We start from the raw sequence: 57,671 nt of genomic DNA, 5'->3' as shown, positions 1-57,671 counted from the left end.
GTGCCTATCTCAGCGTCCATGAAGGGCCGCAGCGTTTGAGCCGTGTCTCCACCGTGCCACTGGAGCCCGGCATGATCCTGTCGAATGAGCCCGGCTATTACCGCGAAGGCGCCTTTGGCATTCGGATCGAAAACCTGCTGGTGGTAGAGCAAGCTCCAGCCCTGGCCACCAGCGATCCCGACCGCGACATGCTCTGCTGGCGCGGCCTCACCTACGCGCCGATTGACCGCCGCCTCATCCTGGGGAATATGTTGACGTCTGCAGAACGAGACTGGCTCAATGCCTATCACAGCGAAACCGCTGCGAAGTTGCGCCCCTACGTCAGTGTCGCAGCCCAGTCTTGGCTGGATGACGTTACCAAACCAATCTGATAACAGATTGTTACATGTTTACGGCATAAAGACATGCCATGTGACCAAATCAGGGGGAAGAAATGAACAATATCCGCATCCGCAAGGCAGCTGGCACCTGGGTCGTTCGCTCGGGCGGCGCCGTATTGGGCGAAACCACACGCGCGCTGGAACTGGACGAGGACGGTCATGCGCCGGTGATTTACTTCCCCCGCGAAGACATCGCTGTAGCCTTTCTGGATCCCAGCGACAAAACCACCCACTGCCCACACAAGGGCGATGCGACCTATTATTCAATCGTCAACAAGTCATCCGTGACGGAGAACATGGTCTGGAGCTATGAAGCACCAAAGGAAGAACTGGCCGAAATCAAAGGCTATCTTGCCTTTCACACCAGCGACTCTGTGAAAGTGGAGCAGATCTAAACGCCAGGGGCTTTCTCTCCCGTCCCATGCATTTCGATCACAACATGGAGCTGCGCCACCGATGTGTCGCGGCTTTTTGTTTCGTAAGCTCAAGGCGAAGGCGCCTCATGGCCCTGGGTGAAACGGGAGATAATGGAGCCTGGCGGTTGGGGATACCTGTAGCAGCGCAACGTGCCGCGGCTATTTGCTTTTGCCAGTGCCCCCGTCGTAGGCGCTAGCCGGGATCGCGGGCAGCTATGGGGGGTGGTCAAATACTCACCACAAAAGACGCTTGGGTCAAAAACCAGTCAGTCACCAGTCAGCTACAAGCAATAAATCAGTCAAAAGACTAAGCGCACCCAAAGGCGCGATTTGGCAGATCGGAAAGGCTCAGCCCTAGCCGCATCAGAGCTTGGGAAAAAGCCGCATCAGAGCTTAGAGCACCGCGCGACACAGGGTGCGCCGCACATCCTCCAGCCGACCATTTGCACTAAAAACATTGGTTTCCATCGCGCATTGCATCGCGTAGTCAATCAATGCTTCCAGGGATGCCTTTTCCTTATCCAGATCGCCTATAGTCAAACTTTGTGCAGCCTCTTCCGGGCCATCTTTTAAAGTACGCATGTTTTCCCTTCCGCACTTTAGTAACGAATGTTACCGCAAGAACAGAATCCGACAATCCAAGCGTCTAATCAATAGAAAGAAAAAATTAACCTATATGTGATGTAGATACCTCGCAATTCGCAAAGGTATCGTTAGCAATTTGGCGCAAATTGGAGTTCTGATCATATTTCGACCCCGCTTCTTGGCAAAATTCACCACCAATGCAGCGGCCCAAGGTTCGAGATAGACAATTTTAACTGTGTTCCTCAGCCGCGACAGCAACCAAGGCACGGTTGTAGGCCTTTAGCGCATCTACGTGGTAAACCGCCCCAAGCAGCACCTCTGCGCCGTCGTTCACCTCCACCACTGGCAAAAACACTGCATCAGCCCGGTCAAACACCGGCAGCGCCGCCTCCAGCGAAGCGCCATTCTCCAGGCTGAGCCCCTGACTGTGCAAGGCCTCACATTCTTCCTGGGAGGCGCAGCGTGGGTCACCAAGTGGGCGCATCACCGCATCCGATCTGAGCAGCGCCAGAAGATAGGCCTGCGGTCCCGCCGCACAGTGAATATTGCGCCGCTCTAGCTGGGTCAGAAAGAAGGAGCGGTCCACCAAACGTGACGCCAGGGCGGTCGAGATCGAAACCGCCACCATGACAGCAAGGCCGATCTGCCAGTCGCCGGTCAGCTCAAACACGATCAAGGTTGTCGAAATCGGCGCGCCCAACACGGCGGCGGCCACCGCGCCCATACCCGCAAAGGCGTAGAGAGTATGGGTGCCAGATACATCCGGCAGTACAGAGGTGGCAATCAACCCAAATGCCAGGCCAGTCAGCGCCCCAATCATCAAGGAAGGGGAAAACACGCCGCCGCCCATACGGCCACCCATGGTAATGGCGACAGCGGCAGTTTTGACCACCACAAAAATAAGCGCCTGCGACAGCATCAAGCCCCCCGTCAGCGCCAGCTCCGTCGTCTCATAGCCAACCCCGATGATATGGGGGTACCAAATTGCGATCACCCCGAGCAACAGCCCGGAAATTGCCGGCCGCAGCCAGCGCGGTATCCGCAGCCCCTGATGAACAACATCACCGACGTGATCGGCAAAAAAGATCGCCCGCATCAGGACAACAGCGACCAAACCGCAAATCACCCCAAGCATCAGAAAGGCGGGCAACTCCACATAAAACTGCAAGGCACCCGGGGTCTGCATGGAAAACTCCGTCACATCGCCATAGGCAAGTCGGTTGATGACCGTCCCCGCCACCGAGGCAATCACAATGGGGGCAAATGCATGCACCGCAAAATGGCGCAAGACCACCTCCAGCGCAAAAAGCGCGCCAGCGATGGGCGCGTTAAAGCTGGCGGAAACCGCCGCCGCAACGGCACAGCCCAGCAAGTCACGCCCGGTGATCCCATCAGCGCGGATTTTATCACTCACCCAGCTGGAGATCACCCCGGCCAGGTGCACAACCGGCCCTTCGCGCCCCGATGATCCCCCCGTAGAGAGGGTCAAGAAAGAGGCGAGTGCCGAGGCAAGGCCCGCTTTCATTTCCAGCCGCCCCTCGTTCAGGGCGGCCCCCTCGATAACATCAGCCACCGACCGCACCCGTCCGTCCGGGGTGAAACGATCCAGGATAATGCCGACGATCAGCCCCCCCAAAGTGGCAATCAAGACCAGCCAGTACCACGGAAGATCTGCTGCAAAACTATGGAGATAATTGACATCCTCAGCGCCATAGACCCAGGCCTGCAGGGCGGAAATTCCCTTGCGGAACAACAAGGCCGCAAAACCGGCGCTGACGCCGATCAGCAGCGCAATAAACCAGAACCGAAACTGGCTTGGGCCGCGGTGCAGCAGAACACGCCAGCTGTCCTTCATCTCAGAAATCCCTCTGGAAAACTGAGCAGACAGCGAGTGGTCGTGCGGCTTGGACATTGGAATCCTGCAAAATGGTTTTGAACGTTCAGCCTAAAATAAAAATAGACCGTAAAGAATTGGTTGGCATGGAACGACAGCCTGACCTTATTCTCAGGCTGATAGTGCCTTAGCTTGCCAGCAAAGCGCGCGCAGCGGCGCGGGCCTCTGGGGTGATTGTATCACCAGAAACCATTCGGGCAATTTCATCCACCCGATTTTCGGTATCCAAAGGCACAACTTCGGACAGGGTGATGCCCTCGGCAACCCGTTTTTGCACACGCCAATGGAAACCGCCCTGGGCCGCAACCTGAGGGGAATGGGTGACCACCAGAACCTGGCCGGATGTCGCAAGCGATTTCAGCCGCCGCCCCACCGCATCCGCGGTCGCGCCGCCAACACCCCGGTCAATTTCGTCAAAAATCAGCGTCTTGCTTTGATCATCGCCCCGCAAACAAACTTTCAAAGCCAGCAAAAAGCGGCTCAGCTCGCCGCCCGAGGCGATTTTGTTCAACGGGCCAGAGGGCGCGCCTGGGTTGGTTGCCACGGTAAAGGCCACCGCGTCACACCCTTCGGGACCAGCTTCGGTTGGCTCAATCAGCGTTTTGAACACCGCCCGTTCCATTTTGAGCGGAGCAAGCTCAGCCATTACGGCCTGATCCAGGGCGTCAGCATTGTCGCGGCGCGCAGCGCTCAGCTGATCCGCCAGTGACTGATAGTCAGCTTCAGCCTGCGCCAGTGCCGCTTCCTGATCTGAAAGGTCACGATCCCCGGCATCCAGGGCCGCAAGTTTGCCGCGCAACAGATCTGCATGGGCCGCGAGTTCGTCAGGTTGGACACCATATTTTCGAGCCAATGCTCTGATTTCAAACAACCGTGCTTCGCAGTCTTCCAGATCGCCTGGATTGAACTCCAGCCCTTCCAGCACCCGCTGCACACCGTCTTGCGCCTCGCCCAGCTCAACCATGGCCCGGCTCAGGGCGCTCAGCGGTGCGGTCAACCCGGTGTCGTCGCCGCCCTCAACGCCCTCAAGCCACCGCTGGGCTTCGCCCAAAGAGGGTTCAGCGCCTTCGCTCAGCAGTGCGTAGGCGCGGGCAATATCGCCGCGAATGCGTTCAGCCTGCTGCATCTGGCGGCGCTGTGCGTCCAGGGTTTCGTCTTCGCCAACCTGAGGGTCAAGTTTATCCAGCTCCGCCACCGCATGGCGCAGAAATTCTTCCTCGGCGCGCACCGCCTCCAGCGCCGCGCGGGTCGCCTGTACAGTCTTGCGTGCCTTGGCTACAGCGCCCCATGCGGTCCGGGTCTGGGCCAACAGGCCAGAGATCGAGGCAAAAGCGTCCAACAAGGCCCGATGCCCCCGTGGGTTCAACAGCCCCCGGTCATCATGCTGGCCGTGCAACTCAACCAGTGTTTCCGACAGTCGACGCAGCACTTCGCCCGAACAGCGCCGGTCATTGACCCAGGCCGTTTTGCGGCCATCCGCTGTATTGACCCGCCGCAGCACCAATTCCTCACCGCCCGGCAGTCCCGCCTCTTGTAGAATGGCATGCGCCGGGTGGTCAGCGCCGAGATCGAATTCAGCAATGACCTCCCCCTGGGCAGCCCCCTGGCGCACCAGCTCGGCGCGGCCACGCCAGCCCAGAACAAAGCCAAGCGAATCCAACAGAATGGATTTGCCTGCCCCGGTTTCGCCGGTCAACACGTTCAGACCTGGCTGAAACGCCAGCTCCAAGTGGTCAATGATCAGAAGATCACGAATATCAAGTGCACGCAGCATAGCCGGGTTTTCGCCTTGTTCCGTCGTCAGGCAGACTAGAGCCAGCGGCCTTTGATCGATTGGCGATAAATCTGGCTCAGCCAGTTATTGCCCCGATCTTTGAGCTTGAGCCCCTGCGATGTCAGCAGTTTATAACTGTCCTCATACCAATCGGTCGATTGATAGTTATGCCCCAGAATGGCGCCGGCGGTCTGCGCCTCTTCGGTCAGGCCCAGCGACAGATAGGATTCGACCAGTCGGTGCAGGGCTTCAGCCGTATGGCTGGTGGTTTGAAAATCTTCAACCACAACCCGGAACCGATTGATAGCCGAGGTATAGTGGCCACGCCGCAGGTAATAGCGGCCAATTTCCATTTCCTTGCCTGCCAGATGGTCAAAGGCGAGATCAAACTTCAAAATCGCTGAGGTCGCGTATTCGCTGTCTGGATAGACCTCGATCACCGTGCGCAGTGATTGCAGCGCCTGAAAGGTCAGCCCCTGATCGCGTCCGACCTCGTCGATTTGGTCATAGTAGCTTAGCGCCAGAAGATACTGCGCATAGGCTGCATCTTCATCTGTTGGGTAGAAATCAATAAAGCGCTGTGCAGCACTGCGGCTGCTCTCATAATCTTTTGCCTTGTGATTGGAATAGGCCTGCATGATCAGGGCTTGCTTGGCATATTCCGAATAGGGGTACAGGCGTTCGATCTCAGAAAAGTAGAATGCGGCATCTTTGGTGCGGCTGCGCGCCAGCTCAAATTCCCCACGTTCAAAGATCTGTTGCGGTGTGTAACTCTCTAGCGGCACCGTCTGCTCAGCGGCGCCACCATCCCCGCCACATCCAGAAAGTGCTGCCATCAACAGAGCCGCGCTGACAAATTTGGCTCCTGCCTTGATGCCGATCATATCGCCTAAACCTCACCGTCTTTGACTTTCGGGTGTCATGCCCCGGGTTCTGCCCCGTTTAGCACATTCATCCAGCGTACAAAACGCCTTTCAACCACTTCGCCCCCACTTGGCAGAGAATGTTTGTCATGGTCAAGCCTGTCCGCCCGGCAAGCCCGCTTCAACAGCGAAGCTCTGCCTTCCCAAAATGCCAAAAGCCCCGCACAAGCGGGGCCATCTTCACCAAATTGTTGCGGTGCTCTCTGGTCGTTTATGAGCGCCCAAACATCTAGATTACCGTGTGGTTGCAGCCTGAGTACGCCCGGTCAGGCCATTCGCAGCACAGATCGGCAACGCAGGCCGCTATTAGGCGACGCGACGGCTGGGATGGGGAATTTCGGAGCGGACAAGCCCCTGTCCTGGCAAACGTGCTGTCATCGCCAAATCACAATCAACCCGGCGCATGGCCCCTGGGGTGGCAAAAAGTTCACGAAGCAGGGTGTTGGTCAGGGCATGGCCTGCCCGGTCCCCCACGTAGCGCCCCAGAAGAGGGCCACCAGCCAAGGCCAGATCCCCCAGCGCGTCCAGCATTTTGTGGCGCACAGGTTCGTCTGAGTGGCGCAGCCCCTCGCCACTTTCGACACGGCTGCCATCAAAGACAATTGCGTTTTCGCCCGGAACGCCGCCAAGGGCGAGACCATTGGCCTGCATGTTTTCGACATCAACGCGACGGCAGAAGGTGCGGCTATCGCAAAGTTCCCGCACAAAGGCACCATTACGCAGGTCCAGAATGCGGCTTTGACGTCCAATGGCCTGCTCATCAAAGTCGATATGGAATTCAATCATCAGGCGATCACAGGGCAACAAGGTGGCTGTGGCACCGTCTTTTTCTACGGTGACAGGTTTGAGAACCTGAATAGCCGAAACTGGGGTTGCCAGCCGATGGGTGCCCTGCCCCATGATACCGCGCACGAACTCGGCAGAGGAGCCGTCCAGGATTGGCACTTCGGGGCCGTCAATTTCGATCAGTGCATTGTGAACGCCGCAGCCCGCCAAGGCGGCCATCACGTGTTCAACGGTGGAAACCGACACACCGGCTGAATTGACAAGCCGTGTGCACAGAGCGGTGCGTTCAACATGATCCCATAGCGCCGGAACCATGGTGTTGCCCAAAGCGATGTCAGTGCGTTTGAAAACGATGCCGTGCCCCGCTGCCGCCGGGTTGATCACAAGACGTGCCGATTGGCCGGAATGCAGGCCAACACCTTCAAATGTCACTGATGCTTTAAGCGTATTTTGCACCTTGTGCTCCTGATCACTTTGTCCGGCGACATGCGCCGTGTTGGGAAGATAGGTAAGGATTTCACAAAAAAGCCACAACTCAATCTTTGTAACGGTTTGAAACATCCCTGTAACAGATCGGCAAAACACTGCTCAGAACCGTGCAATTCATTGATTTAAAATAAAAAAGGGCCGCCCCGAGGCGGCCCTTCAGAATAGATTAGTGAAAGGTTAATTTGCTTGACGGCGCAGGAAAGCCGGGATTTCGATACGATCCTGCTCAGCATCACTCTCTTGTTGCTGCACCGGTTGCGGCTGCGGCGCTGCTGCCCGCTGCTGAACCGGCGGTTGCTGACGCACCGGCTGCGGCTTTGCGGCCTGCGTTTCGGCTGCGCTGCCGGTCATCCGGTGGATCAAAGAGTTAAGGCCAAACCGACGCTGTTCAGACTGTGGTTCTGCCTCGTGGGAGGCGGAGGCCGCAGCTGGACGATGCTGTGGTTGTGGTGCTGGAGCAGCCTGCACCGGCGCCTGTGCCGGAACCGATTTCGCCATGGGCTGCTGCCCCTGCGCACGGGCAGCGGCGGCCTGCAGGCGCACGATAGCATCCGGCGAAGGGGTGCCGGGCGCAGGCGCTTTGGGCGCAACAAAGGAGGCACCGGGCTGTTCTTCAACCGCATCGACCTGTGGCTGGAAAGCGGGAACCTGCGGCTGATAGGCAGGCTGTGGCAGCCCGTGCTGACCGTTGTCTTCGATCTCTTCAAAAACTTCCTCGGCCGTTTCCTGTGCCGCAACCTGCTGCACCTCAAGGCTTTCGAACAAGGATGGCTCCTGAACGGCCTGAGCAGGCTCAGCCTCCGCAACCTGTGGTTGCTCAACAGGTGTGCTCAGCTCCAACGGAGCCGGACGGGCCTCTTCGACGCTGACAGATTTTTTCAGCGGTGCCGACATTGGACGACGTGGCACAGGCATATCTGTCATTACGTCAGTCGCGTCGATACCGGTTGCCACGACGGAGACACGCATCCGGCCTTCCATGGCGGTATCCAGGGTCGAGCCAACGATGATATTGGCCTCGGGGTCCACTTCTTCGCGGATGCGATTGGCGGCTTCGTCCAATTCAAACAGGGTGAGATCATGGGCGCCGGTGATGTTGATGAGAACACCCTTGGCTCCGCGCAGGCTGATTTCATCCAGCAATGGGTTGGCGATGGCTTTTTCAGCAGCCTGAACGGCGCGATCTTCGCCCTCGGCCTCTCCGGTGCCCATCATGGCCTTGCCCATTTCGTCCATCACGGCGCGCACATCGGCAAAGTCGAGGTTGATCAGGCCCGGACGCACCATCAGATCGGTCACGCCCTTGACGCCCTGATACAACACGTCATCCGCCATCGAGAACGCCTCGGTGAAGGTGGTCTTTTCATTGGCCAGACGGAACAGGTTCTGGTTGGGAATGATGATCAGCGTATCAACGACCTTTTGCAGGGCTTCGACGCCCTCCTCGGCCTGTTTCATCCGCTTGTTGCCTTCGAACTGGAAAGGCTTGGTGACAACACCCACGGTCAGCACACCCAGTTCACGGGCCGCCTGCGCAATGATGGGCGCCGCACCGGTACCGGTGCCGCCGCCCATACCGGCAGTGATAAAGCACATGTGAGCGCCTGCCAGGTGGTCAACGATCTGTTCAATGCTTTCCTCAGCAGAGGCCGAACCAACGGAGGGACGCGCACCAGCGCCGAGCCCTTCGGTGACTTTTACGCCCAGCTGGATCCGACTTTTTGCCGCGTTCTGCTGAAGGGCCTGAGCATCGGTATTGGCGACGACAAAATCGACACCTTCCAGCTCTTTTGCGATCATATTATTGACCGCATTGCCACCTGCGCCACCGACACCAAACACGGTGATCTTAGGGGCCAGCTCTTCCTGCCCGGGCATCGAAAGGTTCAATGTCATGCTCTTTCCGCCTGTTTCTCAGCCCTCCCGCAAGGGCTATTCCTGTTTTTCCACCTCAATCTTACCGTGAAGGCGGAGTCTCGTCATCCCAAAAAACGAAATCTGCCACAAAATATGGCCCATCTCCGGGAAAAACCCGCAAATCTCCGCTCATGCAGGCAGATTTGGTAGAACGCCACAGCCCCCGACACAATGCAACCTACCCCAGCGGGACTACCACCAGGGTCACAGGTTCAATTTTGACGGTTGCCTTCTGCTCGGCAGTTTTGCGTCACTTTTTGCGACTGTTATATCTTTGTTATCTGTTTTTCCCAGCCCTGTCACCCGGCTCGGTCCAGGTTTTTCCACAGGCTGGGGATATTTTTTCTGCTGCTTTTACCAGTTGTCCCGGAACCAGCGCACCGCCCGGCTGATGGAGCGGGCCGGATAGCGGTCAACAGGGGTTTCAAAATCCCACCACTCATCCTGCGGGTGGGCGGCAAACAGGCTCAGACCAACGGCAGAGGCAAACCCCGGCCCGGTGGCCGACTGCGGCAGGCCGTGGACCCGCAAAGGCCGACCCAGGCGAACCTGTTGCCCCAGGATGCGCGTGGCCAAACCGTCGAGCCCCAGGATCTGACTGGAGCCGCCGGTGAGAACGATCTGCTGGCTTGGAAGGTATTCGAATCCGGCGGCATCGAGCCGCGCGCGCACCTCTTCGAGAATTTCCTCCACCCGGGGGCGCATAATGCCAATCAGTTCTGCGCGGCTAACAGTGCGCCGGTCATGTTCCCAGTCGCCCGTGTCGCCGCCAATGTCGATCATGTCCCGGTCATCGACGCCGGTGGCATGGACGCCCCCACAGAAGGTTTTGATCCGTTCCGCATTGGCCATGGGCACACCCAGCCCCATCGAAATATCGCTGGTGATATGATCGCCGCCCATGCGCACCGCATCGGCATAGATCATATGCTTTTTCATAAAGACCGAAATCGAGGTAGAGCCACCGCCCATGTCGATGCAAGCGGCGCCCAGCTCCTGCTCGTCTTCGACCAGTGCCGCGTAGCCCGAGGCATAGGCAGAGGAGGCAATCCCGGCAAGTTCCAGATCGCAGCGCTGGATACAGCGCACCAGGTTCTGCACCGTGCCGGTGTCCACCGTCAGCATATGCATATCCACCGCCAGCGTTTGCCCCAGCTGTCCACGGGGATCCGCAAGCCCCGAGCGATTATCAAGGGCAAAGTTCACCGGTTGCGCATGCAGCACCTCGCGGCCCGGACCGTATTCCGGCACCTCACAGGCGGCAAGCACCTGGGCAATTTCGGATTCAGATACTTCCTGACCACCCAGCTCCAACCGGGCATCCAACCCATATGAGCGCGGATTGGCGCCAGAAAAACTGGCAATCACGTGATCGACCCGCACCCCGGCCATCTTTTGCGCCGCCTGCACTGCGGTGCGAATGGCGCGCTCTGTCTCTTGCATGGCGGTGATTTCGCCAAACTGCACCCCGCGCGACCGGGTGGTGGCCGCGCCAATCACCCGAAACCCGGATTGTCCCGCCAAAGAGCCAATGGAATTATCCTCGCTGAGCCGACCGGAACCATCAAAGCGCAACACCAGACAGGCAATTTTTGAACTGCCAATATCCAGAATGGCCACGACACCACGCTGCATCGCCTGACGGCGCATCTGCCGCATTGCACGCTGGGACTGATAAAGATCCGTCATCTTACAACCCACCCTCGTTCATTTCTCTGATGCGCCACCAGTTTTCCACTGCATTCTCCGTCATTCGAACCGTCGGCCGCGCCGCAATTCGCATATCCACCACCGCGACATCGCGCTCCAGCAGGTCCTGTACTTCGCTCACCACGATCACCCGCTCCAGCGCCTGCACCGGATTATCCTGTGGCAGCATGATCCGCTGGCCGCGATCCAACACCACATCCCAGCGGCGCTCTCCTATCCGTACCAATCCGCGCAAACGCCCACCAAGAGGCCGCGCGGTGGCAAACAATTCCAAGGCTTCGTCCGCCATGAGATCCGCGGATTTCCCCGCGATCAACGGCAGCTCCGGGTGCATCGCCCGCCGCCCCAACTCGGCCACATGCGCGCCGGTCTTATCCAGCAGCGCCAGGCCTTCGCGGTTACGCCAGATCATCGCCGGGCTGCGTTCTTCGATGTCGATTTGCAAAATCCCACCGGGGCGAATGCGTACATTCACCGCCTTTACCGGTGCCAGGCTTTCGATCTCACTCCGGATCTGCGCCAGATCCAGGTCAAAGGAGCTCACCGGGAAATCCAGCGGCAGCACTTCGCGCACATCCTGCGCCACAGAGACCCCCGCCCCATCAACAGCCATGACATTGACCATGAATTCGGGGCGCTCTTCGATGGCAGCACGCAGCGACAACAGGCTGTCATGCACCATATCGCGCCGCTCCTGATCCGCCAGGAAAGCCCCGGTGGCAGCCAGAAGCAAGCACAGGGGGACGCCAAATTTCAACCCAAAGCGAATGCCGGGGGTCAACATCCAGCGTTGCAGCCGATACTTCAGCCGCGATGGCGCCGGGTCAGCCTGACTGGCCTTGCGGGTGATGCGATCCTTTAGCGTCCGCATGAGGCGTCCTTTACCAACCATGCGCAGAGCGCACCAAAGTCCAGACCACAATGGGCCGCCTGTTCCGGCGCCAGCGAGGTCGGCGTCATACCCGGCTGGTTGTTGGTTTCCAGAAGGACCAAACCCGCCGCGCCTTTGGACTCGTCCCAGCGAATATCAGTGCGGCTCAGTCCCCGGCAGCCCAGGGCGCGATGGGCGCGCAGAGCGTAATCAAGACAGAGGTCACGAATATCCGCCGGAATATCCGCCGGAATCACATGGCGCGACCCGCCGGGTTTGTATTTGGCGTCATAGTCATACCAGCCATCTGTCAGAATATCGGTCACCTCAAGCGCGCGATCCCCCAGCACCGAAACGCTGAGTTCCCGCCCCGGGGCAAAGGCCTCAACCAGGACTTCGTCAGGCATGTCAGGGGACAGAGCTGGCGGGCCATTGGCGGCTTCATGCACCAGATAGATCCCAACACTGGAGCCTTCGTTGTTGGGCTTTACCACATAGGGGGGCGCCATCACATGATCCGCCATCACCTCCTCTTTGGCAAAAAGGCCGCTTTTCATGATTGGCAGGCCAGCCTCATGGAACACCATCTTGCTGCGCTGTTTATCCATCGCCAGCGCCGAGGCCAAAACACCCGAATGCGTAAAGGGCAGCCCCATCCATTCCAGCAGGCCCTGCACACAGCCATCTTCACCCCAGCGGCCATGCAGGGCGTTAAAAACCACATCTGGTTTGGCAGTCAAAAGCTGTGCGTAAAGGTCCGGACCGGCGTCCAGTTCTACCACATCATATCCTTCGCCCCGTAGTGCGGCTGCGCATTCACGCCCACTGGACAAAGACACCTCACGTTCTGCTGAGGGCCCGCCCAATAGTACCGCCACTTTCGGGAGTGCTCTGCTCGACTCACCCACGATAGCGCCTCGAAATTATCGGGCTTTGCGCCCTTGGTTATTGGAGCCCTAAAACGGACCCGCATTATTTTCGGGTCGTTGCCCGTATTCCGGGGCCTGAGACCCCTAACAGTTGCAAGATCCAAGATCCTGCCCACCAAATGACTGCCTAAGGCCATCCGGCGGAAATTCGCCCCCGAAACAGGAGCCCTGTGCCATCATAACGCCGCAAATCTTACCGGGTTATTAATAGCGCCTTTACCATGTTTAAGATCGTGCCTGCCTGCTGTCACGCCCAAACGGCAAAAACATCCCCCAAGCAAACCTATAAAGATTTGAAAAGGTTGCGTGTTTTGAATGTCTCGACGTTATTCTTGCTGCTCTAACAGGGGTTCTCCGACCCTCATGATTTCCCATTCTAGCGTTATGCCGGAATTGGCGTAAACCTTTTTTCTGACATCTTCGCCCAAAGTCTCCAGATCTGCGGCAGTTGCGCCACCCGTGTTGATCATAAAGTTGGAGTGTTTCTCGCTCATTTGTGCACCGCCCAGCTGGGCACCGCGCATCCCGGCGTCATCAATCACCTTCCAGGCCTTCAGATCCTGCACATCATCAGCGCGGCCGGTCGAGGAAAACCCGGCCGGATTGCGAAAGGTCGACCCGGCAGAACGATCCTTGGTGGGCTGGGTGTCATCGCGCTTTTGCAGCTGGGCTTTCATCCGGTCATGCAGGGCGTCTGGATCCGCTGCCTCGGCGCGCAAGGTGGCCGAAATCAGCACCGCGCCTTCTGGCAGCTCAGTCTGGCGATACTGGAACGCGAGCTCCTGCGCCGTGATCACGCGCAGCTCTCCTTGCCGGGTGACGATCTGGGCTGAGACAAAATGATCCGCCACATAAGAGCCATAGCAACCGGCATTCATTCGCACCGCGCCACCAATAGAGCCGGGAATGGTGCGCAAAAAGGTCAGGTCCAGGCCTGCGTCAGCGGCTTTGCGCGCCACATGGGCATCCAGCGCCGCTGCCCCTGCGGTGACCAGATCGCCCTCAATCTCGATCCCGTTAAAGCCGCGTCCCAAGCGGATCACCACAGCCCGCAAGCCCCCATCGCGCACAATGAGGTTAGAGCCCACGCCCATGGGAAATACGGCAATGTCAGCGGGCAATTGCGCCAGGAAGTTCTTCAAGTCGTCAACATCCACTGGCTGGAACAGATAGTCAGCTGCACCACCGACGCGCAGCCAGGTCAGATCAGACAGGGCGCGATTTGGGGTCAGCTTGCCACGTACCGATGGCAAATTTGCAAGATCAAGTTCAGACATGTTCAGGGCCAGTCCATCCAGCGTAAAAAGTATTGATCATCAGCCAAAAGCAGAAGGCGATTAAAGTTGCAAGCCAAGTGATCGCAAGAAAGGCACCGGCAAGGGCAAAACCAATTCTACTGCGACCGTCACTCTCCGCCATCTCCATGTTTGGCAAACCCACGCCTGCGCAGCCAGCGCCCCAGATAGATCAACGGCCAGCGCAGCACGCTCATGGCAGCACAAAGCACCGCCAGCCCCCACCAGGGGCCGTTCTCGTAAACCACATAGCCCAGCAGTGGGATGCCAATTGCAATCAAGATATAGGCGCGCCGCCAGTGATTGTCCTTACTGAGGAGCATAGCGAGAAGATTGGCCAGCAGCGCCCAGACAGCGGCCAGGGTTAGCGAGAGGGTCATTGCGGCCCCTCCGTCGGCTGGCGCCATTTGGTCCAGTAGTATTTGATTGGACGACGGTACATCGATCCTACAGCAAACAGCCCAAACGCCACCGCCATCCAGCCCAGCTCAAATCCCATCCAGACCAGCAGAAACGGAGCAATAAACAACAGGATGCGCCCCGGCACAAAATGCCGCTCAACCGGCAGCATCGCCACGGCTGTGGTGGCCAGAACCCAAAGGATGGCGGCAATCAGGCTCACATCCACCCCCCTACTGCGGTGGCCAGCGCCAGTAACGATAGGATCAGACCCACCACAGGAACTGCAAAGGGAACCTGAAAAGGCGCCTCTGGCTGGCGGCGTTTTTGCAGGATTAGGGCCAGGTTCACCAGCACAAAGACAGACAAAAGCGTGGCGGATGTGACACTCGCCAGCTGCGCCACCGGCAGCCAATAGGCAGCGACAAGAACCGCTAAACCAATCAGTATGGTGGCACGCACCGGGGTGCCAAAGCGCGGATGCGCATGACGAAACGCCGCCAGCCCGGTGGTCCTGCCTCCCAATCCGTATAGCACCCGCGAGGCCATGACGATCTGGGCCAGCACACCATTGAGCGCCGCAAAGACCGCAATTGCCGATAAGAACCGCGCATTGCCACCCTGTGACTGCTGCCAGACCAGCGCCAGCGGGCTTTCGGAGCTTGCCAGCGCGTCCAGCGGCACCGTTCGAACCGCGGCCCAACAGACCAGTGCGTAGATCACCGAGGTAACAGCCAGGGAAATGACAATAGCCTGGGGCAGAATGCGGGTTGGGTTTCGCACCTCTTCTGCCATGTTTACAATGTCTTCAAAGCCAATAAAGGCAAAGAAAGCCAACACCGCACCAAAGGCAATCCCTGTGGCCAGTCCCGGCGTCGTGATCATCTCGGCCAGCGGCAAAGCCGCGTTCCAGTCGGGGCTGGCCGAGGCGGAAAACCCAGCCCAGACCACCAGGGCCAGGCCCAGCACCTCGATCAGCGTAAAGACCGCCACAAGCGCAAAGCTTTCCAGCACACCGATAATGGCGACCAGAACCAAGGCCGCCCCCATGCCAATGATGGCAAGCTCAGCATCTATCCCGGTGGCAGCAGCAAAATAGCCAGCCCCGCCGCGCAGGACTGCTCCGGCAGACACCGTGCCGGCAACCACCACCGCCAGCCCGACAAAGATAGCAAAGAACTTGGAGTTGAACCCCTGGCCTACATAGGCGGCCTCGCCTGCGGCCTCGGGCAGGCGAGAGGAGAATTCAGCATAAGACAGCGCCGTTGGCGCCGCGATCAGCCCGGCGAGCAAAAAGGCCAGCGGCGCCAGCACCCCGGCCTCGGCAGCCACTGCCCCCACCAATACATAGATCCCCGCCCCCACCATGACGCCGATACCATAGGCAGTCAAAAGACCTAGTCCGATACGGCGCTTCAGCTGCTGGCTCATTTGGCGAATCCTTTTGGGGTTAGACAGGCATCAGCTGCGGCTCAATCGCTCAGGCAGACCATTGGCCCAGGTGCTGATCGTCCCGGCCCCCAGGCAAACCACCATATCGCCGGGGCGGGCCTGTTCGCGCACCAACCGTTCCAGATCGTTCTCATCCAGCAGCGCCCGGGCATGGCGGTGGCCATGGCGGATCATGCCAGCAACCAGATCATCGCGGCTGGCGCCGGGGATTGGATCTTCACCCGCGGCAAAGACTTCGGCGATGGCAACCACGTCTGCTTCGTTGAAACAGGCGCAGAAATCCTCAAACAGATCCGACAGGCGCGAATAGCGATGGGGCTGATGCACCGCAATGACCCGCGCGCCCGGCGTATCGGCAATGGCCTGACGCGCCGCCCGGAGCACAGCTGCGATTTCGACCGGGTGATGGCCATAGTCATCAATGATGGTGACGCCATTCACTTCGCCCACCTTGGTAAAGCGGCGATTGACGCCGCCAAAGGCGGCAAGGGCCTCGCGGATTTCGCTGGTGTTCATGCCCAGATGCCGCGCCACAGCCACCGCCGACAAGGCATTGGAGACATTGTGATCGCCTGGCATTGGCAGGCTACAGCCTTCGATCACCTGGCCCTCGGCCTGCAAATGAATGTCAAAATGCGCCACCCCGGCCTTATAGGTCAGGCTGGTGGCCCGCACATCGGCTTGGGCGTTGAATCCATAGGTGACAACCCGGCGATCGGTGATCCGCCCCACCAAGGCCTGCACCTCGGCGTGATCGGTGCAGCAGACCGCCACGCCGTAAAAGGGGATATTGGAGACAAACTCATGAAAGCCATCGCGCAGGGTGTCAAAATCACCCCAGTGTTCCATATGTTCGGGGTCGATATTGGTGACCACAGCAATGGTGGCGGGCAGACGGTTAAAGGTGCCGTCGCTTTCATCCGCTTCCACCACCATCCATTCGCCCTGCCCCATGCGGGCGTTGGAGCCATAGGCATGGATGATGCCGCCATTGACAACGGTGGGGTCAAATTTGCCAGCCACCATCAGTTCGGCCATCATGGTTGTGGTGGTGGTCTTGCCATGCGTGCCACCAATGGCGATATTGGATTTCAGCCGCATCAGCTCTGCCAGCATCTCGGCGCGGCGCACCACCGGCAGACCACGACGGCGGGCCTCGTCCAGCTCGGGGTTGCCGGGTTTGATGGCAGAGGAAATCACCACCACCTCAGCCTCGGCCAGGTTTTCCGCCTTTTGCCCGACAAAAACCAGGGCGCCCAGCTTTTCCAGCCGCTGGGTAATCTTGGAGGCCTTCAGATCAGAGCCCTGCACCACATAGCCCAGGTTCAATAGAACCTCAGCAATACCGGACATGCCAATGCCACCGATACCAACAAAATGGATGGGGCCAACGTCACCGGGCAGTTTGGTTGCTGGGGTCATCATTTTCCTTCCTCGGCCAGTTGCTCGACCAGAGCCACCAATCTGTCGGTGGCATCGGGAACACCGGCGCTTAATGCGGCAAGCGACATTTGCATCGCCGCCTGCGGGTTGCTCAAAACTGCCTCGATTTGCGCGCTCAGCGCCCGCGCGTCAAGGGCGCTTTCGGGGATCAAAATGGCGCCACCGGCATCCACCAGCCCACGGGCATTGGCGGTTTGATGATCACTGGTCGCCGCCGCATAGGGCACCAGAATGGCGGGGCGGCCAATCACAGAGATATCCGCCACCGAAGAGGCCCCGGCGCGCGAGATCACCAGCTGTGCTTCGGACATGCGCGCAGGCACGTCACTAAAGAACGGCTGTACATCCGCCGCAATCCCCTGTTCGGCGTAAAAGGTGCTGACACGTTCCATGTCCTCATCCCGCGCCTGATGCGAGACGCGCAAAAATTGGCGGATCTCTTGCGGCAGCGCGGCAATGGCCGCAGGCACCACATCCGACAGGATGCGTGCACCCTGACTCCCGCCCATCACCAGGATCGACATCGGGTAGGCGCCTGGCTCGATATAGCCGGCCCCCGCCCGCTCCATCACCGCAGCCCGCACCGGATTACCCACATGTTCATGGGGCACGGTATCCGGCAGATCGGTGGGCCAGGTGCCACATGCAACCCCGGCCACCCGTGTTGAAAACAGCTGGTTTACCCGCCCCAGCACACCATTTTGTTCGTGGATCATCCGGGGAAGTTTCAGCAGCGTCGCCGCGCCCAGAGCCGGAATTGACGGATAGCCGCCAAAGCCAATCACCGCATCCGGGCGATCGCGCCGCATCTGCCAGGCCATCGACAAAATGCCTCCGGCAATCTTGGGGGCCACCATGGCCTTGGCCAGCAGCCCGCCACGGGCAAAAGTGGCCGAGGATACCTGCGTGATTTCGGTGGTATGGGGAAAGCCGCCCGTGTAGCGTGCGCCGCGCGCATCGGTCGACAGCTTTACCCGCCACCCCCTGCGCAGCATCGCCTCAGCCAGGGCCTGGGCAGGAAACATATGCCCACCGGTGCCACCGGCCGCCATCAAGAGCAGTTTCTGTGTCATATCAATCGCGCTTCTTTGCTTGAGCCTGGCCCATAATGCTTCTGGGCCAGTGCTTTTGGGTCTCTGAGATCAGCCGCGCCCGCGGCCACGCAGGAAATCGGCGATCTCACCCTGCGGCCTTGCGCGGGTAAAAGACAAGAGCATCCCCAACGCGATCCCGCCGGCAATCAGCGAAGACCCGCCGTAGCTGACAAAGGGCAGCGTCATACCTTTGGCTGGAAGCAGGCGCACAGCGACCCCCATATTGATCATCGCCTGCACCCCAAACATGCAAACCAGACCAGTACCCGCCAGCCGAATGAACGTATCGCGCTCGCGCATCAGTCGAAACAGGGACCGCACCACGACCATGGCGTACAAACCAATCAATACCAAAACCAGGATCAGGCCGTATTCCTCGGCGGCGACCGCCACGATGAAATCCGTATGGGCATCTGGCAGCGACCATTTCACCTGGCCCTCGCCAACCCCAACCCCAAACAACCCGCCTTCGCGGATCGCATTGGTGGCATAGCCCATCTGGGTGGTGGGGTCGATTTCGGGGTTCAGGAACCCGTCGATACGGCGGGCAAAATGCTCGGAGCTAGAATAGGCAAAAACTCCGCCCAACACCACAACACAGGCCATTCCGACCAACAGCAGCATCGGGGCACCGGCGACAAAATACATCACCCCCCAGCCAAACAGGATCAGACAGGCCTGGCCAAAATCAGGTTGCAGCACCAGCATCATCACCACCGCCATACAGATCCCAAAGGAGATCAGGGTTCCGGGTGGTCCATTGATCTGCTGACTGGAAGATATCATCCAGGCCGCAACCACAACAAAACCGGGTTTGAGAAACTCAGAGGGCTGCAACGAGGCAAAGCCCAGCGAATACCAGCGCACAGCCCCCTTGCCAAAGTCTGTCCCCAGAATGGGCAGCAATGCCAGGGCCAGAAAGGCACAGGCAAAGCCAACAACAGCCAAACGCCGCACCAATTGCGGCGACATCATCGAGGTCAGGATCATCGCCATCAGCGCCGTGACGCCATAGATGGCCTGCCGCTGCACATAGTGGAAATTATCAAACCCGTTGCGCTCGGCCAAAGGAACCGAGGCCGCCAAGCCTAAAAGCAATCCCAGCACAAAGAGCGTCAGAATGCAGGACATGGACCATTTGTCCAACGTCCGCCACCATTTCGGAAGGATCGGTTCACCTGTGGGTACAGGAACCGCTCCATAGACCATCTCAGTCATGGGATTACCGCCAGTTTTGCCTCAAAATCAGCCCCATTTTGGGGTCATTGCAGACAGCGTAACCGCAAACTGCGCTTCAAGCCAGCCCATTGATGATGCAACAGCAGGTTTTTGCAGCCGCCGTGCGCCGCCCCGTTTCCCACTGCCACAGCGCTCAGCTGCCCCCCTGAGGCTCGCCCCTTGCGCCACTGGCCCATCCGTGATGGATGCGCAGAATGTTTGTAAACACCGTGATTCTCGGCGCTGGCGCCGCCGGCATGATGTGTGCTGCCCATGCAGGCGGCGACTGCCTGGTGGTGGACCACGCTAAATCTCCGGGTGAAAAGATCCGCATTTCAGGCGGCGGGCGCAGCAATTTCACCAATCTGGACGTCACCCCGGAAAACTACCTGTCGCAGAACCCGCATTTCTGCAAATCCGCCCTAGCCCGCTACAGCCAATGGGATTTTATCTCGCTGGTCGACCGGCACGGCATCTCCTGGCATGAAAAGACCCTGGGCCAGTTGTTTTGCGATGGCTCCGCCAAACAGATCGTCGCCATGCTGGTGGAGGAGCTAACACAGGCGGGGGCGCAACTCTGGCTCAAGACCTCGGTTGAAAATGTGCGTTATGAGGGTGAGCAGTACCAGCTGACACTGCTGCGCGATGGCAGCCCGCAACGGGTGAGCTGCGCCAATCTGGTGCTGGCCACCGGCGGCAAAAGCATCCCCAAGATGGGCGCCACCGGCCTCGCCTATGACATCGCCCGCCAATTTGACCTGCCGCTGATTGACACCCGCCCGGGCCTGGTTCCCTTCACCTTTCCCGAGGGGCGGTTCACCGCGCTGGCTGGCACCGCCCTGCCCGCGCGCCTGTCCAACAACCGCGCCAACTTTGACGAAGCCCTGTTGTTTACCCATCGTGGCCTCTCCGGCCCTGCGGTGCTGCAACTCTCCTCCTATTGGCATGAGGGCGAAGCGATCACCGTCAACCTGATCCCACAGACCGATCTGTTCACCCTGTTGCGCGATCAGCGCCAGGCCCAGGGTCGCCGCGCCCTCACCACTGAAATCGCCCGCCATCTTCCGGGACGTCTGGTGGATTTCCTCACCGCCGAATTCGCCATCACCGGCCGGTTGGCGGATCAGTCAGACGCGGCACTACAGGCGCTCTGCGATACATTGCAGAGCTGGCAGCTCACCCCCGGTGGTTCTGAAGGCTACCGCACCGCCGAGGTCACCCTGGGCGGCATCGACACCGATGCGCTGTCGTCCAAAACCATGCAGGCCAAATCCCAGCCCGGTCTCTTTGCCATTGGCGAGGCCGTCGATGTCACTGGGTGGTTGGGCGGCTATAACTTCCAATGGGCCTGGGCTTCGGGCCATGCCGCAGGCCAAGCCATCGCCGCCGGAAATGCCGCCGGTAGCGCAACTGGCGCCTGACCGTCCCCCGCCATTGCGGAATTTCCGTTTCGGAGCCACCCTCGCCTGACCCTGAGCAGACAGGAGAAGAGCGGCAGGCTCAGGATAAATCGCCGCGGGGCCCCGCTCCCAGCGGGGATGCGGTTATTTCTCTTGAACCGGACGCGGATCCTGTCAGCAAGGGCTTAGGCGGGGGTGGTCCCGAAACGGGTTTTCCGTTTTGGTGAACCCGAGCCCCCCAACCAAAACCTTGCCAAAAAATCAGCCCAATTGCTTGTGGACTTCAGAAATGAAATCATCGCCGCGCTGTTCGAAATTGTCATATTGATCAAAACTCGCCGCCGCAGGCGCCAATAGCACCACATCGCCGGGCTCTGCCTCAGCCACCGCGCAGGCGACCGCCCGCTCCATTGTGGTGCAGACCTCCGCCTCCAGATCTAGCTGCATGGCAAAGCCCGCAGCCTCGCGGCCAATCACATAGGCTTTGCGCACCGATCCAGTCTGACCGCTAAGCGCGCCCAGGCCGCCCTCTTTTTCCAATCCACCGCAGATCCAGCGGATATTCTTAAAGGCGCTCAATGCTTTGGCGGCACTGTCCAGATTGGTGGCCTTGCTGTCATTGACATAGCGCACCCCCGCCACCTCGGCCACGGTCTGGCTGCGGTGCGGCAATCCGGGATAGGTGGCCAGGGCCGCTTCAATCACCCGCGGCGCCAGCCCCAGGACCCGCGCCGCAGCATAGGCAGCGCAGGCATTCTGATGGTTGTGCGCTCCGGGCAAGCCCATCATCTGGCGCAGATCAATCGCGCCCACCTGCCGCCCCTTGCGCATCTCGCTAAGGAATCCTTTGCGGGCAAAGACCTGCCAGCCCGGCCCGCTCAACTTGCGCCCCGTGGCCACCCGGATCACCCGGTCATCGCTGGAAGCCTGTGACATCTGCCCCGCCAGAAACAGGCCTTCGTCCTCATCAATGCCAATGATGGCCCGGTCCGGCCCACCTTCGGCAAACAGCCTACGTTTGGCGGCAAAATACCCCCCCAGTCCGGCATGGCGGTCCAGATGGTCCGGCGACAGATTGGTCAGGATGGCCACATCCGGGGTCAGGGCGCGGGCCAATTCGGTCTGGTAGCTGGACAGTTCCAGCACCACAACACCGGCCTCTCCGGGCGGGTCGATATCCAGAACGCCACGGCCGATATTGCCTGCCATCTGACTGTCACGGCCAACGCTTTCCAGGATATGATGCAGCAGCGCCACCGTGGTGGATTTACCGTTGGACCCAGTGATGGCCACCACCTTGGGCGGCTGGTCCAGCATGTCCCAGCCCTGGGTGGGCAATGACGCAAAAAACAGCCCGATGTCATTGTCCACCGGCACCCCCGCCTGTAGCGCGGCGCGGATCACCGGGTTTGGCTGCGGATAAAGATGCGGGATCCCCGGCGAGGTCACCAGAGTGGCGATATCATCAAAGGCGCCCTGCCGGTGCAGGTCCCGCAGCTCAAACCCCTCAGCCTCGGCCCGGTCCCGCGCCTGTTGCTGATCATCCCAACACACCGGGGTGGCGCCGCCTGCCAGCAGCGCCCGCGCCGTGGCCAGGCCAGACCGTCCCAGCCCCAAAACGGCAACCCTCGCGCCTTCAAACCCTTGAACCGGGATCATCGCCTACCTCACACTTGATCAAATTTTCGCCGCACAGTGCACCGCAGCTGCCCCACTTGCAAGGGCTCACAGGATCCCTTCAGGCATCCCCACAGGCCAATCCACAGGCGCAACCGCAGAGCCCGCAGGGCTCTGCCACCCCCAACAATTGGCAGAGAGGCAAAGCCTCTCTAAATTGGCGGGAGCCCCCCCCCTTTTTCGTAAGAATAAAGAACAACAAATAGGGGCAACAAAAAAGGCGGCCGAGGCCACCTTCTTTGTATTGATTTCTGCGACACAGGCTGGAGCGGCCAGAATGATTAGCGCACTTTCAAGGTGGCCAGACCAATCATCGCCAGGATCAAGGCAATGATCCAGAACCGGATCACAATGGTGGGTTCAGCCCAGCCCTTTTTCTCATAGTGGTGGTGGATCGGCGCCATCAAAAACACCCGCCGACCGGTGCGCTTGAAATAAAGCACCTGAATGATCACCGACAGGGCCTCCAACACAAACAACCCACCAACGATGGCCCAGACCAGCTCATGTTTGGTGACCACCGCGATAGCCCCCAAGGCCCCCCCAAGCGCAAGCGAACCGGTGTCGCCCATAAAGACCGCAGCCGGGGGCGCATTGTACCACAAAAAGCCCAAGCCCCCACCAAACAGCGCGGCGGCAAAGATCAGGATCTCGCCGGTTCCCGGTACATAGTGCACATCCAGATATTCGGTGAAATCGACCCGGCCAACCGCATAGGCAATCACCCCCAGGGTGCCCCCGGCGATCATCACCGGCATGATCGCCAGACCATCCAGCCCATCGGTCAGGTTCACCGCATTGGCAGAGCCGACGATGACGCAAATCACAAAGGGCACATAGAAATAACCAAGGTTGATCAGCGTGTCCTTGAACACCGGCAGCGCCAGCTGGTTCTGCAGCGCCTCAGGGTGATAGGCCCGGGCGCAGAGCGCCGCAATCACCGCAATGATGATCCCCAATAGCAGCCGCACCTTGCCCGACACTCCGGCAGTGTTCTGCTTGGACACCTTGGCGTAGTCATCGGCAAAACCGATCAGCGCAAACGACAGGGTGACAAACAGCACCAGCCAGACAAAGGGATTGTCCAGCCGCGCCCAGATCAAAGTCGCAGTCAACAGCGCCCCGACAATAAGCAACCCGCCCATTGTTGGCGTGCCCGCCTTGGTGAAATGCCCCTCTGGCCCGTCATCGCGGATCGGCTGTCCTTTGCCTTGTCTACGGCGGAGCACATTGATCAGCGGTTTGCCAAACAAAAAGCCAAACAGAAGCGCCGTCATAAACGCGCCCCCTGCCCGGAAGGTGATATAGCGGAACAGGTTGAAGAAATCGCCGCCATCCGACAGGGCTGTCAGCCAATAGAGCATCTCGGATTGATCCTCGCCTTTAGGTTAAGTTTCAAGATTAGCGCTTGCCATGACCCAATTCCCGGATGCCGTCAACGACCTTGGAGAGCCCGGCGCTTAAAGATCCCTTAGCCAGCACAATATCGCCACAGCGCAGCTGTGCAGGCAAATCAGGCAGCACATCCGCTGCGGTTGCGTAGTGGTTGCCGCGCTTTTCCAGAGGTAAGGCTGCGTGCAGATGGGCCATCAGCGGACCGATGCAATGGATGCTGTCCAGCGCCTCCAGCGCCGCCAGATCGGCAAGACCGGCATGCAGCGCGGCCTCCTGCGGGCCCAGCTCGCCCATATCGCCAAGATAGGCAATCTTGCGCCCGGCAGGCGCGGCACCACCCCCCTGCGCTGCCAGCTTTGGCGTCGCCGCCAGCACCGCCAGAGCCGCCGCCATCGAAGTGGGGTTGGCGTTATAGCTGTCATCCAGGATCAGCAGCTTGCCGCCACCCATCTCAACCTCGACCCGGGCGCCACGCCCCTGAACCGGCGACCACAGGGCCAGAACCTGCGCTGCCCGGCGCACATCCGCGCCCACCGCCGCAACACAGGCCAGCGCGCCCAGGGCGTTCATCGCAAAATGCGCGCCCAGAGACTGGATGGTGAGGCTCAAAGCCTGCGCCCCACATTGCACCTCGGCAACTGTGTCCTCACCGCGGATATGAGTGGTCAGTACCCTGTAGTCTGTTGCGGCCGCGCCAAACCACAGCTGTGAGATGCCCAGCCTTTGTGCCTCCTGCGCCAAAACCTGCGCCTCGTCGATATCGGCGTTCAGTACCGCCACACCGCCGGGCTCCAGCCCCTGCATGATGGCGGCTTTTTCACGGGCGATCGCCGCCACATCGTCAAAGGCTTCCAGATGCACCGCTGCCACTGTGGTCACCATGGCCACATGGGGGCGCGCCTGCAGGGCCAGGGGTGCGATCTCGCCCGGGTGGTTCATGCCAATCTCGATCACTGCAAATTCAGTGTCGCGCGGCATCCGCGCCAGGGTCAGCGGCACCCCCCAATGGTTGTTGTAACTGGCCACAGCCGCATGGGTGCGGCCCTGATCGGCCAACATGCAGGCCAACATTTCCTTGGTCGAGGTTTTGCCAACCGAACCGGTGACGGCAATCACCTTGGCCCGGGTGCGCGCCCGCGCCGCCTGCCCCAGGGCTTCCAACGCCGCCTGCACATCCTCGACAATCAGCAGGGGCGCGTCTGCCGCGATCCCTTCTGGGCGATGGCTGACCAGCGCAGCCCCGGCGCCTTTTTCCAGCGCCTGAGCCACAAAATCATGGCCGTCACGCGCCGCCTTCAAGGCCACAAACAAATCGCCCGGCCGCAAGGTGCGGGTGTCAATCGACAGGCCCGAGACCTGCCAGTCTCCTGCGCTGCCACCAGTCCTGCCACCTGTGGCCTCACCGCCGGTTGCGGTTGCGGCCTCTGCCGCTGTCCAAAGCGCGCTCATATTGCTTTTCCATCCAAAACGGAAACAGCCATGCTGGCCTGCTCCACATCATCAAAGGGCAGGACATCACTGCCAACCACCTGGCCGCTCTCATGGCCCTTGCCACAGATCAGCAGCACATCGCCGGTGCCCAGCATATCGACACCGCGCAGGATCGCTTCGGCCCGGTCGCCGACCTCCAGCGCATCTGGTGCACCGCCCTTTACTGCAGCGCGAATGACAGCCGGATCTTCGCTGCGTGGGTTATCATCGGTCAAGATGACAACATCGGCATTGTCCTGCCCGGCCTGCCCCATCAGCGGGCGTTTCGTGGCATCGCGATCGCCGCCGGCACCGATGATGGCAATCAGCCGCCCCAGCACATGCGGGCGCAGGGCCTTGATCGCGGTGGCCACCGCATCCGGCGTATGGGCGTAGTCGACAAACACAGAGGCACCATTGTCGCGGGTTGCCGCATGCTGCATGCGGCCGCGCACCGTGGTCAGCTGCGGCAGGGTGTTAAACACTGCGGCCGGGTCTTCACCACCCGCAATCACCAGTCCGCAGGCCAAAAGCACGTTTTCCGCCTGAAAGCCACCGATCAGGTTCAGCCGTACCTGAAACGGGCGGTCATGCCAGTTGAACCGCAGATCCTGCCCGGTGTCATCAAACCGCTGCCCGGTGAGGCTGATATCACCCAACCCCCGGCCAATGCTGATCACCTCCTGGCCGCGCGCGGCGGCCACCGCGCGCATCTCGGCGCCACGCGGATCATTCATGTTGATCACCGCCACACCATCTTCGGGCAGAACCCGGCGGAACAAGCCCGCCTTGGCGGCAAAATAGGCCTCGAATGTCTCATGGTAATCCAGATGATCCTGGGTGAAATTGGTAAAGCCCGCCGCCGCCAACTGGACACCGTCAAGGCGACACTGGTCCAACCCATGGGACGACGCCTCCATCGCCGCATGGGTGACACCCGCCTCCGCCGCCTTGGCCAGGGCGCGGTGCAGGGTGATGGGTTCGGGGGTGGTATGGGCCAATGGGTGGCTCCAGGCGCCCTCGATCCCGGTGGTGCCCAGGTTGACCGCCGCATGGCCCAGAGCGCACCAGATCTGGCGCACAAAGGTCGCCACCGAGGTTTTGCCATTGGTGCCGGTCACCGCAACCATCGTCTGCGGCTGAGCGCCAAACCAAAGCGCCGAGGCATAGGCCAGCGCCTGGCGCGGATCTTCGGCGATCACCAGAGCCGCATGGCTCTGCTCCAGAGGTTTTGCGGCGATCTTGGCGCCTGCGGCATCGGTCAGGATGGCAACCGCCCCCTGCTCCAGCGCCGCCGGGATGAATTTGGCACCATGAACCAGACTGCCCGGCAGGGCGGCAAAGAGCGTTCCCTCAGAAACCCCACGGCTGTCCACCGAGAGCCCGGAAATCAGAGGATCCGCGCCGCCACGGGCGGTGAGACCCAGCTCGCTCAGAGGGCGGAGATCGGAAGTATCGTCGGGGTTGCTGCGCATCTGCGGCCCTCACCAGGTATTTGGCCCGGCATAACTCGCCGGGATCAGTTTGAGGTGAGGGTTATACCAGTCACCTCAGCGGGTTCAACTTGTGGTCTGAGCCCCAAAAGCGGCGCCAGACGTCCGATCATTTCGGCGGCCACCGGAACCGCTGTCCAGCCTGCGGTGCGGCGTTCTTCCCCATGGGCACTGACCGAGGGTTCATCCAGCGTTACCACCAGCACATATTTGGGATCATGGGCCGGAAAGATCGAAGCAAAGGTGGCGATCACCTTGTCCTCATAATAGCCGCCAAGCGGCCTGGGCTTGTCGGCGGTGCCGGTCTTGCCGCCGACCTGATAGCCTGGCACCCGAGCAAAACTGGCGGTGCCTTCGGTCACCACATGGCGCAGCATGCTCCGGGCCGCCTCGGCGGAGTGTTCCGACATTATACGGCGCCCCAACTGCGGGCCATCCTGTTTCAAAATGGTCGGGCTGACATAGCGGCCACCGTTAGCAACCGCCGCATAGCCTGCCGCCAAATGCATCGGCGTGGTAGAAATCCCATGCCCATAGGAGATGGTCATCGCCGACAGCTCTGACCAGTTTGCAGGCAACAACGGCTTGCCGCCCTGCGCCTCGACGATCTCAAACGGGGTTTCTTCCAGCATCCCAAGCTCGCCCAGGAAATCCCGCTGACGCTCAGCGCCGATTTGCTGTGCCAACCGGGCGGTGCCGATATTGGAGGACTTCACGATGATCTTGGTCACCGACATCTCGTTGCCGTAGTTGCGGTAATCCTTGATCGAGAACTTCCCCCACCGCAGCGGACCACGGGTGTCGATGATGGTATCCGGCGTCACCAGCCCCAGGTCCATCGCCTGGGCGGCGGTGAAAATCTTGAAGGTCGAGCCCAGCTCGTAAACGCCCTGCACCGCGCGGTTGAACAGCGGGCTGACCGAGGGGTCAAAGCCAGAGGTCGGTGCCGCGGGACGTTCATTGGGGTCAAAGTCCGGCAGCGACACAACCGAGATCACCTCGCCGGTATGCACATCCATCAGGATTGAGGTGGCGCCTTTGGCATTCATCAGCTTCATGCCGCCATCCAGCACCCGCTCAGCTGCGGCCTGCACGGTGAGGTCCAGCGACAGGGCCAGCGGTTTGCTGCCATTGGCAGGGTCGCGCAGGTAGTCGTCGAACTGCTTTTCCACCCCTGCAACCCCGATCACTTCGGCGGCGCTGACGCCCTCTTTGCCAAAGCTTGCTCCGCCCAGAACATGGGCGGCAACGGATCCATTGGGATAAAGGCGCATTTCGCGGGGGCCAAACAACAGCCCGGGGTCACCAATATCATGCACCGCCTGCTTTTGCTCGGGGCTGATTTTCTTTTTGATCCAAAGGAACTTGCGGGCGCCCGTGAACTTTGCCAACAGCTCCGCATGGTCCAGGTCCGGGAAGATCTCAACCAGACGGTCCACAGCGTTTTGCGGATCAATCAGTTGCTGTGTCTGCACATACAGCGAATGGGTTTCAAAATTGGTCGCTAGAATGCGCCCCTGCCGGTCAACGATATCGGCGCGCTGCATGGCAATGGAACTGCCAGCGATACTGGCAACGGGTTCGCGCGGCTCAGAGGTCGCCATGACTCCCATACGCCCCGCTACAGCCGCATAAGCACAGAGAAAAAACACCCCCAGCACCAGCAGACGGCCCTCAGCGCGTTGCCGCGATTTAACCTGCATGTCGTCGTGACGCTGTCGAATATTCTCTTTCTCAATCGCATCGGGGTTTTCCCCCTTGGAGCGCGCGTCCAGGATCCGTGCCAGCGGGCGCAGCGGTTTGCGGATCATTGGCTTGCCTCCTCGGTGCGGCGGGCGTTCAGACCAGAGACATCAACACCTTCGCTGATCTGCAGCGCGGGCTGCACCGGATAAGTAACCTCATCCACCCGGCCAAATTGGTCGGGGCGCAGCGGCAACAGCCCGAGGCGTTCAAAATTCAGCTCGGCCAGTTCAAGCAACCGGTCCGGACGGTTCAGGTAGGCCCATTCCGCCCGCAAAACGCTGATCCGCACCTGGGCGGCGCCGATTTCACGCTGCAGCGCACGGGTTTCTTTCAACACCTGCTGGGTTGCGTAGTTTTCGCGGTAGGCCCAAAAGGCGAGCCCAAAAACAGCCAGCGCCGTGATCGCATAGAGCAGAGACTTCATTTCCGCTCCTCTTTCAGTTGCGGCATGCTCAGATCCTTGGCCGAGATCGGCACGGGATCCGCTTCGGTGCGGCGGCCAACCCGCAACCGGGCTGAGCGCGACCGTGGGTTTTCCGCCAGCTCGTCATCATCCGGGCCAACCGCCTTGCGGGTGACCAGTTCAAACTGTGCCGGGATTTCTTCGATTTCCGGTGCATAGCGATTGGCCCGCCCGGTTTTATTGGCCCGGTGCTGGAAAAAGCGTTTGACCATGCGGTCCTCGACCGAATGGAAGGTGACGACAGCCAGCAGTCCGCCAGGCTTTAGCGCCCGTTCAGCCGCCAACAGCCCATTGAACAGCTCTTCGTATTCGGCGTTCACCGCAATCCGCAGCGCCTGAAAGCTGCGGGTGGCGGGGTGCGATTTACCAGGCTTAGGGCGCGGCAGGCACTGCTCTACCAGCTTGGCCAGTTGCAGCGTCGTGGTAATCGGCTCCAGCTCGCGGGCCTTGACGATGGATTTGGCAATCCGCCGGCTGGCGCGTTCCTCGCCAAAGTGGAACAGAATATCGGCCAGCTGCACCTCAGAGAGCTCTGCCACCAGATCCGCCGCCGAGGGGCCGGACTGTGACATCCGCATATCCAGCGGCCCGTCGCGCATGAAAGAAAAGCCCCGTTCGGCCAGATCCAGCTGCATTGAGGACACGCCAAGGTCCAGCACCACGCCGTCGAGATCCTGGGCGTATTCATCCATCTTTGAAAACACCCCCTCTTGCAGAACCAGGCGGTCGCCATAGTCGGCGGCCCAGGGCTGCGCCAGTTCAAAGGCCAATGGGTCACGATCAACACCAATCACCTGGTCAGCACCGGCCTCCAGCAGGCCACGGGTATAGCCGCCGGCCCCAAAGGTGCCGTCCAGCCAGCGGCCCGAAACCGGCGCCACCGCTTTGAGCAGCGGGCGCAGCAGGACCGGAACATGGGGACCAGTAGGCGTGGGGTGGTCCGTAGTCATTTACTTATGCGCCTCCGGCGCCATCAAGGAACTCCAGCGGGTCAAAACCCTCTGGCAGCTCATCCATCCATTTATCGGCAAGAGCCTGCTCTTCTTCTTCGTAGGTTTCGGGTTTCCAAAGCTGGAAAGTATCGCCCGCAGCCATAAAGAACACTTCTTTTTCCAGGCCAATCTTGTTGCGCAGTTTTGCAGGCAGAACCAAGCGGCCTGTTTCATCTATGGTCGTGGGGAACGACTGGCCATGGAACATGCGCTGCAACATCTTGCGCTGCATCGAGCCGCGCGGCAGCGCATCAATCTTGTCATCCACCTCTTCGATGGCCTCTATCGTATAACATTCAAGATAGTTGCGCCGGTGGTCACCGTAGACAATCACCAGCTCGGGGTTTTCGCCGGACTTCCAGTTCGGGTCACTGGCCTCGATTACACGACGAAAGGAGGCCGGAATTGACACCCGCCCCTTTGCATCCACCTTATGGTGGCTTTCGCCTCTGAACCTTCGGCCCAAAATCTTGCCCTCAACATGCGCTCTTTGGCGCGTTTTCTGCCCCAGAAACTAAGGAAGGCGAGCTGATCTGCTGCCACTGATCAACTCGCCTCCTAATTCCCGCTTAGCGGGGTGTCCGACTGCGCACGCCACCTGGGGGGATGTCTGCTCGCCCGCGCGCCGGATCTCTCATTGTTCGGATGCAGTGAAGGCCTGTATGAACCTGCTTATTATTATGAGCTGGGGTCTTTGGTGCCCCTATATGCTCTCCGCCGCATCCGATAAGAAAGGGATACTATGGGAATTCATGGTCTGACAAGCCACAATTCACAAAAGACACCGCAAAAGGATCCTCAGTATCATAAATGAGCAATATCCAGTTAACCATATTCAGGATTTTTGAGCACAAATAGTGATTTATGCGACACAAGCACCATATATAGTAGTCAAAAAAAGTCGCCAAAAACGGGCCATTGCGACCCATGAATTCCCAAAGCGAGACCGATCTATTAACAGCAGATTAACAGTTCCCGCAATGTTCCACCCATGTCCTGTGTGTAACTTTGTGGATAATTTGAATCGGCCGAGACTCGCGCCGCGATTCGCATCGATTCACCTGACTTTCCGAGTCAGCAGCGCTGCCCTATTGCCAAGGCAGACCATAAAATCCCAAATGTCCCATGATTTCCCACGACAACGAATAAACCGCCAAAAACAATCAAAAGTTGTGTATTTACGGTTTCCGCTAGGCGTTTAAGGCGAGATTTTTAGAATCAGACCAATTCTATTCACACCCCACCCTTTCAGACCTGACCTGCCCACTCTCGGGCCCGCTCCCGGGCCCATTGGCGTCAGAGCCATGGTTCCGGTCGGCCTTAAGCCATTCCACCCGCAACAAGCCCCTTGGCAATCTGTGCATAGGCCTCCGAGACTGCCCCCTCGCCAGCGGCAACTGGGGTGCCGGCGTCACCGGCCAAGCGGGTCCCCAGGTCAATTGGCAAGGCGCCCAACAACGGCAAACCCAGAGCCTTGGCCTCGCTGGCGACACCGCCATGACCAAAAATATGATGCTCGCCGCCGCAATCCGGACAGGTAAAGAAGGACATGTTCTCGATCAGCCCCAGCACCGGGGTCTTCAGCGTCCTGAACATATCCAGCGCCTTGCGGGCGTCGATCAAGGCGACATCCTGCGGCGTGCTGACCACAATAGCGCCGCTTAGCTCGCTCTTGGTGCAGAGCGTCAGCTGCACATCGCCGGTTCCGGGCGGCAAATCCACGATCAGGACATCCAGCTCCCCCCAGTTCACCTGCCCCAGCATCTGCTGCAGCGCGCCCATCAACATGGGGCCACGCCAGACCACGGCCTTATCCTCTGGCACCATAAGACCAATCGACATGAGGGTCACACCATGGGCCTTGAGCGGTTCAATCACGGTTCCATCAGGGCTGTTTGGACTGCCACTGACCCCCATCATGCGCGGTTGGCTCGGGCCATATATATCTGCATCCAACAATCCAACGCGCCGCCCCTGACGGGCCAGGGCTACCGCAAGATTAGCACTGACGGTGGATTTACCCACGCCGCCCTTGCCAGAGGCCACTGCCAGAATACGGGAAACCCCCTTGGGCTTGATCGGGCCAGCCTGTGGTTTGGGATGACCGCCAATCTTTAGACTGGGTGCCGCAGCAGCTGTTGCCGCCCCTGCCCCCACCGGTGCCGCTGCGGGACCATGGGCTGTCAGCGCCACAGAGACAGAGCCTACGCCATCCAACGCCGATACCGCTGCCTGCGCGGCGCGGCGCAGGGGCTCCATATGCTGCGCAATCGCCGGGCTTGGCGCCTCAATGACAAAGCTGACCTTGGTCTGCCCATCAGCTGCAGTGCCGCCCTCAAGGGTCAGCGCACGGATCATATCCCGCGAGATCAAAGTGCCGCCGTCCGGCAGCGCCAGACGCTCCAGCGCCTCTTCAACTCTTTTCTGCGTCACTGACATGTCCATTCCTTCCTGAGCCCTATCCTGAGGAGAACCGCCTATTTGAGGCGCTCCCGAGATGCAGGCCGCACCTTGTGCTGAGAGCATCTATTGCGCAAGGAAAAGCGACCGCCCGAAATCGTGTTGCTGCCCTAACGGAAAGCAGATTTGGACAATTATGCCCAAAAAACAGCCTGTTTACAAAAGGGTAACAATGCACCCATGCAGATGCTGCATAGCAGAATTGCTTTCTTTAGGGATTGTGCACCTGCAGCATTTAGCTATTTTGAATTCAACAAACGCCGATACCGGCACAACGTAATAAGTGAACTCTGAGGATAGACCCGATGGCCGCTGTAAACCAAATCGCAACACCTAAGTCTGTATTCTCGATCCTGCCCACAGCCTGGTTCGACGCGTTGAGCACAAAATTCGCGCGTTATCGCTTGTACCGCGAGACCTACAATGAGCTCTGCGAGCTTTCGGGTCGCGATCTTGCCGATCTGGGTCTGAACCGCTCGATGATCAAACGCGTCGCTTATCAGGCGGCCTACGAAAACAACTAATAGAGATCAGGCTCTTTTCTCCTCCTCCCTAAAGGGCCTGTCCTACGCGGTGACATCCTCCTCCTCCCTGATGTCACCGCACCCTAACACCGGCTAAGCCGGAACAGAATGCATCCGGATCTCCTCCTCCCTTGGTCCTGATGTTGTCATGAACGGCGGTACCCCCTCCTCCTCCCTGGGTACCGCCGTTTTTTGTGCGCCATACTCTCAAAAAAATAAGCCTGAATCGCGACGGATAGCTTGCGCTGTGAGGCCCTTCTGCTCGGCAGATCTTTGACACGCCAGGCAAATCCGAGGGCCCATTAGCCCTACGCAGGACACCAAGGTTTAGCGCGCGAAACAGGTTACTTCGCGCTCCCCCAAAACAACCTATTGGCTGATCAGTGGCCGTTAGACTGCGAACAACAGGTAATCATCCCGCCAGCCCATCACCCCGCTGACCCCCTGTGTCTGCCTATTCACCGGTATCTCCCCAGGCCAAGGCAGCGCGGCTGAAAAAAGTTAGAGTTGGTGCAGGAGGGGGAATCGCACTGACGCTGACATGAACACATGTGTTGCGATTCTTTCGTCAGTCTTTGATCGAATCGCCGCCTGTTTTCCCGTAGCTTCACGCCTTTTCCATTGAAAAGCCGTCACTACAGCCAAAATCCTATGACCTATGCCGCAGCCAGCGGGGTGCCTTGCCGCTGAGGGGGCCGTCCCTATTCCTGCGAAATGCAATAGCTGTCACAGGTTCGGTCCCGGTTTGGCAAACCATTGGCAAAAGGGGTGGCGGGCGCGCCGCGACAGTTCCACTGTCGCGGCGCGCCCGCCCGGATCGGATCGCTTTGCGATCCGATCCCTGATCTTTCAGATCAGCAGAAACCTAAAATGGTACATCGTCCTGGGCGGTTTCAGCGCCTGCCCCACTGGCGGAAATAAAACGCGCAACCACCTTTTTGGTGCCCGCCTTTTCAAAATTCACTTCCAGCTTATCCCCTTCGATACCAGCAATCGCTCCATAGCCAAATTTCTGATGAAACACCCGCTCTCCAAGGGTGAAGCTGGCGGTGGCCGTCAGGTCAATAATCGGGCTACCCGCCTGTTTTTGCTGTGAGTTTCCCCTTTGGCCAGCCCGCGCCTGCATGCGCTTCCATCCCGGGGAGTTATAGCCATCGGCCTGGGCTACCTTGGCCTCAATGGTCGAGCGGACAGGTTCGTCACTGCTGGCCGCAGCACCATAACCCCCGCCATAAAGTCCCGGAGGCGTCAGCACCTCGACATGCTCCTCGGGCAGCTCATCAACAAAGCGCGACGGCAGCTGCGATTGCCATTGGCCAAAGACACGCCGGTTGCCCGCAAATGAAATGGTGCAGACTTCCTCGGCCCGGGTGATGCCCACATAGGCAAGGCGGCGTTCTTCCTCCAAACCTTTGAGACCGCTTTCGTCCATTGACCGCTGCGAGGGGAATAATCCATCCTCCCAGCCCGGCAGAAACACCGCCGGAAACTCCAACCCCTTGGCCGCATGCAGCGTCATGATAGAGACCTTCTGGTCCGAATCCTGCTTGTCATTGTCCATCACCAGGCTGACATGTTCCAAAAACCCCTGAAGGTTTTCAAAGTTTTCCAGCGCCTTGACCAGTTCCTTGAGGTTTTCAAGCCGTCCCGGGCTGTCAGGGTTTTTGTCCCCCTGCCACATGCCGGTATAGCCGCTCTCATCCAGCACGATTTCCGCCAGTTCCATATGAGAGATATCCGCGTCCCCGGTCATCCGCCCCCAGCGGGCCAGATCCTCCACCAGCCGACGCAGAGCAGCGCCCCCCTTGCCCTTGATCGCCCCCGCCTCAACAGCCAGGCGTGCGCCTTCCACCAGGGAGACCCCGTTTTCGCGGGCAAAGCTCTGGATGGTTTGCAGCGCTTTGTCGCCCAGCCCGCGTTTGGGGGTATTCACAATCCGCTCAAACGCCAGATCGTCATCCGCCGAGGTCACCATGCGGAAATAGCCCATGGCATCACGAATTTCGAGCCGCTCGTAAAAGCGCGGCCCGCCGATGACACGGTAGGGCAACCCGATGGTCAGAAACCGGTCCTCAAAGGCGCGCATCTGATGCGAGGCCCGCACCAGAATGGCCATATCATTCAACCCGATAGGGCGCTGTCCCCGCGTGCCGCGCTGTGTCGCCTCGATTTCCTCGCCAATCCAGCGCGCTTCTTCCTCGCCGTCCCAATGGCCAATCAGTCGGACCTTTTCGCCGCCCTTGGCGGCGGTCCACAGCTCTTTGCCCAGGCGGCCCGCATTGGCACTGATCACGCCGGAGGCGGCTGCCAGGATATGCTCGGTTGAGCGATAATTTTGCTCCAGCCGGACAACTTTGGCGCCGGGAAAGTCCTTTTCAAAGCGCAGGATATTGCCCACCTCGGCGCCGCGCCAGCCATAGATCGACTGATCATCATCGCCGACACAGCAGATGTTTTTGTGACCGCCCGCCAGCAGCCGCAGCCACATATATTGCGCGATATTGGTATCTTGGTATTCGTCCACCATGATATAGCGGAACCAGCGCTGATACTGCGCCAGAATATCGCTGTGGGTTTGGAAAATCGTCACCACATGCAGCAGCAGATCGCCAAAATCGACGGCGTTCAGCTCCAACAGGCGGCGCTGATACTGGGCATATAGCTCTGGCCCGCGATGATTATAGGCCCCAGCCTCAGACGCGGGCAGTTTATCCGGCGTCAGCGCCCGGTTTTTCCAGTCGTCAATGATCCCCGCCAGCATGCGTGGCGGCCAGCGCTTTTCATCTATTCCTGCGGCGCGGATCAGCTGTTTGAGCAAGCGAATCTGATCATCCGCATCCAGAATGGTGAAGTTTGACTTCAGATGCACGGTCCTGTGACGACTCCGTACCGCCGATGGACCCAAATCCTCATAGGGGTTCGGGGACTCCGAGTCTCTGGCCTCATCAATGACCTCATCAGGGCCGACCCCAGCCTCACCGCAGATTAACTCAGCGTGACGGCGCAGCAGCTTGACGCAGACCGAATGGAAGGTGCCAAGCCAGGGCATGCCCTCGGCCGGCTGGCCAAGCATCCCGCCAACCCGCTCTTTCATTTCGCGGGCGGCCTTGTTGGTAAAGGTCACCGCCAAAATTTCATTGGTGCGCGCCGAACCGGTGTTGAGCAGATGCACAATCCGCGCCGTCAGCGCCTTGGTCTTGCCGGTGCCGGCCCCGGCCAGCATCAGGACCGGACCATCCAGACATTCCACTGCCTCTCGCTGGGCTGGGTTCAGCCCGTCAAGATAGGGGGTGGGGCGGGCCGCCATGGCCCGCGACGACAGGGAGGCGCCGTCAAAGGCGTCCATTTCATCAAATGTGCTCATGCCCGTAACTCTAGCGTGATTCACCCAGCGAGAAAAGAGGACGTTCGCATTATGTTCGCAAGATTGATACCCCTTCAAATGCCCTGTCGTGCCGAATGCCTCCACCGCAGGGAACAGGACAAAGTCAGCCAGCTCTTGCCAAGAGGCTTCTAGTTCCTATCAATGCGGCATGGATCTACATCAACACTACCCCGGCCTGTCCGATTTGCGCGCCCGCGCCCAGCGCCGCCTGCCGAAATTTGTCTGGGAATATCTCGACAGCGCAACGGGGGCGGAAGCCACAAAGCATCGCAACCGCAGCGCCCTGGACCAGATCGGGTTTTTGCCCTCGATCCTGCATGGGCCCCTGCAGGTCGATCTGAGCACCTCTTTTCTGGGGCGGGATTTGCCGCGGCCCTTTGGGATCGCCCCCCTGGGCATGTCCGGGCTTATCTGGCCCGACGCCGAAGGCCACCTGGCGCGCTTTGGCGCCGCCTCTGGCATCCCCTATTCCCTGTCCACGGTTGCCAGCCAATCGCCCGAAGACCTAGCACCGCATCTGGGGCCAGAGGCCTGGTTCCAGCTTTATCCGCCCAAAGACGAAGACATTCGCCGGGACATGTTGGAACGCGCCCGCAAGGCGGGATTCAAAACCCTGGTGCTGACGGCGGATGTGCCGGTGGCTTCGCGGCGGGAACGCCAGGTGCGCTCTGGCCTGACGCAGCCGCCCCGGTTGACGCCGCGCTTGCTGGCCCAGGTCGCCCAGTGCCCTACCTGGGCGCTTGGCATGGCCCGCCAGCACCGGGGCCAAGGCGGCATGCCGCATATGCGGACCCTGGACAAATATGTCACCGAAAACAGCAAGGGGCTCTCCTCGACCGCCCATATCGGCTACCTGCTGCGCACCTCCCCGGATTGGGACTATGTTAAGTGGCTGCGCGATGCCTGGGAGGGCGCCTTTGTCATCAAAGGTGTGATGCGGGCCGAGGATGCCGCGCCACTGGAGCAAATTGGCGTTGACGCGCTTTGGGTGTCAAACCATGCCGGGCGCCAGTTTGACGCCGCCCCCGCCGCGATCGACGTGCTGTCAGAGCTGCGCGCCGCCACCACGCTGCCGCTGATCTTTGACAGCGGCATTGAAGGCGGGCTGGACATTCTGCGCGCCCTGGCGCTGGGAGCAGATTTTGTCATGCTGGGGCGGGCCTTTCACTTTGCACTCGCAGCATTGGGGGCACAGGGACCAGCCCATCTGTGCGACATTCTGAGCAAAGACCTTGAGGCCAATATGGGGCAACTGGGTCTGCATACACTCGCCGAGGTGCGAACTTTGCAAATTCGCAACCTAACGTTACCATCACAAGCAGTCAGCGCAAACGACTGAAACATGTAGCAAAGCCTGCGATCCATTTTCCTGGATTCTACGGTCAGCGGCAGCAGAATTACCACGCAGTCCCTAGATCCGAAGCGGCGACTAAAGATTCGGCGCTTTTAAAATCGGTTAAAAATCGGACAGGCATCAGCCGGATTCGCACTGCGATTTCGCCAGAAATGCTGCACCTGCACAAAAAACTGACGAATTCTGGCCGTATGGGAGCGCAATCATGCAGCAGATACCCAATACTACGGCTATACCAGTGGCTAAGATGTAACTAACACTTCGCCAACCCTAGCCTACTCCGAGGAGCGACAATGCCCGATTTCAAAAAGATCCTGATTGCGAACCGAGGCGAGATCGCCATCCGTGTCATGCGTGCCGCCAATGAAATGGGCAAACGAACCGTTGCCGTCTACGCCGAGGAAGACAAGCTGGGCCTGCACCGGTTCAAGGCCGATGAGGCCTATCGCATTGGTGAGGGCATGGGACCGGTTGCGGCCTATCTGAGCATTGATGAGATCATTCGCGTCGCCAAAGAATGTGGCGCCGATGCGATCCACCCCGGCTATGGGCTGTTGTCGGAGAACCCGGAATTTGTTGATGCCTGTTCCCGCAACGGCATCACCTTTATCGGCCCCAAGGCCGAAACCATGCGCGCCCTTGGCGACAAGGCCTCGGCCCGTCGCGTCGCCATCGAGGCCGGCGTGCCGGTCATTCCCGCCACCGAGGTGCTGGGCGATGATATGTCCGCCATCGCGGAAGAAGCGGCAGAGGTTGGGTATCCGCTGATGCTCAAGGCCTCCTGGGGCGGCGGTGGGCGCGGCATGCGGCCCATTCACGGCCCAGAGGAATTGGAAGAAAAAGTCCTGGAAGGCCGCCGCGAGGCGGAAGCCGCCTTTGGCAATGGTGAGGGCTATCTGGAAAAGATGATCACCCGCGCCCGCCACGTAGAGGTGCAGATCCTGGGCGACAAGCATGGTGAGATCTATCACCTGTTTGAACGTGATTGTTCGGTGCAGCGCCGTAACCAGAAAGTGGTTGAACGCGCCCCCGCGCCCTATCTGTCTGAGGAACAGCGGGCTGAGATCTGCGAATTGGGCCGCAAGATCTGCAAACATGTGAACTATGAATGCGCCGGCACCGTTGAATTCCTGATGGATATGAACGACGGCAAATTCTACTTCATCGAGGTGAACCCCCGCGTTCAGGTGGAACACACCGTCACCGAAGAAGTCACCGGCATTGACATCGTCCAGGCCCAGATCCTGATCGCCGAAGGCAAACCCATTGCCGAGGCCACCGGCAAGGCGGCCCAGGATGAAATTCGCCTCAACGGCCATGCGCTGCAGACCCGTGTGACCACCGAGGATCCGCTGAATAACTTCATCCCCGATTATGGCCGCATCACCGCCTATCGTTCGGCCACCGGCATGGGTATCCGTCTGGATGGCGGTACCGCCTATGCAGGCGGGGTGATCACACGCTACTATGACAGCCTGCTGACCAAGGTCACCGCCTGGGCACCAACCCCGGAAAAGGCCATCGCCCGTATGGACCGCGCCCTGCGTGAATTCCGGGTCCGTGGGGTTTCCACCAACATCGCCTTTGTCGAGAACCTGCTGAAGCATCCAACCTTTCTCGACAACAGCTACACCACCACCTTTATCGACAACACGCCGGATCTGTTCCAGTTTGCCAAGCGTCAGGACCGAGGCACCAAGGTGCTGACCTATCTGGCCGACATTTCTGTCAACGGTCACCCCGAAACCGAAGGCCGCGCCGCGCCTGCTGCTGACCTGAAAGAGCCCCGCCCGCCCCATGTGGATCCGGCGCCCCTGCCCTATGGCACCCGCAACCTGCTGGAACAAAAGGGCGCCCAGGCGGTTGCCGACTGGATGAAAGCGCAGCGCCAACTGTTGCTGACCGATACCACCATGCGTGATGGCCACCAGTCCCTGCTGGCCACCCGGATGCGCAGCCACGACATGATCAAGGTTGCCCCCGCCTATGCCCAGAACCTCAGCCAGCTGTTCTCGGTTGAATGCTGGGGCGGGGCGACCTTTGACGTGGCCTACCGCTTTTTGCAGGAATGCCCCTGGCAGCGGCTGCGTGATCTGCGCGAGGCCATGCCCAACGTGATGACCCAGATGCTGCTGCGCGCCTCCAATGGCGTGGGCTACACCAACTATCCCGATAATGTGGTGCAGGAATTTGTCCGTCAGGCCGCCACCACCGGGGTGGATGTCTTCCGGGTGTTTGACAGCCTCAACTGGGTGGAAAACATGCGCGTTGCCATGGATGCGGTGGTTGACAGTGGCAAGCTCTGCGAAGGCACCATCTGCTACACTGGTGATATTCTTGACCCCAACCGCGCCAAATATGACCTGAAATACTATGTCGGCATGGCCAAAGAGCTGGAGGCCGCAGGCGCCCATGTTCTGGGCCTGAAAGACATGGCAGGCCTCTTGAAACCCGCAGCCGCCGGGCAGCTGGTCAAGGCGCTGAAAGAAGAGGTCGGCCTGCCGGTGCATTTCCACACCCATGACACCTCGGGCATTGCCGGAGCCACCATTCTGGCCGCCGCCGACGCCGGGGTGGATGCGGTGGATGTGGCCATGGATGCCTTCTCTGGCGGCACCTCACAGCCCTGCTTTGGCTCCATCGTCGAGGGGCTGCGCAACACCGACCGCGACACTGGCCTGGATATCGCAAAGATCCGCGAGATCTCCGCCTACTGGGAGCAGGTCCGGGCGCAATATGTCGCCTTTGAGTCCGGCCTGCAGGCCCCCGCCTCCGAGGTCTATCTGCACGAGATGCCCGGTGGCCAGTTCACCAACCTCAAAGCTCAGGCGCGCAGCCTCGGCCTGGAAGACCGTTGGCACGAGGTCGCCCAGACCTATGCGGATGTGAACCAGATGTTTGGCGATATCGTCAAAGTGACCCCCTCCTCCAAGGTGGTGGGCGACATGGCGCTGATGATGGTCTCCCAGAACCTCACCCGCGATGAGGTGGAGAACCCCGATACGGACGTCTCCTTCCCCGACAGTGTTGTGGACATGATGCGCGGCAACCTGGGCCAGCCTCCCGGCGGCTTCCCCGATGGGATTGTCGCCAAGGTGCTCAAAGGCGAGGCCCCCAACCTGACACGCCCCGGTGCCCATCTGGAGCCGGTGGATCTGGACGAGACCCGCACCGAGCTGAGCAAATTGCTGGAAGGCAAACCCGTGGATAACGAGGATCTCAACGGCTACTTGATGTATCCAAAGGTCTTTCTCGATTACATGGGCCGCCATCGCCAATACGGCCCGGTACGCACCCTGCCCACGCGCGCCTTCTTTTACGGCATGGAGCCAGGCGAAGAGATCACAGCCGAGATCGACCCCGGCAAGACCCTGGAAATCCGCCTGCAGGCCCTGGGCGAAACCGATGAAAAGGGTGAGGTCAAAGTCTTCTTTGAACTGAATGGTCAGCCACGGGTGATCCGGGTGCCCAACCGTCTGGTCAAAGCCTCAACCGAAAGCCGCCCCAAGGCCGAAGCCGGCAATGCCAACCACATCGGCGCGCCAATGCCCGGCGTTGTTGCCTCTGTGGCGGTGCAGGTCGGCCAAGAGGTGCACGAGGGCGACATGCTGCTCACCATCGAGGCGATGAAGATGGAAACCGGCCTGCACGCCGAGCGCTCTGCCCGGGTCAAGGCTCTGCATGTCACCGCAGGCACCCAGATTGACGCCAAAGATCTGCTGATCGAGCTGGAGGATCTGGCGACCGAGGACTAAGCGAGCCTGACTGACCGCTCGCGGATCATCCCGCCAATTGCTAAGGCCCACAACAAAGCCCCGAAGGACTGCTCCTTCGGGGCTTTGCATTTTGGCCGGGGCCAGATGCAGCAAGCCCTAGCTTTGTTGGCGCAGGTGCGGGCTCACGCAGGGATACAGGTTAGGAAGCTGGCCCAAACAGGCGGCTTTGAATGCGTCCTGCACCTAGGCATCCTGCCAGATGACCTTTTGCGGCGGGTCACATTCCAGCAGATAAAAACTCGGCTGAATAAATCTGTACCAGCCCTCAACCTGCTCCGTCCAAGAAGTTTTCTGCCATTTCAAGGCCATGGCAGAAACCTGGTCAGCTGGGGTTTCCTCCCCTTTGGGCCCTGTATCACACAGCATGAACAGCGCCTGCACCTGAACGACTGGCACTGTCAGATCCTGCCCGGTGAACTCGGCTGATTTCGCCCCCTCATCGCCCCTGTCCCAGCCGGCGCCGGACTGCACCAACACCCCCAGAACAACCGCCGTCGACAGCGCAGCAAGTCGGATCTTTTCTTCGAGTTTTCCCACGGTGGTCTCCCATTTTGAAAGCTGCTGTCCGGTCTCAACGAACAGCGCGCCGCTTTCCGTCGCGGGACCTGAAAAAAATCCACGACCTGCTCTTTTTTCGCCGACCTCAAAGCAGCCGCGCGCTGGCCTCGCCCCATGCGTTCCCAAACCCAGTTTATTGACGATCAAAAGAAGAGCCGAAACATTAAGCTAACCGGCTTTTTTTGATTTCTATTTTCTCGCGAGTATTCATGCCCAGTATTCAGCTTTCCGCTCCTGTAGACCTTGCACCGCGACCGTTTGAGGGCGCTGCAGTCAAAAACATGGCCAAGGATGTTTCGCTGTTACGCGACATGCTCGCGGCCAATGGCATTGGCCCCCTGGGCCAGTCTGCCAAAATGGATGCGGGCCTGATCAAGGCCATCAATCATTTTCAAAAGAAGGCCGGGTTCAAAGTCACCGACAGTGTGGTTGATCCTGGCGGGCGCACCTTCAAAGCCTTGCTTCCAAGATATCAAAAAGCCCTGAAAGCACTGGAGAAAGCGCGCAAGGAACCCCTGTATGAAATGAAGTTCAAAGGGAAGACCATCCTGTGCAACAAGGCGGAATATGATCGTCTCTACGCCCAGGCGCTCAAAAACGTCCAAAGCCGTGTCAGCTCTCTGCTCTCCTACAATCGCATCCTGCAAATGAACCAAAAGGAATACCAGGACACGGCGGACTTCAGTAACGACGCTGCAATGGCGCTTATGCATGCCTTGTTTGTCTCGGTTGCCACCACCGGCGCGCCCAACCCGGCGCTTGCCAAAAAAGCCGCCAGCGCTGCCGCCGCCTTGAACAAGCTGGTGAAGAAAAACAAAGTCGGCGCCACGCTGACCGCCCAGGCCCATGCCAAGATCGCAACCAAGGTCAGCGACAGCATCATCAAGGGGCCCCTAAAGCAGGTCAGGAAACACGCCGACAGCACCCTGTCCGGCGCCACCGCGGCACAAAGCCCCGACCAACTCGGCAAAAAAATTCACTGCGGCCTGCGCTGCGGATAAATCGATTCTGTCGCTGATTGATGCGCAGATAGAATCCGAACTGAAGACCGCGCAGCCCCAGAATTAGCCCTCACTGCCGCGACACCAGGACCGGCGCCAAGCCACCGGTTCAGCAAAGACGCAGTGCCTGTCTCTGATTTGCAAAATCTGCGCATTTTTCTCTTGTGCCTGCCGCGCAACCGATCTAGAAGCCGGTTCACCAAATGCAGCGCGGGCGTAGCTCAGGGGTAGAGCATAACCTTGCCAAGGTTAGGGTCGGGCGTTCGAATCGCCTCGCCCGCTCCATTTGGACCATGAACAGGCCACTCCTTCGGGGGTGGCCTTTCGCGTTGCAATGGGTAACCCTTAGCAAAGCCTTGCGCGGAATCAGCTTTGCGCCTAGGAACAGATCCAGAACACCAAAACAAGAAACAGGCAGGCCGCACCACATGCTCACATCCGTAGAACTATGCGCAGGGGCTGGCGGTCAGGCTCTGGGGCTGGAACGCGCAGGGTTTGATCACACCGCATTGGTCGAGATCGACAAACATTGCTGCGCCACCCTGCGCCACAACCGGCCGGACTGGAATGTTCTGGAAGAAGACCTGCGTTTGTTCAAAGACGACGCCAGCACCTACAAGGGCATTGATCTGCTGGCCGGCGGCCTGCCCTGCCCGCCCTTCTCTGTCGCGGGGAAACAACTGGGCGAAAAGGATGAGCGCAACCTTTTTGACGATGCCATCCATATCGTTGACGCCACCCGCCCCCGCGCGGTGATGATCGAAAACGTGCGCGGTTTTCTTGATGCGGCCTTTCATGACTACCGCGAAAAGTTGAAAAAACAGCTGTCCAAACTCGGCTATGAAACCGACTGGCGCCTGCTCAATGCCTCTGATTACGGTGTACCGCAGCTGCGTCCCCGGGTGGCCATTGTCGCCCTGCGCAAAGAATACTCCGACCAGTTCAGCTGGCCCGATCCCCTACCCTACAATCCCCCCACCGTCGGCGAGACTCTGCTGGACCTGATGAAATCTCGGGGCTGGCGCGGAGCAGACGACTGGGCCGCCCAGGCGGATGAGATCGCACCGACAATTGTGGGTGGTTCAAAAAAACATGGCGGGCCGGACCTTGGGCCAACACGGGCACGGCGCGCCTGGGCATCGCTTGGGGTGGAAGGACGCACCATCGCCTATGAGGCGCCAGATCCTTTCCACAACGACATGCCCCGCCTCACGGTGCGCATGGTCGCGCGCATCCAGGGCTTCCCCGATTCCTGGCATTTCACCGGCGCCAAAACCAATGCCTACCGCCAGGTCGGCAATGCCTTTCCGCCGCCAGTGGCCCAGGCCGTGGCCCTGCAACTGAAAGCCGCCATCGCCAAGCCCAAGCTCCATGCTGTGCGCGCCTGATATCCCGCGCCAAGCCCCTGAGCCAGCGGCCGGGACTGGGACTGGGACTGGGACCGAGGCTGAAAACGGCCCAAGATGAAGCAAAAACTGCCCGATAGCCTGATTGCGCCCGGACATGCGGACTATGATCTGCTGATCGAGCTGGCAAGTGAGATCACCGCACGTGCAGGCGGCGCCCTGGTGCTGCAAGAGCGCTTTCCGGCAATGCTGCGCCGCTGCATTGATGACGTGATCATGACGCCGAAAACCGGGCGGCGCGCCTATGAAGAGCTGGAAAAGACCGAAAAGACCTATATCGGCACCCGCGTCGAGATCGAGCTGCGCGCCCTGTTGCGTCTGCCCCGTGGGCGACTGGACACGGAAATCCTGGGCCGAGATGTCGACATCAAAAACACCATGGGCAGCAACTGGATGATCCCCACCGAAGCGATTGACCAGCCCTGCCTGCTGGTCGCCGCCGACGAAGCCCGCGCCCGCTGCTATCTGGGGCTGATCATCGCCCGCCCCGCCTATCTGACACAGGGAAAGAACAAGGACGGCAAGGGTTCGATTTCGGCCGCAGGGTTTGCCGATATTCTCTGGCTGCTCTGCGATCACCCCTACCCGGCCAACTTTTGGCGCTGTCAGGATCCCGATTTGGTGGCGGAAATATTTTCCCACAGCACCGGCAATACCCGTATGGCCAGCCTGTTTCGCCTGATCCAGAACAGCCCCATCGCCCGCGATGTGGTCGAGGCCGTCGCCCAGCAAAAGGACTTCATGCGCCGCATTCGCGCAGACAAGGGGCGCGGCACCCGGGATCTGCTGGAGCAGGAAGGCATCCTGCTGCTGTCTGGCCAGTATGACAGCCAGCTGATCAAAGCCCTGGACCTGCCGCATTGTACTGGATCAGAGTTCATTTCCTGCACCCCGCAGCAGCAACACCAGCGCCGCCTGGCTGAACAGGCCGGGTTTCGGCTGCCCACCCCCGGCGCGCAGCCAGCAGGCAAACCCGCCTCTGAGCGGTAACAGCCAAAGAAATCTCATCCCCCTGGTCACTTTCCCTCTTGCGACCCTGCCGGGGATTGCCTAAATACCGCTTCACCAAATGAAGCGCGGGCGTAGCTCAGGGGTAGAGCATAACCTTGCCAAGGTTAGGGTCGGGCGTTCGAATCGCCTCGCCCGCTCCATTTGGACCAAACAGGCCGCTGGATGCAGATTGCATCGGCGGCCTTTTTTGCTTTTTCTGTGATGATACAGTGCCGCCCAGCCCCAGCTGTCCCGCTGCAGAAAGGCCATGTCAAAAAACTCAGCGATGCGCCCATTTTGCCCTTGCGGCCTCGCCCGGCTTTGCCTAGATACCGCCTCACCAAATGTAGCGCGGGCGTAGCTCAGGGGTAGAGCATAACCTTGCCAAGGTTAGGGTCGGGCGTTCGAATCGCCTCGCCCGCTCCATTTGGATAAAACAGGCCGCTGGATGCAGATCGCATCGGCGGCCTTTTTGTTTGGTCCATGCTCTTTGCAGGCGAGATACCGGCCTGCGACGGACCTGGGTAAAACATTTGATCAAATTCCTTTGACCTCCCTGGCAAAACAAGACAATGCTAGCCACAGCTGCGCGGTTTATTTCATACCGCGCGCCCTGTCTGTCTTCGCCCATGTCTCAGATACATGCGCCCCACTAGAGGAATTTCGCAATGGCTCCAGTCGTTTACCCCACAACCAACCTCACGGCGACCGAACAGATGTGCCTGGAGCGCGGCGAGGGAATCTATGTGTTTGACGACAAGGGCAACAAATATATCGAAGGCCTGGCCGGGCTGTGGTGCACCTCGCTTGGCTATGACAACAAAGAGGTGATCGCCGCAATCACCGACCAGCTGAACACCCTGCCCTTTAGCCATACCTTTGGCGGCAAAACCCACCAGCCGCTGATTGACCTGGCCGAAAAACTCGCCGCCATGGTGCCGGTGGACGACGCTTATATCTTCTTTGGCAACTCTGGGTCGGATGCCAATGACAGCCACTACAAGATGCTGCGCTACTACTTCAACGCCATCGGCAAACCGGAAAAGCGCAAGATCATCACCCGCGAGCGCGGCTATCACGGGGTTACCGTGGCGGCTGGGTCGCTGACCTCGCTGCCCGCAAATCTGGCGCATTTTGATGCCCCCGTAGAGGCGCTCAGCATCCTGCGCACCGATGCACCGCATTACTACACGGGCCGCAAGGGCAACGAGACCGAAGCGCAGTTTGTCGATCGCATCCTGCAGAACCTCGAAGACCAGATCCTGGCCGAAGACCCCGACACCATCGCCGCGATGATCATGGAGCCCATTACCGGCGCCTCGGGCGTGATTGTGCCGCCAGAGGGCTATTATGAAAAGCTGCAGGCCCTGCTGCGCAAACATGGCATCCTGGTCTGGGCCGATGAGGTCATCACTGGATTTGGCCGCACCGGTGCCGATTTTGGCTGCACCACCATGGGCATCAAGCCGGATCTGATGACCTTTGCCAAACAGCTGTCTTCGGCCTACTTTCCGATCTCTGCCAGCGTTATTCCCGGCTGGATGTACAAGGAAATGGTGGCACCCTCGAATGAGGTTGGCGTCTTTGGCCATGGCTATACCTATTCCGGCCACCCCGCCGCCTGCGCTGCGGCCCTCAAGACGCTGGAAATTTACGAGCGCGACAACCTGTTTGGACACGCCGCCGAAGTGGGCGATTACCTGCAGGCAGAGCTGCGCCGCATCTTTACCGATCACCCGCTGGTTGGCGAAGTGCGCGGCAAGGGCCTGATCGCCGCTCTGGAACTGGTGTCGAATAAAACCACCGGCACGACAATTGCCGGGGGCAAGGGCGGAGCTGTCGCCGTCAAGGCCTGCCAGGACAACGGTGTGATCCTGCGCGCGGTTGCCGGCAATGCTCTGGCCTTTTGCCCACCGCTGATCATCACCAAGCCAGAGATTGATGACATGCTGACCCGTGTCAAAACCGCACTGGATACCAGCTATGAGAGCCTCAAGGCTGAGGGGCTGCTGGACAGCTAAGCCCCCACCTAAGCCCCTGCCTAAACCCAAGCCACATTCAAAAACAAACGCCCCGGAAAGCTCCGGGGCGTTTTGCAGTGTAGAACTGTGATTTTTGAGCGCGGCTCAGAATACCTTGAACGTCATGGTGGTCAGGGATCGCTCGATATTGGGGATCACCAACAGATGCTCGTTGATGTATTTCCCCACATCCGCATCCGAGGGAATATAGAGCTTCATCAGCAGGTCATATTCGCCGCTGGTGGAATAGAGCTCAGAATGGATTTCGCGGCGCCCGATTTCCTCGGCCACGGAATAGGTGGTGCCGGGTTTGCACCGGATCTGAATGAATACGCAGGTCGACATGGGCGTCCCTTTGGTCTTTTTGGTCACGTTATTTGCCGCCCAAGCTGGCACGCGCAGCCGCCGGGCGCAATGGGCGCAACGGATCTTGCCGCCGCAGCTGCTCGTTTGCCCGGCAAAGCCTGCCGATTGCCCCGTAAAACCCTTGAGCCAGCCCCCCTCTCCGCCCTATAAGTGCCGCGCAGACAGCAAGGAATAACCTCATGCGTAGCGCCAAGATCAGCCGCCAGACCGCCGAAACCGAAATAAGCGTTGAAATCAATCTCGATGGGTCGGGCTCATATGACAACCAGACCGGAGTTGGCTTTTTTGACCACATGCTGGACCAGCTGGCGCGCCATTCGCTGATCGACATGACGATCCGGGCCAAGGGCGATTATCACATTGATGATCACCACACCGTCGAAGACACCGGCATCGCGCTAGGTCAGGCCCTGGCCCAGGCGCTTGGCGACAAGAAAGGCATCCGGCGCTATGGCGAGTGCCACCTGCCCATGGATGACGCCCAGGTGCGCTGCGCGCTGGATCTGTCCGCCCGTCCCTATCTGGTCTGGAATGTGGAGATACCGACGCAAAAGATCGGCAGCTTTGACACCGAGCTGGTGCGGGAGTTTTTCACCGCCTTTGCCACCCAGGGCGGCATCACCCTGCATATCGACCAACTGCATGGTTTTAACAGCCATCACATCGTCGAAGCCGCCTTCAAGGCCGTGGCCCGCGCCCTGCGTCTGGCGGTGGAAACCGACCCGCGCAAATCTGACGCCATCCCGTCCACCAAAGGGGCACTTTAAGCGCCAGCACGGCATCTGTGGACACACAGCTGTGCACAGCCGCTAGGAGACCGAGGTGATCAAAATCCGCGCGCGGCTCAGTTTCCCGCCACCACAAGAGCCTAAGACAGGAAGGACACCAGCCCCATGCTGACCGCCATCATCGACTATGAATCCGGCAATCTTCATTCCGCCGAAAAAGCCTTCCAGCGTATGGCGCAGGAACTGGATGCCGGCACGGTTGTTGTTACCTCGGATGCCGATGTGGTGGCCAAGGCAGACCGTCTGGTGCTGCCCGGTGATGGTGCCTTTCCCGCCTGCGCCGCCGAGCTGCGCGGCCACAAGGGCATCTATGACGCCATGATCGAAGCGGTGGAGAAAAAAGGCCGCCCCTTCCTCGGGATCTGTGTTGGCATGCAGCTGATGGCCACAACCGGCCATGAATACAGCGATACCGCCGGGCTGGACTGGGTCGGCGGCGATGTGGTGAAAATCACCCCCTCGGACCCCGTACTTAAAGTTCCGCATATGGGCTGGAACGATCTTGTCATCGACCACCCGCACCCGATTTTTGACGGCATATCCTCAGGCGATCACACCTATTTTGTGCATTCCTACCATTTCCGCGTCAAAACCGATGCCGAGCGCCTGGCCCATGTGGACTATGGCGGCGATGTCACTGCGGTGATTGGCCGGGACACCATGATCGGCATGCAGTTTCACCCGGAAAAAAGCCAGGACGTCGGCCTGCAGATGATCGGAAACTTCCTCAACTGGGCCCCCTGACCGAACGCGCAGACTGGGCAGAGGCGATGCCACGCCTCGGCCCCCTTTTCATCTATCCTCAACTCTTCAAATTTCCCAGCTGCCCAGCCCGCTGGGATCGGCGTTCTGCGCGCCCCTTCAGCCAGAGGCACGCAACGAGACCGGCGCCACCCCGTAGGCCTTGCGAAAGGCGCGGGTGAACCCCTCGGGCGAGCCATAGGCATAACGTCGCGCCACCGCCTCTACCCTGTCGCCGCGTGTCAGATCCTGATGCGCCAGGGTCAGACGCCAGCGCCGCAGATAGCCCATGGGTGTTTCGCCAACCTCTGCGGTAAACAGTTCGGAAAACCGCGACAGCGACAGTCCGGCCTCTGCCGCAAGATCGCCACTGGACCAAAGCCGCCCCGGATGATCATGCACCGCCACAATTGCGCGGCTCAGCCGGGGGTCTGCCAAACCGGCCAACAACCCCGGTTCCGTCGCACCCTGTTCGATCTGGCCGCGCAGCAACCGCACCATCAACACCTCGCCCAGACGATTGACCACCGATTGCGCCCCACAGCGCCTGGCAGAGCTTTCAGCCAGCATGACCTGCACCAGATCCCGTGTTTCACTGTTGCAGGTCAGATCAAAATGAACCTGCTGCGGCAGCGCCGCCACCAGCGGGTTCTGCCCCGCTCCCCAGTCCACTCTGACGCTCAATAACACCTCCCGCTCGGCGCTGATCCGCAGCTCACCTCGGGGGAAAAACATCAAACAGCTCGGCGCACCGAGCGCCCCCAGCACAACAAGATTGGCCTGAGGCAAAGGCGCGGGATGAACCGAAAGCTGGAAACGCTCCATCAAAGTTGTCAACCTGTCCATCTTCTCTCCTACCTCACGCCAGCCCAGCGGGCACCGTCACACGCCACCTGCGGCGTTATGAGCGCAAAAGCGACTATCGGATTTTTAGTTTGTTTTTTCGGATTTTCAAGATGCAAACACCTGCAATAAGGCTGGCAATGAACTGATCCACTCACCCACAGGAGCCCACCATGCTAATTCCCCGCCAAAAAACCCCTGACCTGTCCCTGCCCCTGCTGGGGGGCGGTCGCTTTGATCTGGCGACCGAAGACAGCAGCCGCGGCACCGTGATCTGCTTTTACCGCGGCCTGCACTGCCCGCTCTGCGCCAACTACCTGAAAGAGCTGGAGAAGCGCGTTGCTGAATTTGCCGAACGTGGCGTGAACTGCGTTGCGATTTCTTCTGACGGCGAAGAGCGCACCCAGGCCATGGCCGACAAGATCGAAGCCAGCGCCCTGCGCTTTGCCTTTGATCTGCCACTGGATGTGGCAAAGTCCTGGGGGCTTTATATTTCCACCTCGCGCGGCACCACCTCGATCGGCATCGAAGAGCCCGCGCTGTTCTCGGAACCCGGCTTGTTCATGGTGACACCGGAGCAGACGCTTTATTACGGCTCAACCCAGACCATGCCCTTTGTGCGTCCGCATTTTTCGGAACTGGTCGGCGCATTGGATTTTGCCATCGCCAACGACTACCCGGCCCGAGGCGAATACACCGGCGCGGTTTAATCCCCGGATCAGATCACAGCCAAAACCTGCTACACCCACTCACGGAACTTGCAGGCTTAGCCGTCGCTTTCGATTGTTCGAAGGCGGCGGTTTTCACGTCGCGCGCCCTTAAACACAAAGGCAATAGACTGAGGGAATGGACAGAGACCGGCTTTGCGGGCATAGAGAAGCTCCCGCCAATCAAAGGCTATGACCGCGCCCGTGCAGACCCGACTCGAAAAATTTGACTATGTTGAGGGGCGCCACCGCTACTGCGTTCTCAGGCTCAGCCAGACGCTGTTCGGGGAATGGTGCCTGGAGCAGGCAAAGGGGCCCATCGGCGCCCCCGGCGGGCAGCAGATCCGCGCCTATTTCCACCAGCATGGCGAGGCGCTGCAATATTTTGAAGCACTGCGCGAGAGCCAGGTCAAACGCGGCTTTGTACCTATCCCGGTGCAACTGGGGCTGCTGTAGCGGCCCCAGCGTTGTCATGTCCCGACAGGGGATTAGATCAAATCCCCTGCTGCACGTCAGATCTGAGTTATTTCACCCGTGTCCAAGTCTGTTTCGAGCAGATCAACCCGCCCGCAACACAGCCCCGCAGCGCCAGAGAGTTGCCGTTGAGGTCCATCTTGCCAGTATAGATCTTATCGTTGGAGGGGCGCCAGACCTCGCCAGTGTAGTAGCCATCCCCCTGGGCGACCATATCAATCACCAGGGTCTTGCCGATATTGGGAGAGCTGTACTCGCCCTCACCATTAAACGTGCGGGCAATCTTGCCACAGATCGCAGCCCCACAGGGCGCCATTTCGATATGGGCAAAAGACCCGTCATCCGGCTGGGTTTTCCAGGTGCCTAGGATAGGATCCGCAACCGCAGCCCCTGCCAATGTCAGCGCGGCCAGCGTTGTCGCCAATAGCATCTTCATGTTGTTTCTCCCTTTGGTTTTGATCGTCAATATAGCTATTTCACTGTGCAACTGTCACAAATGTTGTGCACAGTTTTGCAACGACTGTGACGCAAGGCTGGCTTTTCAGGCAAGGCTGACTTTGGGTCGCGTTGCAATTCGGCTCCGCCTTGTGCAAAACACCGCCGAACATGTATGGCCAGCTCCCCTGGCCACAAACCGGATGTGACCGGATGACAAAGGCTGCGCAAATGATCCTCTACCCCGCAATCGATCTCAAAGATGGCCAGGCCGTGCGCCTGCTGCATGGCGACATGGATAAAACCACCGTGTTCAACGACAACCCCGCCGCCCAGGCGCTGGAATTTGTCGCCGCGGGCTGCGAGTGGCTGCATCTGGTTGATCTCAACGGTGCCTTTGCAGGTGAGCCAGTGAATGCCGCCCCGGTTGAGGAAATTCTGAAGCAATGCAAGGTGCCTGCCCAACTGGGTGGCGGCATCCGCGACATGAAAACCATTGAGAACTGGATCGACAAGGGTCTGGCCCGAGTGATCCTGGGCACGGTTGCGGTGGAAAACCCCGATCTGGTGCGCCAGGCTGCGCGTGAATTCCCCGGCAAGGTCGCAGTTGGCATTGATGCCCGCAATGGCCGCGTCGCCACCAAGGGCTGGGCGGAAGAGACCGACGTCATGGTCACGGATCTGGCGAAATCTTTTGAGGACGCGGGCGTTTCTGCCATCATCTATACCGACATCATGCGCGATGGCGCCATGAAAGGCCCAAACGTCGCGGCCACAGCAGAGCTTGGCAATGCGGTCTCGATCCCGGTGATTGCCTCTGGCGGAGTGTCCTCGCTCGATGATCTGCGGGCGTTGAAATCCTGCGGCGCGCCTTTGAATGGGGCGATCTCGGGCCGGGCGCTTTATGATGGCGCCATTGACCTCGCTGAGGCTCTCAGCGTGATGAAGGCCTGAACCGCCATGGGCCAAGTCATTGCAACGGATTTGCCCGCCTCCAGCCTGCTGTTTCAGCAAGCCGCCGGCGTTCGCGAAGGTGACTTTGTCGATTGCTATGCCAAGCCCAGCTCTCTGCCGCTTGAAGAAGCCGCCGAACGGGCTTTTCGCTTTCCCACCTGGGTCTCAGCCCTGATGCGATTGCGAAACCTTATGGTCGCGCCCTTTGGATTGAACACCGAGGTCACCAGCCCCAACCGGATTGGTTTCTTCCCCCTGGTCAACCGCTCGGACACCGAATTGATCCTCGGCATTGACGACAGCCACCTGGATTTTCGCATTTCGGTGCTGAAACAGGATGGCATGATCTTTTTTGGGACTTGGGTGCGCACCAAAAACCGCTTTGGCCGCTTTTATCTGACGTTGATCATGCCCTTTCATATCCTGATCGTGCGCAATGCGGTGGGGCGCGTTTAATGCCCGGCCTCTTACAACAGTTCACCCGCAGCCTTTTTGGGCTTCAACACCAGGCTGATCTCAAAATACGCGGGGGCGGTTGCGTTTATTACGCCACGCCTTCTGGCGCCGCTTGTGCTGGTTACTGGTGTTTTATGGCTGGCCGTGACATTGCTCCTGACAGCATGGAAAAGGTAGATACGCGATGCTAAAAACCCGCATCATCCCCTGTCTCGACGTGGCCGATGGCCGTGTGGTCAAAGGCGTCAATTTTGTTGGCCTGCGCGACGCAGGTGACCCGGTAGAATCAGCCAAGGCCTATGATGCCGCCGGCGCGGATGAGATCACTTTTCTCGATATTCACGCCACCCATGAAAACCGCGGCACCATGTTTGACGTGGTGCGCCGCACCGCCGAACAGTGCTTTGTGCCGCTCACTGTTGGCGGCGGCGTGCGCACCCGCGAAGACGTGCGCGCCTTGTTGCTGGCAGGTGCTGACAAGGTCTCGTTCAACTCCGCAGCCGTGGCCAACCCGGATGTGATCGCCGAGGCCGCCGACCAGTTTGGCAGCCAATGCATCGTCTGCGCCATCGACGCCAAAACCGTCAGACCCGGCAAATGGGAGATCTTCACCCATGGCGGCCGCCGCCCAACCGGCATTGATGCGGTAGAATTTGCCCGCACCGTGGTGGCCAAGGGCGCGGGAGAAATCCTGCTGACCTCGATGGACCGCGACGGCACCAAGGCGGGCTTTAACCTGCCCCTCACCCGCGCCATTTCCGATGCGGTGCAGGTGCCAGTGATCGCCTCTGGTGGGGTTGGCACCCTGGACCATCTGGTTGAAGGCGTGACAGAAGGCGGCGCCTCTGCCGTTCTCGCCGCATCCATTTTTCACTTTGGCGAATTTTCCATTCAGGAGGCCAAGGAACATATGGCCGCCGCCGGTATCCCCATGAGGCTGACATGAGCATTCTTCACGACCTGGAAGCAATCATCCACAATCGCAAAACTGCAGACCCCAAAAGCAGCTGGACCGCCAAGCTGCTCGCCAAGGGCCCGGAGAAATGCGCCGAGAAGTTTGGTGAAGAAGCCATTGAGGCGATCATCGAAGCCGTCAAGGGCGACCAGGCGAAGCTCGCCTCCGAGGGCGCCGATGCGCTCTACCATTTCCTGGTGATGCTGGCAGCGCGCGATGTATCTCTGGACGATGTCCTGGCAGAACTTACACGGCGCCAAAGCATGAGCGGCCTGGACGAAAAGGCCTCCCGCAGCAAAGGCTGACCCCAGGTCTCCCATCTGCCCCTGAGTCAAGGGATGGGGTTATTCTTAAGCCAGAAAATTCTGATACTGTTTCAGGCGCTTTGCCAGGCGGTTTCGCTCCTCAAACGCTTCTCAGCAACTCTTTCTTTGCCGGGCCGCAGGCCCGGCTGGGCCCAACGGGAAGTCCTGCATCTTTGATGCTGGTCTGACGGGCGGGAGCACCCCCTCTTCTTACTGGAACACTACAGTTTTGAGGAAATGATACCGGTGGCAAAGCCACCCATGCGCAGCTCGCCGAACAGGCGCTGATATTCGATCTTGGGACAGCGGTTTTGCACCACATCCACCCCACGGGCTTCGGCCTTGGCCGCTGCCGCCGTATGCTCAACCCCGATCTGCATCCAGATACATTTCAGCTCAGGAAAGACCTCAAGCGCCTCATCGACGATGGGGGGCACCGCGTCAGAGCGGCGAAAGATGTCCACCATATCCACCGGCTGTTGGATCGCTGAAAGGCTGGGCTGCACCACTTCGCCAAACAACCGCTTGCCCGCATGGCCAGGATTGACCGGAATCACCCGATACCCTTTGAGCCCCAAATACCGCGCCACATAGTAGCTGGGACGCACCGGGTTCATTGACACCCCAACAACCGCGATGGTGCGGTTGCGTTGCAAAATAGATTTCAAAAAGCTGTCGCTGTAGTCTGTCATACACCAGAGGTAGCCGACCCTCCCGCCAAGGCCTAGCCCAGAAACGACAGAAATGCCCTGGCAACAGCCGCCCACCGTCAACAGCGGCCAAAAAAAACGCCCGAAAGCCAAAGCTCCGGGCGCGAGGTGTGGAACGAGGGACATTGATAAAGAGCTACGGCGTTTCCGCTCCGCAGTCCCTATAGATGTAGGATGGCAACATTTAAAAAAAAGATCCCAACAGGTACTTTTTTTCGCAAACCAGGCCTGGGGCAGCCGTCAGTGGCGCAGAACTGCAGGCCAATTGTCGTGCGCCGCCTGCAAAAGTTCTGGTTTTTCCTGCTGCCAGACCGCCTCGACAGCGGGGTTGTTGAGCAACAACAACTCACCATCTTCGATCCGCCACAAACTAGGATCACCATGGGCAAGGTAGCCCTGCGACACCGCATAGGCGCAATAACCGCCAAAGACCGGTGCATAGGCGCGTGGGTTCGCCTCAAACTGCGCCTGATGGCCAGAAGAGGAAAACCGCCAAAAGACGCCCTTCCACATCAGCGCAAACTCCTGGCGGCCAAGCACTGCGCCCTGCCCTTCGAAAAAGGCAACAACATCATAGCCATCCAGGGCCAGGCCATCGTGGGCAGAAAAGATCGGCGTCTCTGCCCGCGCAGACAGCGGCGCCAGACCTAGGGTCAGGACCAAAGCAACAAGAGTGTGGCGCAGAACCAAAGGAACCTCCGAAAGATGCAGATAGAACAGCCTTAAATCTGGCCTAGAAAGGGCGTTTTGCATAGATGGGTTACAGTTTTGTGATCGCGACGTGAGCGTAATCAGTCAAAAATATCCTCAACCAGATCGACAGCTTCTGACAACAGCGACTGGAACAGGCCCTTGCGCTTTTTGGGTTCCTTGCTTTTGCCACTCTTGTGAATCGGTTTTTTTCCTTTTGCGCCTTTGATCTTTTTGCCCTTGGGCTTGGTCAAAGCCGCAGCAGGCCTGTCAAGCGCCGTTGCCGATGGCAGCCGTGCCCCCTTTCCGGGTGTCAGGGGGCGTGCTTTCTGGCTGGCCAAAGGTGCGCCGCAGGTTCCACAGATCAGGGCTGAAATGCCACTCTCTGTTTTGCGGGGCATGAAGCTCGATTGCACGCCGCAATAGCAGCAACTCAGTATTTTGCCACCATGGGCTCCGCTTTGTGCCATCTCGCCGTCCGCCTTTGTGCTGTTGTGCGGTCTCAGGACCGCTCTAGGCTGGCATATAGGGCGATCGCGGCGGCATTTGAGACGTTGAGCGAACCAAACCCGCCCGCTGCGTCAATTTTCACCAGGTGATCAACAGTTTCTTTGGTTTTTTGCCGCAGCCCAGGGCCTTCGGCACCCAGGACCAGCGCAACGGGTAAATCCTTACGCCCCGCAAGACAGCTCTCGATGGTCTGTTCTGCCTCACCATCCAGCCCCAGCACCACATAGCCCATGTTCTGCAGCTCGGTAATCGTGTCGGCCAGATTGCGCATCCGCAGATAGGGTTGGCGCTCCAGCGCGCCGCTCGCAGTTTTGGCCAGGGCACCGGTTTCCGGTGCCGAATGGTGCCGGGTGCCGATGACGGCGCTGGCGCCAAACACTTCGGCAGAGCGCAGAATGGCTCCGACATTATGCGGGTCGGTCACCCGATCCAGCAAAATCACCCGTGGGATCTCAGCACCGATACAGTTTTCCGACAAAGAGCCCCAGCTCAGTGGCATCACTTCCAGAGCCGCCCCCTGGTGCACCGAATTAGGATCCAGCGGCGCGTTGAACTTGCGCGGCTCTACCAGTTCCGGATCTATCCCGGCAGCAGCGATGGCGTCTTCCAGTTTGTTCTGGGCATTCAATGTTACGATAAGACGTAATTTTTTCCGCTTCGGGTTCATCAGCGCATCGCGCACAGCATGCAGCCCAAAGAGCCAGACGGTCTCAGTGCCTCCGGCCTTTTTGTTCTGCTCCTTTTCGATCACCCACTGGGGCTTTTTCGTGGGTTTCTTGGACATCGTTCTCTCCAGCAAAAGGAATTTCAGGTTCGGGCAAAAAACTTGCGCTTTTTCTGTTGACGCCCCTTAGGTGCGCTAGTAATCACCCCCCCACAGCAGGTCAACAGCGACTTGCTAGTGGGCGACAGGCCGCAAGGTGTGGCAGGGGACTGTAACTCCCTCGCGGAGACGCACGCCTGGTTCGATTCCAGGGTCGCCCACCACTTCCTTCTCAAGCAGGGAGTGAAACTAGATAGATCTCAATAGCTTATGCAGAATGTGATTTTC

General features: G+C 59.5%; 52 protein-coding genes and 4 tRNA genes (1 of these 56 only partly in view). 22 read left to right on the top strand and 34 right to left on the bottom strand.

The annotated features are described in order from the left end of the window. Positions 1-371 carry the 3' portion of an aminopeptidase P family protein gene (locus tag QZ268_RS00820; protein ID WP_295446796.1) on the top strand. The gene continues 1,420 nt to the left of window position 1, outside the view, so only the last 371 of its 1,791 coding nucleotides appear in the window; its start codon lies beyond the left edge, outside the window; its stop codon occupies positions 369-371. A 62-nt stretch (positions 372-433) separates the two neighbouring features. Further along, complete coding sequence (locus QZ268_RS00815; protein ID WP_295446794.1) at positions 434-775, top strand: DUF427 domain-containing protein; 342 nt, start codon at positions 434-436, stop codon at positions 773-775. A gap of 414 nt (positions 776-1,189) precedes the next feature. Here the strand turns inward: QZ268_RS00815 and QZ268_RS00810 are convergent, their stop codons facing one another. The 16 genes from QZ268_RS00810 to ftsW all read right to left on the bottom strand — a co-directional run bounded on the left by QZ268_RS00810 (position 1,190) and on the right by ftsW (position 19,575). Next, positions 1,190-1,378 (bottom strand): hypothetical protein, encoded by a 189-nt coding sequence (locus QZ268_RS00810; protein WP_295446792.1) that lies wholly within the window; start codon positions 1,376-1,378, stop codon positions 1,190-1,192. 232 nt (positions 1,379-1,610) lie between these two features. Beyond that, positions 1,611-3,293, bottom strand: a complete 1,683-nt coding sequence (locus QZ268_RS00805) for a chloride channel protein (RefSeq protein ID WP_295446790.1) — start codon at positions 3,291-3,293, stop codon at positions 1,611-1,613. A 109-nt stretch (positions 3,294-3,402) separates the two neighbouring features. Then, positions 3,403-5,049 (bottom strand): DNA repair protein RecN, encoded by a 1,647-nt coding sequence (gene recN, locus QZ268_RS00800; RefSeq protein WP_295446788.1) that lies wholly within the window; start codon positions 5,047-5,049, stop codon positions 3,403-3,405. Between the two features lie 35 nt (positions 5,050-5,084). Further along, entirely contained in the window at positions 5,085-5,933 is an 849-nt protein-coding gene (locus tag QZ268_RS00795; protein WP_295446786.1) for an outer membrane protein assembly factor BamD, read from the bottom strand. Between the two features lie 345 nt (positions 5,934-6,278). Continuing rightward, positions 6,279-7,214: a UDP-3-O-acyl-N-acetylglucosamine deacetylase gene (gene lpxC / locus QZ268_RS00790; protein ID WP_295446783.1), complete on the bottom strand. Its 936-nt coding sequence runs from the start codon at positions 7,212-7,214 to the stop codon at positions 6,279-6,281. A gap of 210 nt (positions 7,215-7,424) precedes the next feature. Continuing rightward, positions 7,425-9,143: a cell division protein FtsZ gene (ftsZ, locus tag QZ268_RS00785; protein ID WP_295446781.1), complete on the bottom strand. Its 1,719-nt coding sequence runs from the start codon at positions 9,141-9,143 to the stop codon at positions 7,425-7,427. Between the two features lie 375 nt (positions 9,144-9,518). Then, on the bottom strand, positions 9,519-10,853 hold the full coding sequence (gene ftsA, locus QZ268_RS00780) for a cell division protein FtsA (protein ID WP_295446779.1): 1,335 nt from the start codon (positions 10,851-10,853) through the stop codon (positions 9,519-9,521). Between the two features lies 1 nt (position 10,854). After that, entirely contained in the window at positions 10,855-11,745 is an 891-nt protein-coding gene (locus tag QZ268_RS00775; RefSeq protein ID WP_295446777.1) for a cell division protein FtsQ/DivIB, read from the bottom strand. Next, positions 11,733-12,653 carry a D-alanine--D-alanine ligase gene (locus QZ268_RS00770; RefSeq protein ID WP_295446775.1) on the bottom strand — a complete coding sequence of 307 codons (921 nt, stop codon included), beginning with the start codon at positions 12,651-12,653 and terminating at the stop codon, positions 11,733-11,735. The genes QZ268_RS00775 and QZ268_RS00770 overlap by 13 nt, the downstream gene beginning before the upstream one ends. 347 nt (positions 12,654-13,000) lie before the next feature. After that, entirely contained in the window at positions 13,001-13,951 is a 951-nt protein-coding gene (gene murB / locus QZ268_RS00765; protein WP_295446773.1) for a UDP-N-acetylmuramate dehydrogenase, read from the bottom strand. 128 nt (positions 13,952-14,079) lie between these two features. Beyond that, positions 14,080-14,349, bottom strand: a complete 270-nt coding sequence (locus tag QZ268_RS00760; RefSeq protein ID WP_295446771.1) for a DUF2484 family protein — start codon at positions 14,347-14,349, stop codon at positions 14,080-14,082. Continuing rightward, complete coding sequence (locus QZ268_RS00755) at positions 14,346-14,591, bottom strand: DUF2484 family protein (RefSeq protein ID WP_295446769.1); 246 nt, start codon at positions 14,589-14,591, stop codon at positions 14,346-14,348. The genes QZ268_RS00760 and QZ268_RS00755 overlap by 4 nt, the downstream gene beginning before the upstream one ends. Then, positions 14,588-15,799, bottom strand: a complete 1,212-nt coding sequence (locus QZ268_RS00750; protein WP_295446766.1) for an amino acid permease — start codon at positions 15,797-15,799, stop codon at positions 14,588-14,590. The genes QZ268_RS00755 and QZ268_RS00750 overlap by 4 nt, the downstream gene beginning before the upstream one ends. A gap of 30 nt (positions 15,800-15,829) precedes the next feature. Then, a complete protein-coding gene (gene murC / locus QZ268_RS00745) occupies positions 15,830-17,242 on the bottom strand; it encodes a UDP-N-acetylmuramate--L-alanine ligase (RefSeq protein ID WP_295446800.1) in 1,413 nt (470 codons plus the stop codon). Continuing rightward, on the bottom strand, positions 17,242-18,336 hold the full coding sequence (locus tag QZ268_RS00740) for a UDP-N-acetylglucosamine--N-acetylmuramyl-(pentapeptide) pyrophosphoryl-undecaprenol N-acetylglucosamine transferase (protein WP_295446764.1): 1,095 nt from the start codon (positions 18,334-18,336) through the stop codon (positions 17,242-17,244). The genes murC and QZ268_RS00740 overlap by 1 nt, the downstream gene beginning before the upstream one ends. 69 nt (positions 18,337-18,405) lie before the next feature. Further along, positions 18,406-19,575 (bottom strand): putative lipid II flippase FtsW, encoded by a 1,170-nt coding sequence (gene ftsW / locus QZ268_RS00735; RefSeq protein ID WP_295446763.1) that lies wholly within the window; start codon positions 19,573-19,575, stop codon positions 18,406-18,408. A gap of 215 nt (positions 19,576-19,790) precedes the next feature. Between ftsW and QZ268_RS00730 the strand changes: the two genes are divergently transcribed. Next, positions 19,791-20,996, top strand: a complete 1,206-nt coding sequence (locus QZ268_RS00730) for an NAD(P)/FAD-dependent oxidoreductase (protein ID WP_295446760.1) — start codon at positions 19,791-19,793, stop codon at positions 20,994-20,996. Positions 20,997-21,236: 240 nt separating this feature from the next. On the opposite strand, the gene murD is transcribed toward QZ268_RS00730, so the two are convergent. From murD to QZ268_RS00685, 9 genes are all read right to left on the bottom strand, one after another. Continuing rightward, complete coding sequence (gene murD / locus QZ268_RS00725; protein ID WP_295446758.1) at positions 21,237-22,634, bottom strand: UDP-N-acetylmuramoyl-L-alanine--D-glutamate ligase; 1,398 nt, start codon at positions 22,632-22,634, stop codon at positions 21,237-21,239. 299 nt (positions 22,635-22,933) lie between these two features. After that, a complete protein-coding gene (gene mraY, locus QZ268_RS00720) occupies positions 22,934-24,016 on the bottom strand; it encodes a phospho-N-acetylmuramoyl-pentapeptide-transferase (protein ID WP_295446756.1) in 1,083 nt (360 codons plus the stop codon). Positions 24,017-24,053: 37 nt separating this feature from the next. Then, entirely contained in the window at positions 24,054-25,496 is a 1,443-nt protein-coding gene (gene murF, locus QZ268_RS00715) for a UDP-N-acetylmuramoyl-tripeptide--D-alanyl-D-alanine ligase (RefSeq protein ID WP_295446754.1), read from the bottom strand. Then, complete coding sequence (locus QZ268_RS00710) at positions 25,493-26,992, bottom strand: UDP-N-acetylmuramoyl-L-alanyl-D-glutamate--2,6-diaminopimelate ligase (RefSeq protein ID WP_295446752.1); 1,500 nt, start codon at positions 26,990-26,992, stop codon at positions 25,493-25,495. Before QZ268_RS00710 ends, murF begins: the two co-directional genes overlap by 4 nt. 44 nt (positions 26,993-27,036) lie before the next feature. Then, positions 27,037-28,821, bottom strand: coding sequence for a penicillin-binding protein 2 (locus tag QZ268_RS00705; RefSeq protein WP_295446750.1), 1,785 nt, complete (start codon positions 28,819-28,821; stop codon positions 27,037-27,039). Beyond that, a complete protein-coding gene (locus tag QZ268_RS00700) occupies positions 28,818-29,180 on the bottom strand; it encodes a cell division protein FtsL (protein WP_295446748.1) in 363 nt (120 codons plus the stop codon). Before QZ268_RS00700 ends, QZ268_RS00705 begins: the two co-directional genes overlap by 4 nt. After that, entirely contained in the window at positions 29,177-30,169 is a 993-nt protein-coding gene (gene rsmH, locus QZ268_RS00695) for a 16S rRNA (cytosine(1402)-N(4))-methyltransferase RsmH (protein ID WP_295446746.1), read from the bottom strand. Before rsmH ends, QZ268_RS00700 begins: the two co-directional genes overlap by 4 nt. A gap of 4 nt (positions 30,170-30,173) precedes the next feature. Continuing rightward, positions 30,174-30,641: a division/cell wall cluster transcriptional repressor MraZ gene (mraZ, locus tag QZ268_RS00690; protein WP_295446744.1), complete on the bottom strand. Its 468-nt coding sequence runs from the start codon at positions 30,639-30,641 to the stop codon at positions 30,174-30,176. Between the two features lie 890 nt (positions 30,642-31,531). Next, positions 31,532-32,650, bottom strand: coding sequence for an Mrp/NBP35 family ATP-binding protein (locus QZ268_RS00685; RefSeq protein ID WP_295446742.1), 1,119 nt, complete (start codon positions 32,648-32,650; stop codon positions 31,532-31,534). Positions 32,651-32,976: 326 nt separating this feature from the next. On the opposite strand from QZ268_RS00685, the gene QZ268_RS00680 reads away from it, so the two are divergent. Then, on the top strand, positions 32,977-33,195 hold the full coding sequence (locus QZ268_RS00680) for a DUF1127 domain-containing protein (RefSeq protein ID WP_295446740.1): 219 nt from the start codon (positions 32,977-32,979) through the stop codon (positions 33,193-33,195). Between the two features lie 865 nt (positions 33,196-34,060). Here the strand turns inward: QZ268_RS00680 and QZ268_RS00675 are convergent. Continuing rightward, entirely contained in the window at positions 34,061-36,559 is a 2,499-nt protein-coding gene (locus QZ268_RS00675) for a UvrD-helicase domain-containing protein (RefSeq protein WP_295446738.1), read from the bottom strand. A gap of 169 nt (positions 36,560-36,728) precedes the next feature. Between QZ268_RS00675 and QZ268_RS00670 the strand changes: the two genes are divergently transcribed. Together QZ268_RS00670 and QZ268_RS00665 are read left to right on the top strand one after the other, a co-directional pair. Beyond that, entirely contained in the window at positions 36,729-37,919 is a 1,191-nt protein-coding gene (locus QZ268_RS00670) for an alpha-hydroxy acid oxidase (protein ID WP_295446736.1), read from the top strand. Between the two features lie 308 nt (positions 37,920-38,227). Continuing rightward, the gene (locus QZ268_RS00665; RefSeq protein WP_295446734.1) at positions 38,228-41,689 is read left to right on the top strand and encodes a pyruvate carboxylase; all 3,462 of its coding nucleotides are present in this window, start codon (positions 38,228-38,230) and stop codon (positions 41,687-41,689) included. Between the two features lie 204 nt (positions 41,690-41,893). Here the strand turns inward: QZ268_RS00665 and QZ268_RS00660 are convergent, their stop codons facing one another. Continuing rightward, positions 41,894-42,247, bottom strand: coding sequence for a hypothetical protein (locus QZ268_RS00660; protein WP_295446732.1), 354 nt, complete (start codon positions 42,245-42,247; stop codon positions 41,894-41,896). A gap of 302 nt (positions 42,248-42,549) precedes the next feature. On the opposite strand from QZ268_RS00660, the gene QZ268_RS00655 reads away from it, so the two are divergent. From QZ268_RS00655 to QZ268_RS00625, 7 genes are all read left to right on the top strand, one after another. Beyond that, positions 42,550-43,269 (top strand): hypothetical protein, encoded by a 720-nt coding sequence (locus tag QZ268_RS00655; protein ID WP_295446730.1) that lies wholly within the window; start codon positions 42,550-42,552, stop codon positions 43,267-43,269. 210 nt (positions 43,270-43,479) lie between these two features. Next, positions 43,480-43,554 (top strand) — tRNA-Gly (locus QZ268_RS00650). 143 nt (positions 43,555-43,697) lie between these two features. Continuing rightward, a complete protein-coding gene (locus QZ268_RS00645) occupies positions 43,698-44,657 on the top strand; it encodes a DNA cytosine methyltransferase (RefSeq protein ID WP_295446728.1) in 960 nt (319 codons plus the stop codon). Between the two features lie 75 nt (positions 44,658-44,732). Then, positions 44,733-45,665 carry a NaeI family type II restriction endonuclease gene (locus QZ268_RS00640; protein ID WP_295446726.1) on the top strand — a complete coding sequence of 311 codons (933 nt, stop codon included), beginning with the start codon at positions 44,733-44,735 and terminating at the stop codon, positions 45,663-45,665. Between the two features lie 86 nt (positions 45,666-45,751). Next, positions 45,752-45,826 (top strand) — tRNA-Gly (locus tag QZ268_RS00635). A 190-nt stretch (positions 45,827-46,016) separates the two neighbouring features. Continuing rightward, positions 46,017-46,091: transfer RNA gene (locus QZ268_RS00630), tRNA-Gly, on the top strand. A 242-nt stretch (positions 46,092-46,333) separates the two neighbouring features. Next, the gene (locus QZ268_RS00625) at positions 46,334-47,686 is read left to right on the top strand and encodes an aminotransferase (RefSeq protein ID WP_295446724.1); all 1,353 of its coding nucleotides are present in this window, start codon (positions 46,334-46,336) and stop codon (positions 47,684-47,686) included. A gap of 105 nt (positions 47,687-47,791) precedes the next feature. On the opposite strand, the gene QZ268_RS00620 is transcribed toward QZ268_RS00625, so the two are convergent. Then, the gene (locus QZ268_RS00620) at positions 47,792-48,031 is read right to left on the bottom strand and encodes an Lrp/AsnC family transcriptional regulator (RefSeq protein ID WP_027239656.1); all 240 of its coding nucleotides are present in this window, start codon (positions 48,029-48,031) and stop codon (positions 47,792-47,794) included. 200 nt (positions 48,032-48,231) lie between these two features. Here QZ268_RS00620 and hisB point away from each other — a divergent pair, with 200 nt between their 5' ends. Both hisB and hisH read left to right on the top strand, forming a co-directional pair. Beyond that, a complete protein-coding gene (gene hisB, locus QZ268_RS00615) occupies positions 48,232-48,819 on the top strand; it encodes an imidazoleglycerol-phosphate dehydratase HisB (protein WP_295446720.1) in 588 nt (195 codons plus the stop codon). Between the two features lie 126 nt (positions 48,820-48,945). After that, complete coding sequence (hisH, locus tag QZ268_RS00610; protein ID WP_295446718.1) at positions 48,946-49,584, top strand: imidazole glycerol phosphate synthase subunit HisH; 639 nt, start codon at positions 48,946-48,948, stop codon at positions 49,582-49,584. A 117-nt stretch (positions 49,585-49,701) separates the two neighbouring features. Here hisH and QZ268_RS00605 read toward each other — a convergent pair whose 3' ends face one another. Next, entirely contained in the window at positions 49,702-50,427 is a 726-nt protein-coding gene (locus tag QZ268_RS00605; RefSeq protein WP_295446716.1) for an AraC family transcriptional regulator, read from the bottom strand. 170 nt (positions 50,428-50,597) lie between these two features. On the opposite strand from QZ268_RS00605, the gene QZ268_RS00600 reads away from it, so the two are divergent. Then, positions 50,598-51,134 carry a peroxiredoxin-like family protein gene (locus QZ268_RS00600; protein ID WP_295446714.1) on the top strand — a complete coding sequence of 179 codons (537 nt, stop codon included), beginning with the start codon at positions 50,598-50,600 and terminating at the stop codon, positions 51,132-51,134. Positions 51,135-51,335: 201 nt separating this feature from the next. Further along, positions 51,336-51,587: a WGR domain-containing protein gene (locus QZ268_RS00595; RefSeq protein WP_295446712.1), complete on the top strand. Its 252-nt coding sequence runs from the start codon at positions 51,336-51,338 to the stop codon at positions 51,585-51,587. Between the two features lie 67 nt (positions 51,588-51,654). Here QZ268_RS00595 and QZ268_RS00590 read toward each other — a convergent pair whose 3' ends face one another. Continuing rightward, complete coding sequence (locus QZ268_RS00590) at positions 51,655-52,041, bottom strand: DUF2147 domain-containing protein (RefSeq protein ID WP_295446710.1); 387 nt, start codon at positions 52,039-52,041, stop codon at positions 51,655-51,657. A gap of 230 nt (positions 52,042-52,271) precedes the next feature. Between QZ268_RS00590 and hisA the strand changes: the two genes are divergently transcribed. The 4 genes from hisA to QZ268_RS00570 all read left to right on the top strand — a co-directional run bounded on the left by hisA (position 52,272) and on the right by QZ268_RS00570 (position 54,710). Next, positions 52,272-52,994, top strand: a complete 723-nt coding sequence (hisA, locus tag QZ268_RS00585; RefSeq protein ID WP_295446708.1) for a 1-(5-phosphoribosyl)-5-[(5-phosphoribosylamino)methylideneamino]imidazole-4-carboxamide isomerase — start codon at positions 52,272-52,274, stop codon at positions 52,992-52,994. Between the two features lie 6 nt (positions 52,995-53,000). Continuing rightward, positions 53,001-53,450 (top strand): DUF2867 domain-containing protein, encoded by a 450-nt coding sequence (locus tag QZ268_RS00580; RefSeq protein WP_295446706.1) that lies wholly within the window; start codon positions 53,001-53,003, stop codon positions 53,448-53,450. A gap of 184 nt (positions 53,451-53,634) precedes the next feature. Beyond that, on the top strand, positions 53,635-54,396 hold the full coding sequence (gene hisF / locus QZ268_RS00575; protein WP_295446704.1) for an imidazole glycerol phosphate synthase subunit HisF: 762 nt from the start codon (positions 53,635-53,637) through the stop codon (positions 54,394-54,396). After that, a complete protein-coding gene (locus QZ268_RS00570) occupies positions 54,393-54,710 on the top strand; it encodes a phosphoribosyl-ATP diphosphatase (RefSeq protein ID WP_295446702.1) in 318 nt (105 codons plus the stop codon). Before hisF ends, QZ268_RS00570 begins: the two co-directional genes overlap by 4 nt. Positions 54,711-54,931: 221 nt before the next feature. On the opposite strand, the gene QZ268_RS00565 is transcribed toward QZ268_RS00570, so the two are convergent. From QZ268_RS00565 to rlmB, 4 genes are all read right to left on the bottom strand, one after another. Continuing rightward, on the bottom strand, positions 54,932-55,402 hold the full coding sequence (locus tag QZ268_RS00565; RefSeq protein WP_295446700.1) for a CoA-binding protein: 471 nt from the start codon (positions 55,400-55,402) through the stop codon (positions 54,932-54,934). Positions 55,403-55,660: 258 nt separating this feature from the next. Beyond that, positions 55,661-56,110, bottom strand: a complete 450-nt coding sequence (locus QZ268_RS00560; RefSeq protein ID WP_295446698.1) for a YHS domain-containing (seleno)protein — start codon at positions 56,108-56,110, stop codon at positions 55,661-55,663. Positions 56,111-56,211: 101 nt separating this feature from the next. After that, the gene (locus tag QZ268_RS00555; RefSeq protein WP_295446696.1) at positions 56,212-56,511 is read right to left on the bottom strand and encodes a hypothetical protein; all 300 of its coding nucleotides are present in this window, start codon (positions 56,509-56,511) and stop codon (positions 56,212-56,214) included. Between the two features lie 101 nt (positions 56,512-56,612). After that, complete coding sequence (gene rlmB / locus QZ268_RS00550) at positions 56,613-57,404, bottom strand: 23S rRNA (guanosine(2251)-2'-O)-methyltransferase RlmB (RefSeq protein ID WP_295446695.1); 792 nt, start codon at positions 57,402-57,404, stop codon at positions 56,613-56,615. A gap of 119 nt (positions 57,405-57,523) precedes the next feature. Between rlmB and QZ268_RS00545 the strand changes: the two genes are divergently transcribed. Beyond that, positions 57,524-57,607: transfer RNA gene (locus QZ268_RS00545), tRNA-Tyr, on the top strand. Positions 57,608-57,671 lie beyond the last annotated feature (64 nt).

The sequence above is a fragment of the uncultured Pseudophaeobacter sp. genome, assembly GCA_905479575.1.
Taxonomy (GTDB): domain Bacteria; phylum Pseudomonadota; class Alphaproteobacteria; order Rhodobacterales; family Rhodobacteraceae; genus Pseudophaeobacter.
Note: the sequence above shows the minus strand (reverse complement) of the source record. Positions and strands in the feature narration are given on the sequence as shown.

Excerpts from the sequence above, each read along its gene's own strand:
- QZ268_RS00815 (WP_295446794.1), top strand. The coding sequence starts at position 434 with ATGAACAATATCCGCATCCGCAAGGCAGCTGGCACCTGGGTCGTTCGC.
- QZ268_RS00810 (WP_295446792.1), bottom strand. The coding sequence starts at position 1,378 with ATGCGTACTTTAAAAGATGGCCCGGAAGAGGCTGCACAAAGTTTGACT.
- QZ268_RS00805 (WP_295446790.1), bottom strand. The coding sequence starts at position 3,293 with ATGTCCAAGCCGCACGACCACTCGCTGTCTGCTCAGTTTTCCAGAGGG.
- recN (WP_295446788.1), bottom strand. The coding sequence starts at position 5,049 with ATGCTGCGTGCACTTGATATTCGTGATCTTCTGATCATTGACCACTTG.
- QZ268_RS00795 (WP_295446786.1), bottom strand. The coding sequence starts at position 5,933 with ATGATCGGCATCAAGGCAGGAGCCAAATTTGTCAGCGCGGCTCTGTTG.
- ftsZ (WP_295446781.1), bottom strand. The coding sequence starts at position 9,143 with ATGACATTGAACCTTTCGATGCCCGGGCAGGAAGAGCTGGCCCCTAAG.
- ftsA (WP_295446779.1), bottom strand. The coding sequence starts at position 10,853 with ATGACGGATCTTTATCAGTCCCAGCGTGCAATGCGGCAGATGCGCCGT.
- QZ268_RS00775 (WP_295446777.1), bottom strand. The coding sequence starts at position 11,745 with ATGCGGACGCTAAAGGATCGCATCACCCGCAAGGCCAGTCAGGCTGAC.
- murB (WP_295446773.1), bottom strand. The coding sequence starts at position 13,951 with ATGTCTGAACTTGATCTTGCAAATTTGCCATCGGTACGTGGCAAGCTG.
- QZ268_RS00760 (WP_295446771.1), bottom strand. The coding sequence starts at position 14,349 with ATGACCCTCTCGCTAACCCTGGCCGCTGTCTGGGCGCTGCTGGCCAAT.
- QZ268_RS00750 (WP_295446766.1), bottom strand. The coding sequence starts at position 15,799 with ATGAGCCAGCAGCTGAAGCGCCGTATCGGACTAGGTCTTTTGACTGCC.
- murC (WP_295446800.1), bottom strand. The coding sequence starts at position 17,242 with ATGACCCCAGCAACCAAACTGCCCGGTGACGTTGGCCCCATCCATTTT.
- QZ268_RS00740 (WP_295446764.1), bottom strand. The coding sequence starts at position 18,336 with ATGACACAGAAACTGCTCTTGATGGCGGCCGGTGGCACCGGTGGGCAT.
- ftsW (WP_295446763.1), bottom strand. The coding sequence starts at position 19,575 with ATGACTGAGATGGTCTATGGAGCGGTTCCTGTACCCACAGGTGAACCG.
- QZ268_RS00730 (WP_295446760.1), top strand. The coding sequence starts at position 19,791 with ATGTTTGTAAACACCGTGATTCTCGGCGCTGGCGCCGCCGGCATGATG.
- murD (WP_295446758.1), bottom strand. The coding sequence starts at position 22,634 with ATGATCCCGGTTCAAGGGTTTGAAGGCGCGAGGGTTGCCGTTTTGGGG.
- mraY (WP_295446756.1), bottom strand. The coding sequence starts at position 24,016 with ATGCTCTATTGGCTGACAGCCCTGTCGGATGGCGGCGATTTCTTCAAC.
- murF (WP_295446754.1), bottom strand. The coding sequence starts at position 25,496 with ATGAGCGCGCTTTGGACAGCGGCAGAGGCCGCAACCGCAACCGGCGGT.
- QZ268_RS00710 (WP_295446752.1), bottom strand. The coding sequence starts at position 26,992 with ATGCGCAGCAACCCCGACGATACTTCCGATCTCCGCCCTCTGAGCGAG.
- QZ268_RS00705 (WP_295446750.1), bottom strand. The coding sequence starts at position 28,821 with ATGATCCGCAAACCGCTGCGCCCGCTGGCACGGATCCTGGACGCGCGC.
- QZ268_RS00700 (WP_295446748.1), bottom strand. The coding sequence starts at position 29,180 with ATGAAGTCTCTGCTCTATGCGATCACGGCGCTGGCTGTTTTTGGGCTC.
- rsmH (WP_295446746.1), bottom strand. The coding sequence starts at position 30,169 with ATGACTACGGACCACCCCACGCCTACTGGTCCCCATGTTCCGGTCCTG.
- QZ268_RS00685 (WP_295446742.1), bottom strand. The coding sequence starts at position 32,650 with ATGTCAGTGACGCAGAAAAGAGTTGAAGAGGCGCTGGAGCGTCTGGCG.
- QZ268_RS00680 (WP_295446740.1), top strand. The coding sequence starts at position 32,977 with ATGGCCGCTGTAAACCAAATCGCAACACCTAAGTCTGTATTCTCGATC.
- QZ268_RS00675 (WP_295446738.1), bottom strand. The coding sequence starts at position 36,559 with ATGAGCACATTTGATGAAATGGACGCCTTTGACGGCGCCTCCCTGTCG.
- QZ268_RS00670 (WP_295446736.1), top strand. The coding sequence starts at position 36,729 with ATGGATCTACATCAACACTACCCCGGCCTGTCCGATTTGCGCGCCCGC.
- QZ268_RS00665 (WP_295446734.1), top strand. The coding sequence starts at position 38,228 with ATGCCCGATTTCAAAAAGATCCTGATTGCGAACCGAGGCGAGATCGCC.
- QZ268_RS00655 (WP_295446730.1), top strand. The coding sequence starts at position 42,550 with ATGGCCAAGGATGTTTCGCTGTTACGCGACATGCTCGCGGCCAATGGC.
- QZ268_RS00645 (WP_295446728.1), top strand. The coding sequence starts at position 43,698 with ATGCTCACATCCGTAGAACTATGCGCAGGGGCTGGCGGTCAGGCTCTG.
- QZ268_RS00640 (WP_295446726.1), top strand. The coding sequence starts at position 44,733 with ATGAAGCAAAAACTGCCCGATAGCCTGATTGCGCCCGGACATGCGGAC.
- QZ268_RS00625 (WP_295446724.1), top strand. The coding sequence starts at position 46,334 with ATGGCTCCAGTCGTTTACCCCACAACCAACCTCACGGCGACCGAACAG.
- QZ268_RS00620 (WP_027239656.1), bottom strand. The coding sequence starts at position 48,031 with ATGTCGACCTGCGTATTCATTCAGATCCGGTGCAAACCCGGCACCACC.
- hisB (WP_295446720.1), top strand. The coding sequence starts at position 48,232 with ATGCGTAGCGCCAAGATCAGCCGCCAGACCGCCGAAACCGAAATAAGC.
- hisH (WP_295446718.1), top strand. The coding sequence starts at position 48,946 with ATGCTGACCGCCATCATCGACTATGAATCCGGCAATCTTCATTCCGCC.
- QZ268_RS00605 (WP_295446716.1), bottom strand. The coding sequence starts at position 50,427 with ATGGACAGGTTGACAACTTTGATGGAGCGTTTCCAGCTTTCGGTTCAT.
- QZ268_RS00600 (WP_295446714.1), top strand. The coding sequence starts at position 50,598 with ATGCTAATTCCCCGCCAAAAAACCCCTGACCTGTCCCTGCCCCTGCTG.
- QZ268_RS00590 (WP_295446710.1), bottom strand. The coding sequence starts at position 52,041 with ATGAAGATGCTATTGGCGACAACGCTGGCCGCGCTGACATTGGCAGGG.
- hisA (WP_295446708.1), top strand. The coding sequence starts at position 52,272 with ATGATCCTCTACCCCGCAATCGATCTCAAAGATGGCCAGGCCGTGCGC.
- QZ268_RS00580 (WP_295446706.1), top strand. The coding sequence starts at position 53,001 with ATGGGCCAAGTCATTGCAACGGATTTGCCCGCCTCCAGCCTGCTGTTT.
- hisF (WP_295446704.1), top strand. The coding sequence starts at position 53,635 with ATGCTAAAAACCCGCATCATCCCCTGTCTCGACGTGGCCGATGGCCGT.
- QZ268_RS00570 (WP_295446702.1), top strand. The coding sequence starts at position 54,393 with ATGAGCATTCTTCACGACCTGGAAGCAATCATCCACAATCGCAAAACT.
- QZ268_RS00565 (WP_295446700.1), bottom strand. The coding sequence starts at position 55,402 with ATGACAGACTACAGCGACAGCTTTTTGAAATCTATTTTGCAACGCAAC.
- QZ268_RS00555 (WP_295446696.1), bottom strand. The coding sequence starts at position 56,511 with ATGCCCCGCAAAACAGAGAGTGGCATTTCAGCCCTGATCTGTGGAACC.
- rlmB (WP_295446695.1), bottom strand. The coding sequence starts at position 57,404 with ATGTCCAAGAAACCCACGAAAAAGCCCCAGTGGGTGATCGAAAAGGAG.